The 57,671-nt window shown below is 46.5% G+C and carries 64 protein-coding genes (2 of these 64 running past the window's edge); 23 read left to right on the top strand and 41 right to left on the bottom strand.

Features of this window, described 5'->3' with window-relative positions; translation table 11 throughout:
• The 16 genes from ANCC_RS01690 to ANCC_RS01615 form a co-directional block, all read left to right on the top strand.
• Positions 1-45, top strand: partial view of a VirD4-like conjugal transfer protein, CD1115 family gene (locus tag ANCC_RS01690; protein ID WP_002569166.1) — the end only. It extends 1,764 nt beyond the left edge of the window; 45 of the gene's 1,809 nt are visible here — the last part of the coding sequence; the start codon falls outside the window, past its left edge; the stop codon is at positions 43-45.
• Entirely contained in the window at positions 32-202 is a 171-nt protein-coding gene (locus ANCC_RS01685) for a hypothetical protein (protein WP_002569167.1), read from the top strand. Before ANCC_RS01690 ends, ANCC_RS01685 begins: the two co-directional genes overlap by 14 nt.
• Positions 203-619: 417 nt before the next feature.
• Positions 620-835, top strand: a complete 216-nt coding sequence (locus ANCC_RS01680; RefSeq protein ID WP_002569168.1) for a Maff2 family mobile element protein — start codon at positions 620-622, stop codon at positions 833-835.
• A gap of 19 nt (positions 836-854) precedes the next feature.
• Positions 855-1,724, top strand: a complete 870-nt coding sequence (locus ANCC_RS01675; protein ID WP_002595174.1) for a VirB6/TrbL-like conjugal transfer protein, CD1112 family — start codon at positions 855-857, stop codon at positions 1,722-1,724.
• A gap of 177 nt (positions 1,725-1,901) precedes the next feature.
• Positions 1,902-2,303 (top strand): PrgI family protein, encoded by a 402-nt coding sequence (locus ANCC_RS01670; protein WP_002569171.1) that lies wholly within the window; start codon positions 1,902-1,904, stop codon positions 2,301-2,303.
• Positions 2,254-4,692: a VirB4-like conjugal transfer ATPase, CD1110 family gene (locus tag ANCC_RS01665; protein ID WP_002569172.1), complete on the top strand. Its 2,439-nt coding sequence runs from the start codon at positions 2,254-2,256 to the stop codon at positions 4,690-4,692. The genes ANCC_RS01670 and ANCC_RS01665 overlap by 50 nt, the downstream gene beginning before the upstream one ends.
• Positions 4,689-5,648, top strand: coding sequence for a DNA-methyltransferase (locus tag ANCC_RS01660; protein ID WP_002569173.1), 960 nt, complete (start codon positions 4,689-4,691; stop codon positions 5,646-5,648). The genes ANCC_RS01665 and ANCC_RS01660 overlap by 4 nt, the downstream gene beginning before the upstream one ends.
• 35 nt (positions 5,649-5,683) lie before the next feature.
• Positions 5,684-7,753: a C40 family peptidase gene (locus ANCC_RS01655; RefSeq protein WP_002569174.1), complete on the top strand. Its 2,070-nt coding sequence runs from the start codon at positions 5,684-5,686 to the stop codon at positions 7,751-7,753.
• 34 nt (positions 7,754-7,787) lie between these two features.
• The gene (locus ANCC_RS01650) at positions 7,788-8,066 is read left to right on the top strand and encodes a DUF4315 family protein (RefSeq protein WP_002569175.1); all 279 of its coding nucleotides are present in this window, start codon (positions 7,788-7,790) and stop codon (positions 8,064-8,066) included.
• On the top strand, positions 8,059-8,760 hold the full coding sequence (locus tag ANCC_RS01645; protein WP_002569176.1) for a DUF4366 domain-containing protein: 702 nt from the start codon (positions 8,059-8,061) through the stop codon (positions 8,758-8,760). Before ANCC_RS01650 ends, ANCC_RS01645 begins: the two co-directional genes overlap by 8 nt.
• Positions 8,757-8,945, top strand: coding sequence for a hypothetical protein (locus tag ANCC_RS01640; RefSeq protein ID WP_002569177.1), 189 nt, complete (start codon positions 8,757-8,759; stop codon positions 8,943-8,945). Before ANCC_RS01645 ends, ANCC_RS01640 begins: the two co-directional genes overlap by 4 nt.
• A gap of 15 nt (positions 8,946-8,960) precedes the next feature.
• The gene (locus ANCC_RS01635; RefSeq protein WP_002569178.1) at positions 8,961-11,051 is read left to right on the top strand and encodes a DNA topoisomerase 3; all 2,091 of its coding nucleotides are present in this window, start codon (positions 8,961-8,963) and stop codon (positions 11,049-11,051) included.
• 212 nt (positions 11,052-11,263) lie between these two features.
• Positions 11,264-14,827 carry a YodL domain-containing protein gene (locus ANCC_RS01630; RefSeq protein WP_002569179.1) on the top strand — a complete coding sequence of 1,188 codons (3,564 nt, stop codon included), beginning with the start codon at positions 11,264-11,266 and terminating at the stop codon, positions 14,825-14,827.
• Positions 14,828-14,830: 3 nt separating this feature from the next.
• Positions 14,831-15,784 carry a hypothetical protein gene (locus tag ANCC_RS01625; RefSeq protein ID WP_002569180.1) on the top strand — a complete coding sequence of 318 codons (954 nt, stop codon included), beginning with the start codon at positions 14,831-14,833 and terminating at the stop codon, positions 15,782-15,784.
• Positions 15,781-15,993, top strand: a complete 213-nt coding sequence (locus ANCC_RS01620; RefSeq protein ID WP_004607965.1) for a transposon-transfer assisting family protein — start codon at positions 15,781-15,783, stop codon at positions 15,991-15,993. The genes ANCC_RS01625 and ANCC_RS01620 overlap by 4 nt, the downstream gene beginning before the upstream one ends.
• Positions 15,990-16,355 carry a cysteine-rich VLP domain-containing protein gene (locus tag ANCC_RS01615; protein WP_002569182.1) on the top strand — a complete coding sequence of 122 codons (366 nt, stop codon included), beginning with the start codon at positions 15,990-15,992 and terminating at the stop codon, positions 16,353-16,355. Before ANCC_RS01620 ends, ANCC_RS01615 begins: the two co-directional genes overlap by 4 nt.
• Before the next feature lie 177 nt (positions 16,356-16,532).
• Here the strand turns inward: ANCC_RS01615 and ANCC_RS01610 are convergent, their stop codons facing one another.
• The 4 genes from ANCC_RS01610 to ANCC_RS01595 all read right to left on the bottom strand — a co-directional run bounded on the left by ANCC_RS01610 (position 16,533) and on the right by ANCC_RS01595 (position 19,105).
• On the bottom strand, positions 16,533-16,784 hold the full coding sequence (locus ANCC_RS01610; protein WP_002569183.1) for a helix-turn-helix domain-containing protein: 252 nt from the start codon (positions 16,782-16,784) through the stop codon (positions 16,533-16,535).
• Positions 16,785-16,847: 63 nt separating this feature from the next.
• A complete protein-coding gene (locus ANCC_RS01605) occupies positions 16,848-18,194 on the bottom strand; it encodes a relaxase/mobilization nuclease domain-containing protein (protein ID WP_002569184.1) in 1,347 nt (448 codons plus the stop codon).
• Positions 18,155-18,484, bottom strand: coding sequence for a plasmid mobilization protein (locus ANCC_RS01600; protein ID WP_002569185.1), 330 nt, complete (start codon positions 18,482-18,484; stop codon positions 18,155-18,157). Before ANCC_RS01600 ends, ANCC_RS01605 begins: the two co-directional genes overlap by 40 nt.
• A 267-nt stretch (positions 18,485-18,751) precedes the next feature.
• Positions 18,752-19,105: a helix-turn-helix transcriptional regulator gene (locus tag ANCC_RS01595; protein WP_002569186.1), complete on the bottom strand. Its 354-nt coding sequence runs from the start codon at positions 19,103-19,105 to the stop codon at positions 18,752-18,754.
• A gap of 384 nt (positions 19,106-19,489) precedes the next feature.
• Between ANCC_RS01595 and ANCC_RS01590 the strand changes: the two genes are divergently transcribed.
• From ANCC_RS01590 to ANCC_RS01565, 6 genes are all read left to right on the top strand, one after another.
• Positions 19,490-19,669 (top strand): cysteine-rich KTR domain-containing protein, encoded by a 180-nt coding sequence (locus tag ANCC_RS01590; protein WP_002588768.1) that lies wholly within the window; start codon positions 19,490-19,492, stop codon positions 19,667-19,669.
• Between the two features lie 23 nt (positions 19,670-19,692).
• Positions 19,693-20,682: a 23S rRNA (adenine(2503)-C(2))-methyltransferase RlmN gene (gene rlmN, locus ANCC_RS01585; protein ID WP_002569187.1), complete on the top strand. Its 990-nt coding sequence runs from the start codon at positions 19,693-19,695 to the stop codon at positions 20,680-20,682.
• 539 nt (positions 20,683-21,221) lie between these two features.
• Positions 21,222-21,662 carry an RNA polymerase sigma factor gene (locus ANCC_RS01580; RefSeq protein WP_002569188.1) on the top strand — a complete coding sequence of 147 codons (441 nt, stop codon included), beginning with the start codon at positions 21,222-21,224 and terminating at the stop codon, positions 21,660-21,662.
• Entirely contained in the window at positions 21,643-21,903 is a 261-nt protein-coding gene (locus tag ANCC_RS01575) for a helix-turn-helix domain-containing protein (protein WP_002569189.1), read from the top strand. The genes ANCC_RS01580 and ANCC_RS01575 overlap by 20 nt, the downstream gene beginning before the upstream one ends.
• Before the next feature lie 417 nt (positions 21,904-22,320).
• On the top strand, positions 22,321-22,548 hold the full coding sequence (locus ANCC_RS17770) for a transposon-encoded TnpW family protein (RefSeq protein WP_004613661.1): 228 nt from the start codon (positions 22,321-22,323) through the stop codon (positions 22,546-22,548).
• Positions 22,549-22,648: 100 nt separating this feature from the next.
• Positions 22,649-24,325 (top strand): recombinase family protein, encoded by a 1,677-nt coding sequence (locus ANCC_RS01565; protein WP_002569190.1) that lies wholly within the window; start codon positions 22,649-22,651, stop codon positions 24,323-24,325.
• 48 nt (positions 24,326-24,373) lie between these two features.
• On the opposite strand, the gene ANCC_RS01560 is transcribed toward ANCC_RS01565, so the two are convergent.
• The 6 genes from ANCC_RS01560 to ANCC_RS01535 form a co-directional block, all read right to left on the bottom strand.
• Positions 24,374-24,616, bottom strand: coding sequence for a recombinase family protein (locus ANCC_RS01560; RefSeq protein ID WP_006567758.1), 243 nt, complete (start codon positions 24,614-24,616; stop codon positions 24,374-24,376).
• Positions 24,609-26,294, bottom strand: coding sequence for a recombinase family protein (locus tag ANCC_RS01555; RefSeq protein ID WP_006567759.1), 1,686 nt, complete (start codon positions 26,292-26,294; stop codon positions 24,609-24,611). The genes ANCC_RS01560 and ANCC_RS01555 overlap by 8 nt, the downstream gene beginning before the upstream one ends.
• Before the next feature lie 182 nt (positions 26,295-26,476).
• Positions 26,477-26,734, bottom strand: a complete 258-nt coding sequence (locus ANCC_RS01550) for a DUF6870 family protein (protein WP_006567760.1) — start codon at positions 26,732-26,734, stop codon at positions 26,477-26,479.
• 108 nt (positions 26,735-26,842) lie between these two features.
• Entirely contained in the window at positions 26,843-27,205 is a 363-nt protein-coding gene (locus ANCC_RS01545) for a helix-turn-helix domain-containing protein (protein ID WP_006567761.1), read from the bottom strand.
• A gap of 211 nt (positions 27,206-27,416) precedes the next feature.
• On the bottom strand, positions 27,417-27,788 hold the full coding sequence (locus tag ANCC_RS01540) for a helix-turn-helix domain-containing protein (protein ID WP_006567762.1): 372 nt from the start codon (positions 27,786-27,788) through the stop codon (positions 27,417-27,419).
• Between the two features lie 337 nt (positions 27,789-28,125).
• Positions 28,126-28,452 carry a helix-turn-helix domain-containing protein gene (locus tag ANCC_RS01535; protein WP_233458272.1) on the bottom strand — a complete coding sequence of 109 codons (327 nt, stop codon included), beginning with the start codon at positions 28,450-28,452 and terminating at the stop codon, positions 28,126-28,128.
• A gap of 250 nt (positions 28,453-28,702) precedes the next feature.
• Between ANCC_RS01535 and ANCC_RS01530 the strand changes: the two genes are divergently transcribed.
• Positions 28,703-29,515 (top strand): hypothetical protein, encoded by an 813-nt coding sequence (locus tag ANCC_RS01530; RefSeq protein WP_006567765.1) that lies wholly within the window; start codon positions 28,703-28,705, stop codon positions 29,513-29,515.
• A 164-nt stretch (positions 29,516-29,679) separates the two neighbouring features.
• Here ANCC_RS01530 and ANCC_RS01525 read toward each other — a convergent pair whose 3' ends face one another.
• The 31 genes from ANCC_RS01525 to ANCC_RS01385 all read right to left on the bottom strand — a co-directional run.
• Positions 29,680-30,597 (bottom strand): hypothetical protein, encoded by a 918-nt coding sequence (locus ANCC_RS01525; RefSeq protein WP_008724762.1) that lies wholly within the window; start codon positions 30,595-30,597, stop codon positions 29,680-29,682.
• A gap of 181 nt (positions 30,598-30,778) precedes the next feature.
• Positions 30,779-31,111: a helix-turn-helix domain-containing protein gene (locus tag ANCC_RS01520; protein ID WP_006567768.1), complete on the bottom strand. Its 333-nt coding sequence runs from the start codon at positions 31,109-31,111 to the stop codon at positions 30,779-30,781.
• A gap of 510 nt (positions 31,112-31,621) precedes the next feature.
• Positions 31,622-32,353, bottom strand: a complete 732-nt coding sequence (locus ANCC_RS01515) for a hypothetical protein (protein WP_141709597.1) — start codon at positions 32,351-32,353, stop codon at positions 31,622-31,624.
• Positions 32,354-32,359: 6 nt separating this feature from the next.
• Positions 32,360-32,761, bottom strand: coding sequence for a hypothetical protein (locus tag ANCC_RS01510; protein WP_006567770.1), 402 nt, complete (start codon positions 32,759-32,761; stop codon positions 32,360-32,362).
• 3 nt (positions 32,762-32,764) lie between these two features.
• Positions 32,765-33,382 (bottom strand): septation protein SpoVG family protein, encoded by a 618-nt coding sequence (locus ANCC_RS01505; protein WP_006567771.1) that lies wholly within the window; start codon positions 33,380-33,382, stop codon positions 32,765-32,767.
• A 32-nt stretch (positions 33,383-33,414) separates the two neighbouring features.
• Complete coding sequence (locus ANCC_RS01500) at positions 33,415-34,077, bottom strand: hypothetical protein (protein ID WP_155858395.1); 663 nt, start codon at positions 34,075-34,077, stop codon at positions 33,415-33,417.
• Between the two features lie 128 nt (positions 34,078-34,205).
• Positions 34,206-36,176: a recombinase family protein gene (locus tag ANCC_RS01495; RefSeq protein ID WP_006567773.1), complete on the bottom strand. Its 1,971-nt coding sequence runs from the start codon at positions 36,174-36,176 to the stop codon at positions 34,206-34,208.
• 54 nt (positions 36,177-36,230) lie between these two features.
• A complete protein-coding gene (locus ANCC_RS01490; protein ID WP_002596259.1) occupies positions 36,231-36,422 on the bottom strand; it encodes a hypothetical protein in 192 nt (63 codons plus the stop codon).
• 70 nt (positions 36,423-36,492) lie between these two features.
• Positions 36,493-36,723 carry a YdbC family protein gene (locus tag ANCC_RS01485; RefSeq protein ID WP_002596258.1) on the bottom strand — a complete coding sequence of 77 codons (231 nt, stop codon included), beginning with the start codon at positions 36,721-36,723 and terminating at the stop codon, positions 36,493-36,495.
• Between the two features lie 45 nt (positions 36,724-36,768).
• Positions 36,769-37,623: a ParB/RepB/Spo0J family partition protein gene (locus ANCC_RS01480; protein ID WP_002596257.1), complete on the bottom strand. Its 855-nt coding sequence runs from the start codon at positions 37,621-37,623 to the stop codon at positions 36,769-36,771.
• Between the two features lie 8 nt (positions 37,624-37,631).
• The gene (mobV, locus tag ANCC_RS01475) at positions 37,632-38,597 is read right to left on the bottom strand and encodes a MobV family relaxase (protein ID WP_002596256.1); all 966 of its coding nucleotides are present in this window, start codon (positions 38,595-38,597) and stop codon (positions 37,632-37,634) included.
• 6 nt (positions 38,598-38,603) lie between these two features.
• Positions 38,604-38,783 carry a hypothetical protein gene (locus ANCC_RS01470; protein ID WP_004613323.1) on the bottom strand — a complete coding sequence of 60 codons (180 nt, stop codon included), beginning with the start codon at positions 38,781-38,783 and terminating at the stop codon, positions 38,604-38,606.
• Between the two features lie 330 nt (positions 38,784-39,113).
• Positions 39,114-40,145, bottom strand: coding sequence for an AAA family ATPase (locus ANCC_RS01465; RefSeq protein ID WP_002596255.1), 1,032 nt, complete (start codon positions 40,143-40,145; stop codon positions 39,114-39,116).
• Positions 40,146-40,300: 155 nt separating this feature from the next.
• Entirely contained in the window at positions 40,301-40,774 is a 474-nt protein-coding gene (locus ANCC_RS01460; protein ID WP_002596254.1) for an RNA polymerase sigma factor, read from the bottom strand.
• A 76-nt stretch (positions 40,775-40,850) separates the two neighbouring features.
• Complete coding sequence (locus ANCC_RS01455; protein WP_002596253.1) at positions 40,851-41,282, bottom strand: RNA polymerase sigma factor; 432 nt, start codon at positions 41,280-41,282, stop codon at positions 40,851-40,853.
• 95 nt (positions 41,283-41,377) lie between these two features.
• On the bottom strand, positions 41,378-41,887 hold the full coding sequence (locus ANCC_RS01450) for a sigma-70 family RNA polymerase sigma factor (protein ID WP_002596252.1): 510 nt from the start codon (positions 41,885-41,887) through the stop codon (positions 41,378-41,380).
• A 490-nt stretch (positions 41,888-42,377) separates the two neighbouring features.
• Complete coding sequence (locus tag ANCC_RS01445; RefSeq protein WP_224783670.1) at positions 42,378-42,548, bottom strand: cysteine-rich KTR domain-containing protein; 171 nt, start codon at positions 42,546-42,548, stop codon at positions 42,378-42,380.
• A gap of 54 nt (positions 42,549-42,602) precedes the next feature.
• Positions 42,603-44,522 (bottom strand): tetracycline resistance ribosomal protection protein Tet(O), encoded by a 1,920-nt coding sequence (gene tet(O) / locus ANCC_RS01440; RefSeq protein ID WP_002596250.1) that lies wholly within the window; start codon positions 44,520-44,522, stop codon positions 42,603-42,605.
• Between the two features lie 366 nt (positions 44,523-44,888).
• The gene (locus tag ANCC_RS01435) at positions 44,889-45,263 is read right to left on the bottom strand and encodes a TnpV protein (protein ID WP_001129922.1); all 375 of its coding nucleotides are present in this window, start codon (positions 45,261-45,263) and stop codon (positions 44,889-44,891) included.
• Positions 45,244-48,801, bottom strand: coding sequence for a DEAD/DEAH box helicase family protein (locus ANCC_RS18055; protein WP_412107877.1), 3,558 nt, complete (start codon positions 48,799-48,801; stop codon positions 45,244-45,246). Before ANCC_RS18055 ends, ANCC_RS01435 begins: the two co-directional genes overlap by 20 nt.
• Positions 48,802-50,564: 1,763 nt before the next feature.
• Positions 50,565-50,888: a TnpV protein gene (locus ANCC_RS18050; protein WP_353626790.1), complete on the bottom strand. Its 324-nt coding sequence runs from the start codon at positions 50,886-50,888 to the stop codon at positions 50,565-50,567.
• Positions 50,889-51,269: 381 nt separating this feature from the next.
• On the bottom strand, positions 51,270-51,401 hold the full coding sequence (locus tag ANCC_RS18045; RefSeq protein ID WP_270560904.1) for a hypothetical protein: 132 nt from the start codon (positions 51,399-51,401) through the stop codon (positions 51,270-51,272).
• 278 nt (positions 51,402-51,679) lie between these two features.
• The gene (locus ANCC_RS01425; protein WP_006567777.1) at positions 51,680-52,213 is read right to left on the bottom strand and encodes a hypothetical protein; all 534 of its coding nucleotides are present in this window, start codon (positions 52,211-52,213) and stop codon (positions 51,680-51,682) included.
• The gene (locus tag ANCC_RS01420; protein ID WP_233458273.1) at positions 52,210-52,767 is read right to left on the bottom strand and encodes a DpnD/PcfM family protein; all 558 of its coding nucleotides are present in this window, start codon (positions 52,765-52,767) and stop codon (positions 52,210-52,212) included. Before ANCC_RS01420 ends, ANCC_RS01425 begins: the two co-directional genes overlap by 4 nt.
• A gap of 164 nt (positions 52,768-52,931) precedes the next feature.
• Positions 52,932-54,926: a C40 family peptidase gene (locus tag ANCC_RS01415; RefSeq protein WP_006567779.1), complete on the bottom strand. Its 1,995-nt coding sequence runs from the start codon at positions 54,924-54,926 to the stop codon at positions 52,932-52,934.
• 211 nt (positions 54,927-55,137) lie between these two features.
• Positions 55,138-55,638, bottom strand: a complete 501-nt coding sequence (locus ANCC_RS01410; RefSeq protein ID WP_233458274.1) for a hypothetical protein — start codon at positions 55,636-55,638, stop codon at positions 55,138-55,140.
• A gap of 177 nt (positions 55,639-55,815) precedes the next feature.
• Positions 55,816-56,214, bottom strand: coding sequence for a HEPN domain-containing protein (locus ANCC_RS01405; protein WP_006567781.1), 399 nt, complete (start codon positions 56,212-56,214; stop codon positions 55,816-55,818).
• On the bottom strand, positions 56,202-56,531 hold the full coding sequence (locus tag ANCC_RS01400; protein ID WP_006567782.1) for a nucleotidyltransferase domain-containing protein: 330 nt from the start codon (positions 56,529-56,531) through the stop codon (positions 56,202-56,204). Before ANCC_RS01400 ends, ANCC_RS01405 begins: the two co-directional genes overlap by 13 nt.
• A gap of 81 nt (positions 56,532-56,612) precedes the next feature.
• Positions 56,613-57,482: a JAB domain-containing protein gene (locus ANCC_RS01395; protein ID WP_024739150.1), complete on the bottom strand. Its 870-nt coding sequence runs from the start codon at positions 57,480-57,482 to the stop codon at positions 56,613-56,615.
• Entirely contained in the window at positions 57,439-57,594 is a 156-nt protein-coding gene (locus ANCC_RS01390; RefSeq protein WP_006567784.1) for a hypothetical protein, read from the bottom strand. Before ANCC_RS01390 ends, ANCC_RS01395 begins: the two co-directional genes overlap by 44 nt.
• Positions 57,595-57,671 carry the end of a hypothetical protein gene (locus tag ANCC_RS01385; protein ID WP_006567785.1) on the bottom strand. 613 nt of this gene lie beyond the right edge of the window, so 77 of the gene's 690 nt are visible here — the last part of the coding sequence; its start codon lies off the right edge, out of view; the stop codon is at positions 57,595-57,597. It abuts the gene before it with no gap.

Raw genomic sequence — 57,671 nt, 5'->3', positions numbered from 1 at the left:
GACGCAGCAGACTTACAGGAGGACGCAGACCATGAGGAAACGTAGCGCAGAGGAAAAACAAAAGCAGCTTGAACGGTTTTTAATGAATGTTGCGGAAGCCGCCGACGCTGCATTATGGGAGTATTGGCGGGAAAAGGAAGCGGAACACCGCCGTTTTGCAACGGAGTATGTCACGCGCCGGGGGCTTATCCCTCAACAGTGACAGCATGGCAGACCGCCGGGGAGGGGGGGACAGGGGAAGCTACACTTCCCCTACGCTGCCTTGCGGCAGCTACCCCTTTGTGAACTTGCGGGAAGCGAACACCTTGCTATGCAAGCTATTCACTTCCCGCAAGTCTGAATAATACCCGTCCGGCAGCACAGCGGGACACCGAAAGGAGGAATCGAAGCAATCACATATATCAATATCGGCTACATGATACGCGCCCCTACTTTCCGGCGCAGCACACAGCGGCAGGAGCCGCACCCCCCTACAACTGAATACCGCCGCGCCGCAGAACTTACGCAGCGCGGGGACAGCCGCCTTTACCAGAGGGCGGTTTTTTTATGCGGCGGCATACGCTGACCGCCTTTTGTCCGCTTGCCGGACAGCCGCAGACGCGGCAGAAAGGATTTATTTATGGCATTTTTCAATAGCGCAGTAGACGTTTTGCAGACCCTTGTTGTAGCACTTGGAGCCGGGCTTGGTATCTGGGGCGTTATCAATCTCATGGAGGGCTACGGCAACGACAATCCGGGCGCGAAGAGCCAGGGCATGAAGCAGCTTATGGCGGGCGGCGGCGTTGCCCTTATCGGCATGACCCTTGTACCGCTGCTTTCCGGCTTGTTCGGTTAAGAAGCGCGGGTAAAGGCTTATGCAGAGCATACTTGACGCGATTAACGAATGGATAAAGGAAATCCTCATAGGAGCCATAAACGGTAATCTGTCAACTATGTTCGGGGACGTAAACGAGAAAGTCGGCACTATCGCCGCAGAGGTAGGGCAGACCCCGCAAGGGTGGAACGCAAATATATTCTCCATGATACAGACCCTTAGTGAGAATGTAATCGTACCCATTGCGGGGCTTGTCATTACCTACGTCCTATGCTATGAGCTTATCAGCATGGTAACGGAAAAGAACAATATGCACGACGTTGACACTTCCATGTTCTTCAAGTGGGTGTTCAAGGCGTTTGTGGCAGTCTACCTTGTGACGCACACCTTTGACATCACTATGGCGGTGTTCGATATGGCGCAGCACGTTGTTTCCGGCGCGGCGGGGGTAATCGGCGGCAGCACAGAGATTGATGTTGCCGCCGCCCTTGCTTCCATGCAGGACGGGCTTGACGCTATGGAAATCCCCGAACTGCTCTTACTTGTCATGGAAACAAGCCTTGTGAGCTTGTGCATGAAAATCATGTCCGTACTGATAACCGTTATCCTCTACGGGCGCATGATAGAGATTTACCTTTACTGTTCGGTATCGCCTATCCCGTTTGCAACAATGACGAACCGGGAATGGGGGCAGATAGGAAACAACTACCTCAAATCCCTGTTCGCTATCGGTTTTCAAGGCTTCCTCATTATGATATGCGTCGGCATTTACGCGGTTCTGGTAAACAACATGATAATAGCGGACAATCTGCACAGCGCGATATTCTCCCTTGCAGCCTATACCGTTATCCTCTGTTTCTCCCTGTTCAAATCCGGCGCACTGGCGAAGTCGATATTCTCCGCGCATTAGCGGCGTGTCAAGGGCAGGGTGGAGATTTTCAGAGCGAAGCGGCGAAAATACGACCCGACCTTGACGCGGATAACCCCCATATAATACGGGCGGGCAAAGGGCATAGATTGACCTTTGCCTTGATTACCCTTATGGGAAGTTACAGCAACACCAAACCCAGAGAAAGGAGGTTTTCACTTGGCGTATGTACCCGTACCCAAAGACTTATCCAAAGTCAAGACAAAAGTAGCGTTCAACCTTACCAAACGGCAGATTGTATGTTTTGCGGCGGCTCTCCTGTTCGGCTTGCCGCTTTTCTTTCTGCTCAAAGACAGCACAGGCACAAGCCTTGCGTCTATGGCTATGATTGCCGTCATGCTGCCCTGTTTCCTCTTTGCCATGTATGAGAAGCATGGACAGCCCCTTGAAGTGGTGGTGAAGAACATCATTCAGACGAAATTCATAGCCCCCAAAGAACGACCATACAGGACAGACAACTTTTATTCCGTCTTAGAACGGCAGAGAAAACTTGAAAAGGAGGTATCAGCGATTGCAAAAGGAAACACGAAGAAACAGCGCGGCGGGAAGCGCAAAGCCTAACCCGCCCCGCAAGCTCACCCGCGCCGAGAAAAAGCAGATTGCGGAAATCATCAGACAGGCAAAGGGCGACGGGAAAGCGCACACCGCGCAGCAGACAATCCCTTATATCCAGATGTACCCGGACGGTATCTGCAAGGTTACGGGACGGAAATACTCAAAGACCGTCGCCTTTGAAGATATTAACTATCAGCTTGCACAGGCAGACGACAAGACCGCCATTTTTGAGAACTGGTGCGACTTCCTCAACTACTTTGACGCTTCCGTTTCGGTGCAGCTCTCTTTCATCAATCAGGGGACGCAGCGCGGCGAAGCGGAAAAGGCGGTCAATATCCCGGCACAGGAGGACGCTTTCAATTCTATCCGCACAGAATACCGGGATATGCTGAAAAACCAGCTTGCAAAGGGCAACAACGGGCTTGTCAAAGCAAAATATATCACCTTTGCCATTGAAGCCGACAGTCTGGGCGCGGCGAAATCCCGCCTTGCCCGTATCGAAACGGACGTACTCAACAACTTTAAGCTCTTGGGCGTGTCTGCCCGCCCCATGACAGGCTATGAACGCCTTAAAATGCTGCATGGCATTTTCCACCCGGAGGGCGGGCAGTTTGCCTTTGATTTTTCATGGCTTGCCCCGTCCGGGCTTTCCACAAAGGACTTTATCGCCCCGTCCTCTTTCCGTTTTGGCGAGGGGCGGTATTTCCGCATGGGGCGCAAAATCGGCGCGGTTTCATTCCTTGAAATCCTTGCGCCGGAATTAAACGACCGTATCTTATCTGACATTCTGGACTTGGAAACGGGCGTTATCGTCAATCTGCATATCCACAGTATCGACCAGACCGAAGCCATAAAGACAATCAAGCGGAAAATCACCGACCTTGACAAAATGAAAATCGAAGAACAGAAAAAAGCGGTACGCAGCGGCTACGACATGGATATAATCCCGTCCGACCTTGCCACTTTCGGCAGCGAAGCGAAGAACCTCTTACAGGACTTGCAGAGCCGGAATGAAAGAATGTTCCTCTTGACGTTCCTTGTGGTGAACATGGCAGACACAAAAAGGAAACTGGAAAATGACGTATTCGCGGCGGCGGGCATTGCACAGAAGAACAACTGCGCCTTAACCCGCCTTGACTACCAACAGGAAGCGGGGCTTATGTCCTCTGTACCGCTTGGGGAGAACCTTATCCCCATTCAAAGAGGGCTTACCACGTCAAGCACCGCTATCTTTATCCCCTTTATCACGCAGGAGCTTTTTCAGACGGGCGCGGCTTTGTATTACGGCTTAAACGCCCTGTCTAACAACATGATACTCTGCGACCGCAAGCAGCTAAAGAACCCCAACGGCTTAATCTTGGGTACGCCGGGAAGCGGGAAATCCTTTGCCGCCAAACGGGAAATGACAAACGCTTTCCTCATTACCGACGACGACATAATTATCTGCGACCCGGAAGCAGAGTATTTTTCCCTTGTGCAGCGGCTTGACGGGCAAGTGATACGGTTATCGCCTACGGGCAAGGGCATTGACGGGAAGCCCCAGTATGTGAACCCTATGGATATTAACCTCAATTACAGCGAGGACGACAGCCCCCTTGCGCTGAAATCCGACTTTATCCTCTCCCTCTGCGAGCTTGTCATAGGCGGCAAGGAGGGCTTGCAGCCCGTCGATAAGACCGTCATTGACCGCGCTGTTAGGAACGTGTACCGCCCTTTCCTTGCAGACCCCGACCCGGAGAAAATGCCTATCTTGGGCGACCTCTACAACGAGCTTTTGAAGCAGCCGGAGCCGGAAGCGGCGCGTATCGCGGCGGCGTTGGAGCTTTATGTTTCCGGGAGCCTTAACGTCTTTAACCACAGGACGAATGTAGAGCTTTCAAACCGCCTTGTCTGCTTTGACATCAAGCAGCTTGGGAAGCAGCTCAAAAAATTAGGTATGCTCATTGTGCAGGACCAGGTATGGAACCGCGTCACCGTCAACCGGGCAGAAAGGAAATCCACCCGGTATTTTATGGACGAATTTCATCTTCTCTTGAAAGAGGAACAGACCGCCGCCTATTCCGTTGAAATCTGGAAGCGTTTCAGAAAATGGGGCGGCATACCCACAGCAATCACGCAGAACGTCAAAGATTTGCTTGCTTCCCGCGAAGTGGAGAATATCTTTGAAAACTCTGATTTTGTCCTCATGCTCAATCAGGCGGCGGGCGACCGGGCTATCCTTGCAAAGCAGCTCAACATCTCCCCGCAGCAGATGAAGTATGTCACCCACACCGAAGCGGGCGAGGGGCTTATCTTCTACGGGAACGTGGTGCTGCCCTTTGTAGACCGCTTCCCGAAAGACACCGAGCTTTACCGGGTAATGACGACGAAGCCGGAGGAAGTGGGCGAAGCATGAACGGGCTGAAAACTGACACAATCATCAACCGGGACGCGCTCTATGCCTTGCGGGAGCTTCCAGAGGAAAGCGTACACTGTTGCGTCACAAGCCCGCCCTACTATGCGCTTAGGGATTACGGGCTTGATATGCAGATTGGGCGGGAGGACACGCCGGAGCAGTACATTGACAGGCTGACCGAGGTTTTCCGCGAGCTGCGCCGGGTACTGCGTTCTGACGGTACGCTCTGGCTGAATATCGCGGACACCTACTGCGGCACAGGAAATAAAGGCTACCATGCAGACCCGAAGAACCCGAAAGGCAGAAACGGACAGCAGATTGCAAGAAACAACCGCGTTTCCGGCTGCAAACAAAAGGACTTAATCGGTATCCCTTGGCTTTTAGCCTTTGCCCTACGCGCTGACGGGTGGTATTTACGGAGCGACATTATCTGGCAGAAAGAAAACCCCATGCCGGAGAGCGTGAAAGACCGCCCTACCCGCTGCTATGAACATATCTTTCTGCTTACGAAGTCAAAGAAGTATTTTTATGACGCAGCCGCCATAGCCGAGCCGTTAGCCCCCACAACGGCGGCGCGGTACCGCACCGGGCGCAGCGCGGGACAGAAATATGCGGACGAAGTACCCGGACAGGGGAACGTACAGGGGCTTAACCGGGCGCGAAGCGGCAGCTACTACGACGAAGCCCTCATGCCGACCATGCGGAACAGGCGGGACGTGTGGCTTATCAATACCGTTCCCTACAAGGGCGGGCATTTCGCCGCGTTCCCGCCAAAACTTGCCGAAACCTGTATCAAGGCGGGCTGTCCGAAAGGCGGCGTTGTGCTTGACCCCTTTTTCGGCAGCGGCACGACGGGGGCAGCCGCAAAGCAGCTTGACAGGCATTATATAGGCATTGAGATAAACGCCGAGTATTGCGCCCTTGCAAGGGCGCGGATTGGAGGGACAGACACATAAAACAATATAAGGCGCGTGAAAAAGTCACGCAGAAAATGACCCGCGAGGGGGCTGTCGAGGTAAACGCCGCTACCGGGAAAAAGAAACGTATCAGCAAGCGGATAAGGGACGCGGACTTTGCAAAGACCGAAGCCCCACCGCAGCCGGAACAGGCAGCGCAGCCCCTACCGGGCGGCGCAACTTCCCCGCCCTTAACCGACACGCCGCCGCTTCCCCATGCGCCGGGGGCAGAACGGGAACAGGACACCGCAGCAGCCGAGCGCGTCTTGGAACGTATCGACGGGGCGCGTACCAGAAAGGCGAGCAAAAAGGCGGCGAGGAAAGCACAGGCAGAAGCCACAGCAAAAGAAAAATCTTCCCGCTTGCAGTTTACCGACGAGGAACGGGCAACGCCGGAGCTTGAAAGGTATATCCGAAAATCGGACAAAGCAGCCGACCGTCTGGACGCGGCAAAGGCGGCTATCCCCAAAGAAAAGAAACTTGTACGGGAGCGCACCTTTGATGAAGCCACCGGGAAAGGCAAGACCCGCCTACATTTTGAGGAACAGGAAAAGCCCATAGGAAAGAATAAGCCCCACAATAACCCGCTATCCCGCCCCGCACAGGAAGCGGGTATTTTCGTCCACAACAAGATACATTCCGTTGAAAAGGACAATTCCGGCGTTGAGGGGGCGCACAAATCCGAAGAACTGGCAGAGCGCGGCGCAAAGTACGGGGCGCGGAAAGTCAAGGAGGGCTACCACAGCCACAAGCTCAAACCCTACCGGGCGGCGGCAAAGGCAGAGAAAGCGGCGTTCAAGGCGAATGTGGATTTTCAGTACCATAAAGCCCTGCATGACAATCCGCAGATTGCGGGCAATCCCCTTTCCCGCTTCATGCAGAAGCAGCAAATCAAGCGGCAGTATGCAAAGTCGGCAAGGAAAGGCGGCGCAAAAACGGCGCAGAAAGCCGCAGAGAACACCCGCAAGGCGGCAAAAAAGACCGCCGAGGAAACAAAAAAGGCAATCGCTTTTGTAGGGCGGCACCCGGCGGGCGTATGTATCGCCGTTGCCGCGCTACTCTTATTCATCATGGTATCGGCGGGGCTTTCCTCTTGCGGTTCCATGTTCTCCGGCTTGATGAACGGCATACTTGGGACTTCCTACACGTCGGAGGACAGCGACCTTGTGGCGACGGAGAACAATTACGCCGCAAAGGAAAACGAGCTTCAGCAGCAGATTGACAATATCGAAAGCACCCACCCCGGCTATGACGAATACCGCTATGACCTTGACAGTATCGGGCATAACCCCCATGAGTTAGCGTCCTACCTCACCGCCCTTTTACAGACCTACACCCCGCAGAGCGCACAGGCAGAGCTAAATCGCGTCTTTGCCATGCAGTACACTTTGACGCTGACAGAAGAAACGGAAATCCGCTACCGCACAGAAACAAGCACAGACCCGGAAACAGGGGAAACGACCACCGAGGAAGTACCCTACGAGTACCATATCCTCAACGTGAAGCTGACGAACAAGCCCATTTCCGAGATTGCGGAGGAACTTCTAACGCCACAGCAGCTTGAAATGTACCGCGTCTATCTGGAAACAAGCGGAAACAAACCGCTGATTTTCGGCGGCGGCTCCCCCGATATGGGCGCGTCCGAGGATTTAAGCGGCGTACAGCTTGTAAACGGCACACGCCCCGGCAACACCGCCGTTGTAGACCTTGCGAAGCGGCAAGTCGGCAACGTGGGCGGGCGACCCTTTTGGAGCTGGTACGGATTTAACAGCCGCGTGGAATGGTGCGCCTGTTTCGTTTCATGGTGCTACAATCAAGCCGGAAAGAGCGAGCCGCGCTTTGCCGGGTGCCAGTCACAGGGCGTACCCTGGTTCCAGTCACGCGGGCAATGGGGCGCGAGGGGCTATGAGAATATCGCCCCCGGCGACGCTATCTTTTTCGACTGGGACGGGGACGGGAGCGCAGACCATGTGGGGCTTGTTATCGGAACGGACGGGGAGCGCGTCTATACCGTCGAGGGCAATTCCGGCGACGCCTGCAAGATAAAGAGCTACCCCGTCAATTACTCCTGTATCAAAGGCTATGGGCTGATGAACTGGAATTAACATATTTTTGAGCAAAGAAAGGAGAAATTTATTGATGGCTATGAACAAAATTGAACGTATCGACAAAGAGATTGCAAAGACCCGCGAGAAAATCACCGAGTACCAGAACAGATTAAGGGGGCTTGAAGCGCAGAAAACCGAAGCGGAAAACCTGCAAATCGTACAGCTTGTGCGCTCCATGCGCCTTTCCCCGCATGAGCTTTCCGCTATGCTTTCCGGCGGCGGTATTCCGGGCATGGAAGCCGCGCCGGGCTACCCCGCAGAACCCGCAGACCACGACACCGAAGAAATGGAGGACACCGAGAATGAATAAGAAAATCCTTAGAACCTTGACCGCACTCTGCGCCGCCCTCATGCTGACGGGCGGCTTTTCCGTCACCGCCTTTGCACAGACCCCGGAGGGACAGGACGCGACCGACGACAGCGGCGTTGTCTATGAGGAACCCGAAAAGGAAGAACCCCTTACCCCGGACGGGAACGCGACCCTTGTAGACGATTTCGGCGGCAACAAGCAGCTTATCACAGTGACGACCAAAAACGGCAATTACTTTTATATCCTTATCGACCGGGACGACGAGGGCGAGGACACCGTACATTTCCTTAATCAAGTGGACGAAGCCGACCTTATGGCACTCATGGAGGACGGAAGCACCGAAGCAGCCCCGCCCGCCGTTTGCAGTTGCACCGATAAATGCGAAGCCGGAAAGGTAAATGTGAGCTGCCCTGTCTGCAAGGACAACATGACCGCTTGCAGCGGCAAGGAAGCGGAGCCGGAAACCGAGAAACCAACAGAGCAGCCCAAAGAGAAAGGCAATACAGGCGGGCTTGTGCTTTTCCTTGTCGTGGCACTTCTTGGCGGCGGGGGCGCGTTCTATTATTTTAAGTTTATGAAGCCAAAGCAGAACGTCAAGGGCGACACCGACCTTGAAGATTTCGATTTTGACGATTACGACGAGGACGAGGGGGACGGGCTTTCTGATGAAGAACAGGAGGACGAGGAAGCATGACGCTTTTTACCGAAAACCCTTTAGAAAAAATGATGGTACAAAGACCCACCGGGCGGCGTGACAGTGCGCCGCCCGTTCCAAAATCCCCGGCGTGTATGCGTTGCCCTTATAAGGCGCAATCCCCCTGTATCGGCTATTGTCTGAAACAGGCACAGGAGAAGAAGCACACCGCGCCGGAACGCTGAAAGGAGGATTTTTTCATGGCATTTAGACTTGTGATTGCAGAAAAGCCGAGCGTGGCGCAGACTATCGCCGCCGCGCTTGGCATTAAGGGGAAACAGGACGGGTATATCGAGGGCGGCGGCTACCTCATTTCATGGTGCGTCGGGCATTTGGTACAGCTTGCGGAAGCTGCCGCCTACGGGGAGCAATATAAAAAATGGAGTTTTGACAGCTTACCCATTCTGCCGGAGGAATGGCAGTACGCCGTTGACCCGGACAAGGGGAAGCAATTCAAAACCATTAAAGAGCTTATGCACCGCGCCGACGTTTCCGAAGTGGTAAATGCGTGTGACGCGGGGCGCGAGGGTGAATTGATTTTCCGCTTTGTCTACGAAGTGGCGGGCTGCAAGAAGCCCATGCGCCGCTTGTGGATTTCTTCAATGGAGGACGGGGCGATTAAGGCGGGCTTTGCTTCCCTCAAAGACGGGCGGGACTATGGCGCGCTCTTTGCGTCCGCCCTCTGCCGCGCAAAGGCTGACTGGCTTATCGGCATTAACGCCACCCGGCTTTTCTCCTGCCTGTATGGAAAGACCTTGAACGTGGGGCGCGTCCAGACCCCGACCTTAAAAATGCTCACCGACCGGGACGCGGCTATCTCCCATTTCCAGAAAGAAAAATATTATCATGTTCGCCTTGATTTATCCGGCGCGGACGCGGCAAGCGAAAGGATTTCGGACAAGGCAGAAGCCGACGCGCTGAAAGGGGCTTGCGAAGCGGGAAAGGCGGTATGCGTTTCCCTTACCAGAGAGAAGAAAACCGCAGCCCCGCCAAAGCTCTTTGACCTTACCTCTTTGCAGCGGGAAACGAACCGCATTTTCGGTTACACCGCAAAGCAGACCCTTGACCTTGCACAATCCCTTTATGAAAAGCGGCTCCTTACTTATCCGAGGACGGACAGCAGCTTTCTTACTGACGACATGGGCGGCACCGCAGCGGACATTATCGCGCTGCTTTGCGAAAAGCTCCCCTTTATGGCGGGCGCGGACTTCACGCCGGAGATTGCAAAGGTATTAGACAGCAAGAAAGTATCAGACCACCACGCAATCATTCCCACTATGGAGCTTGCAAAGGCTGACCCGGACGCGCTGCCGGAAAGCGAGAAGAATATCCTTACCCTTGCGGGGGCGCGTCTGCTTTTTGCCACCGCCGAGCCGCATATTTATGAAGCGGTTACGGCGGTTTTCTCATGCGCCGGGACAGACTTCACCGCAAGGGGAAAGACCGTACTTGCGGAGGGTTGGAAAGAGCTTGAACGCAGATACCGGGCGACGCTGAAAGATAAGCCCGAAGCAGAGGACGGGGAAAATGAGGGCGTGACGCTGCCGGAGCTTTCCGAGGGACAGAACTTTCCTAACCCCGCCGCAAAAGTAACGGAGCATACCACAACGCCGCCGAAGCCCCACAGCGAAGCGTCGCTTCTCTCTGCTATGGAGCGAGCCGGGAACGGGGACACCGACCCGGACGCGGAACGCCGGGGGCTTGGCACTCCCGCCACCCGCGCCGCCGTCATTGAAAAACTGGTAAAGGGCGGCTTTGCAGAGCGCAAGGGGAAGCAGCTTATCCCCACGCAGAACGGAGCCGCCCTTATATCAGTCTTGCCGGATATGCTCACTTCCCCGCAGCTTACCGCAGAATGGGAAAACAATCTGACGCAGATAGCAAAGGGAGCCGCAGACCCCGGCGAATTTCTGTCCGGCATTGAAGCTATGGCGCGGGAGCTTGTGCAGACACACGCCGCAGCACTGGACGGGAAAAAGGATTTGTTCCGGGAGGAAAAGCCCTCTGTCGGCAAATGCCCCCGTTGCGGTTCCCCCGTCCATGAGGGGAAGAAAAACTATTATTGCAGCAACAAAGAATGTGCCTTTGTCATGTGGAAGAATGACCGCTTTTTCGAGGAACGCAAGACCGCTTTTTCCGCGAAGATTGCCGCCGCGCTCCTTAAATCCGGCAAAGTGAATGTGAAGAAGCTCTATTCCCCGAAAACAGGCAAGACCTATGACGGAACTATCGTTCTGGCTGACACTGGCGGGAAATACGTCAACTACCGTATCGAAGTACAGAAGAACTAAAAACTTGAATAGCAAGCATAGGAAGCGGGTACCCACTTCCGTAAATCCCTGTCCTGCCGCTGACGCGCCGGACGGGGATTTTGCTTGTTGGGAAGTTTCCCAAACCCTCTAAAAAAATGAAAAAATTGTTGGCATAACGCACAGCCCACCGTAGTACGGGGCGAACCCCAAAAGCGCGGCGGTGCGCCGCCATTTCAGAAAGGAGCGAATGAATGGAAAAGAAAAAAGGTTACTCCATGTTTGAGCGTGACAAGTTAGACCCGGCTGACAGTATGCGGATAGAGCGAAATATTTATTTTGAGGAACAGACCGCTGACCTTTCCGGGCTTACCGCCCTGCCCTTAGAACAGTTACAGGCATTGCGGGAAGAATACGCGGCGGCTGAACAGGCAGCTTTTGAAGCCTTGCAAGAACAGGCGGCGGCATGGGACGAACAGGCGGGAAAGACCCTTGCCATTGACAAAGCCATTGAGTATGTGAGGACACCCGAAGCTACGCATACCGCGAACCAGTGGGAAGCTACGGACTACGGGAAGCACATCAGCAACCGCGTCTACCAAATGCGCTACCACATATCCGAGAATACCCGGTATGACAGGGAAAAAGAGAAATCCATTCCCTATTCGTGGACGCTTTCATGGAGTATTTACACCAACAGCCCCCACAATTACGGACAGGCAAAAATCGCCGGACAGGAAAGGAAAGTCTTTGCAGACAAGGCAGCTATGGAAAAATATCTGAATGGGCGTATCAAAGCCTATCAGCATTTATTCACCGAGGTATCGCCGCCTATCCCGCCAGAGTATGCAGAGCATTTCAAAGTAAACGGGCAGCTTTTACCGGGCTATGCTATCGAGGGCGAGGAACGGGCGCAGCCTACCGCTGAAAAAGCAGCCCCCACCACAGCAGAGCCGCCACAGGACACCGAACAGAGAAAGGAGCGTGAAACCATAAACGAGCAGTTTTCAATTCTTATCGACAGCCGCAGCCGCTTTGAAACAGGCAAACCGGGCGGCGTGTGGCTTCCCATGCCGACCACAACAGAGCAGCTTCATGCGGCTATGGAAAGCGTCGGCATTACCGCAGACAATCCGCAGGATTTTTTCATCAACGGGTATTCTTCTACGGAGGACTGCCCCTTTGACTTGCCGCTTTCCGTTATCCAAAGCGCAAGCATGGACGAGCTGAATTATTTTGGAAAACTTCTGGAAATGCAGAGTGACGGGGACAAGGATAAATTTGCGGCGGCGGTTACACATGGCGAGTATGCCGGAAGCATGAAAGACCTTATCAACCTTGCACAAAACCTTGACTGTTACTGGCTCTATCCCACTGTCCGCAGCGAAGAAGATTACGGTTATTATCTTATCGACGAACTGGACGAGCTGGAGCTTCCCGAAGAAGCAAAGAAATATTTCAAGTATGAAGAATACGGGCGGGACGCAGTTAGCAAGGATAAGGGGCAGTTTACCGAACAGGGCTATATCTATAACAATCAGAACACCTTTACCGAATGGTATCGGGGAACGGAAAACGAGATACCCAAAGAATACCGCGTTATGAGCTTCCCACAGCCGGAACGCGGCGGACAGGACAAGACCTTTATGGACGCAGCCGCCACAGAGCAGACCGCCCGAACCGCCGCAGAGCAGCCACAGGAGCCGCACCCGGTTATCCCTATCGTGCTGACAGCCGGGAAGCCCGCCGAGAAATTAAAAGAGATTACCGACCGTCTGGAACAGGGCATTACGGAACTCTTTGACAGCGAGCGTTACAAGGAATATCTGAAAGTCATGTCAAAATTCCATAATTACAGCTTCCGAAACACCGTCCTTATCGCCATGCAGAAGCCGGACGCTTCCCTTTTGGCGGGCTTTTCCGCTTGGAAGAACAACTTTGAGCGAAATGTGATGAGAGGGCAAAAGGGAATTAAAATCATTGCCCCGTCGCCCTATAAAATCAAACAGGAAATGCAGAAAATCGACCCGCACACGCAGAAGCCCATAATCGGCAAGGACGGAAAGCCCGTCACCGAGGAAAAGGAAATCACCATACCCGCCTACAAGGTGGTATCCGTCTTTGACGTTTCCCAGACCGAGGGAAAGGAACTGCCGGACATTGCCGTTGACGAACTGACAGGCGACGTTGACCGCTATAAGGACTTTTTCGCAGCCCTTGAAAAGACTTCCCCCGTTCCTATCGCCTTTGAGAATATCGAGGGCGGCTCTCATGGCTACTACCACTTGGAGGACAAGCGCATTGCTATCAACGAGGGCATGAGCGAATTACAGACCTTAAAGACCGCCATTCACGAAATCGCCCATGCGAAGCTGCACGACATTGACCTCAACGCGCCAAAGGACGAGCAACCCCGCGTTGACCGCCGCACCCGCGAAGTCGAAGCGGAAAGCGTCGCCTATACCGTCTGCCAACATTACGGGCTTGACACGTCGGACTATTCTTTCGGCTATGTCGCCGGGTGGAGCAGCGGGCGGGAGCTGTCCGAGCTGAAAAGCTCCCTTGAAACGATACGCAGCGCAGCCGCCGAGATTATCAATTCCATAGACGCGAATTTTGCGGAGCTGCAAAAGGCACAGGACAAGGAGCAGACCGCCGGACAGGAGCAGCCCACCAGAGAGGGACAAGAAGCCGCGCCACAGCCGGAAGCCCCGAAAAAAGCAGATACAGCCGGGAAAGAAAAGCCGGAAGCAGCCCCGAAAGAAGCCTTTACCCCGGAAACGATTTACAGAGTGCGCCGGAACCCTTACAGCGACAGCCGGGAAAACAGCCACCTCTTGCAAGCCTATGTGACACAGGAGAACGGGCGGGCGAAAATGGGCGACGTGCTTTATACGGGAACGCCGGAGAAATGCCGCGAGCTTATGGGGCAGCTCAAAAGCGGCGAGCTGACCGAGGGCGACGTAAAGCAGCTTTACGCAAAGGCACAGGAAACGGCGCAGACCACCGGACAGGACAAGGACACCTTTTCCATTTACCAGATAAAGGGCGGGGACGAAACAAGGGACTTCCGCTTTGAGCCTTACGACCGCCTGCAGGCGGCGGGAAATGTGGTTGATAAAGCGAACTATGAGCTTGTCTATTCCGCGCCCCTTGCGCCGGAAACTTCCCTTGAAGATATTTATACCCGCTTCAATATCGACCACCCAAAAGATTTTAAGGGACACAGCCTTTCCGTTTCGGACGTGGTAGTGCTTCATCAGAACGGACAGGACACCGCGCATTACGTTGACAGCGTAGGCTTCCGGCAAGTGCCGGAGTTTTTACAGGAGCAGAAGCAGCTTACCCCGGACGAGCTGACAACGGGCGAAACAATCCAGACACCGAGGGGGACTTTCCATGTGACCGCCATGAGCCGGGAGCAGATAGAAGCCGCCGGATATGGCTTTCACCACCAGTCGGACGACGGAAAGTATCTGATTATGGGGAACGGGACGCGGGCGTTTGCTGTTGCCGCAGAGCAGCCGGAAAAGGCAAACCCCTTGAAGCATATCGAGGACACCGTAGAGCAGAACGACAACAACTTTGACGGTATCATCAACAACACCCCTACCGTTGACGAACTGGAAGCAAAGGTTAAGGCGGGAGAAACAATTTCCCTTGTTGACCTGGCTAACGCGGTCAAAGCCGACAAAGAGCGCGGCAAGGAAGCGAAGCCGGAAAAGAAGCCCTCTATCCGGGCGCAGCTTAGGGCTGACAAGGAAAAGGCGCAGAAGAAAAACGCAAAGCAGAAATTACAGGATTTGGAAAGGAGCTGACCCATGCCGAAACAGAGTAAATTTGAGAACGTGGATTTGTTCGCTTCCCTCAATGCGGTTATGAAGCAGAACACAGGCTTTTACCAGAGCGACTTGGAGATTGACAAGGAGATTATCGCAAAGGCGGCGGCAAGCCCCCGCAAGGAGGACAAGACCCTTTTGTGGTTCTGCCGCCCGTCCGGGACGCATTGCTTCCGGGAGCGCGACGTTTTCCTCAAAGACACCGCGCCCCACAACACATGGCGTTTCTACATGGAGCAGACGAGCGACCGCGTCCTTGCCTATGCAATCGAGCTAACGGGGACGGAGCGCGGGAAAATCAAGGGCAATCTGTACGAACTGGACTACGCTAAACATTATGAGCGCGTCAAGGAAAAGGAGCTGCCCGCCGATACGGTGAAGCTGATTTATGAGCATGGGGAACGGGAGATACCCGCCGGACAGTTTTTCAACGGCAATCCCGATTATGAGCTTGGAAAGTTTGAACGCTTTGAAGCCGTACCCAACGACCCGGACGCGCTGCAATCGCTCTTACAGGAAGAACGGCGCAGCCGGGAGCAGCTTCCGCCGGGGGATTTCAAGGCGCATATCGCCGCATTGCGGGACGGGCTGATTGAAACGGAAGCGCGGCGCATTGTACGGGAAATGAAGCGGCACGACACGCCGAACAGCCCCAACAAGACCCATTTCATGGTAGAGCTTTCCCCGGCGTTCATGCAGCTTGCAGCCACAAAGGACACTGACCGCCTTTTCTCCATGCTGCCCTACAAGACCCTTGCCTTTTCCAAAATCGAGGGCAGACATGGGACGTATGCGCTGATTGACAAGGGGGAGAACCGGGACAGGAAGATAAGGAAGCCCCGCCCCTCTATCCGGGCGCAGCTTAAAGCAGACAAGGCAAAGACCGCCCCGAAAAAGGCGGCGGCAAAAACAAAAAATCACGATATGGAGGTATGAGCATGATTAGACTGACTGTTGAAGAAACAAACCTTTTGAGCATTTACAACGAGGGCGGCAAGCGGGCTTTGATTGAGAATGTCAACGCCGCGCTGCCCTACATGGACGCGGATATGCGGGAGCTTGCAAAGCGCACCCTTTCCAAAGTGGACGCTTTGACCGAAGCGGAATTTGCAGAGCTTCCCATTTACGCCGCTGATGAAGTATGAACGGGGTTAAGCGGCTGACGCCGCCCCAGAGCCGGAAAGTCAACGCCCTTGTGCGCCGGACGTGCTGCAATTATGATAACGGGAACTGTATCTTACTGGACGACGGGGACGAGTGCGTTTGTCCGCAGCTCATTTCCTATTCGCTTCTCTGCAAGTGGTTCCGGGCTGCGGTGCTTCCCGCCGACAGGCTACTCTATGCGGAGCTTTACCAGACAGGGGACAAGAAGAAGTGTACCGAGTGCGGCGCGTTCTTTGCGTCAACCTCTAACAGTGTCAAATACTGCCCCGTCTGCCGGAAGCGTATCACCCGCAGACAAGCTGCCGAGCGCATGAGGAAAAGACGCACCCCTGTTACGCAGTAGGTGCGGAAAATCCCTTGATTTACAGGGCTTTCCGGGCGTGAAAATCGGATAGGCGATACTTTATACCTTTACCCCCGAAAATGGCGTTCTACTGCGTAACATTCACGAAAACAGCACCCATAAAAAGACAGGGCGCGGAAGTCATATACTGGCTTCCGCGCCCTGTTCTTTTTTTGCCTATCTGACATTTCCCTTTTCCATTTCTTCAAGCGGGAACTGCGGGAGGGCTTCTATCAGCTTCTTTGTGATAGACTGGCGCATATCTTCGTTGATTTCCTGTTTCGTGCTTCCGTCTGGCTGTCTGACCGCTACCGTCGATAGCCTGTCGATTTCGTCCTTGTAGCAATCCACGACTTTCTCCACCGCCCATTTCTCCCCGGCAACGGCGGCGCGTATGGTTTCATATTCCGGCATTTTCTGGTTTTCCATGCTCAACGCTCCTCTGCTTTTTGATAGCCCTATCATAGCACAGCGGCGGGGATTTTGCTATCCTTATCCGCGTTCTGTTTCCTTTTCCCGTTCCGGCTGTCTGTCTGCCTGTAAAATGCTGTCAATGTTCTGCTTGATAATATCATATTCCCGGACTTTCTTTTTCAATTTTCCATAGTCGGCGTAAAGGGCTTCTTTCTGCGCTTGGAGGGCTTCATACTCCGATTGCAGCGCGGCGAGGTTCGGGAGCTTCGCAATGCCCGCCGCTTTCAGTGACCTTACGGCGGCTTCATGGAGGATAATTGCCTGTTCCTGTCCGGCGCGGTACTTCTCCCTGTTCCTTGCCTTGCGGTATGCGTCATAGACAGGCTTTGTCTTTTGATAGGTGGAAACATTCTTGATAAGCACCGCCATTTCCGCAAGCCGCTTTTCGGCGTTCTTCAATGCGTCTGCCGCCTGTCCGCTTTCCGCTGCCATTTCCTCAATCCGGCTGACTAAATCCGCGTACTGCTCAATCTTATGTTCCGTCAAGAAATTCATTGTTTTAGCTGCCTGTTTCAGATTGTGGATTTTCGCCCACTGTTCATAGCCCTTACTCTGCGCTGCCTTGATACTGTTCTCAATGTCGATAAGCAGCGACACGCCGCGCTGCTCTCTGGGAGCTTTCGCCACCTTTGTCCGTCTGCCCGCTATCCGTTCCCTTACGGCTTCCTCTGTATAGTCTGCGCCGAGGGTTTTAAGGCGGGTGAAGCGTTCCTGTCCGGGGGCGCGGCATGATACATATTTCCCCGGCTTTATCTCATAGCCCGCCGCCTGTAACCGCGTTAGCAATTCCTCAAAACTGGAAACTTGGGGGATAAGCGCGTCAACAGTGGTTTTCAGCTTGCCTTTCCAACTTGTACCCGTCTTTTCTGCCTGGTACTCCGCATAGCTCTTTCCCTTGCTGCCCTTGCCGGGGACGACAACGGACAAGCCATTTTCCCGGCACAGCTTGTCGCTCATGTTCCGTATGCCGTAATAGCTCCTTTTGTTGGAATTGTATTTATGGTGGTCTACAAAGTTCACCGCGCAAAAAATGATATGGTTATGGACGTGTCCTTTGTCAATGTGCGTCGTGAGTACATACTCATGCTGCCCCTTTGTTACCGCGTCGGCAAGCTGCTTTCCGATTTCATGGGCTTTCTGATAATCGACTTCCCCCGGCTCAAAGGACTGTATCAGATGAAAGGCTAAATTGTTCCCCTTTTGGAGTGCTTGCGACAGGGTATATTCAAACTCAATATCTGCCGTTTCATAGGAGCAACCGAAAGAGGACACAAGCATTTTCCCGTCCGTCTTGTCCGGGTTTTCGATATAGTCAAGGGCTTTGCTTAGAGTGCTTTTAATAGGCTTAATCTTTGTAACCGCCATATCTCCGCAAGCACCCCCTTTATTTCCTCTATGTCCTCTTGGTATGCGTTCCCCGTCGCGTTTACGCGGCGTGCTATCTGGTTGACGTTGACACCGATTTTCTGTATCTCTGCGGTCATAGCCTTTATATCGGCGTGGTCTATCTGAATGATATACCCGTCAATGGCAATCTTCCGCAGATACGCCGCCATGTTCCGGGTGGGTACGAGCTTCATTTTTTCCAGTATTAAATCCCGTTCCGCTTCCGTCACTCTGAATTTGATTTGCACTGTCCTTTTGCGTCCGTCCATGTGTTCGCTCCTTTCCTTTCCGTTCCGAGGGTTTGGGACACTTCCCAACAAGCAATTTTCAACCGACGCGCCGCAGCGCGGGAGGGCGAAAATACGGAAGTGGTACCCGCTTCCTATGCTTGCTACGAATGTTTTTATCCTTTAGGCTCTTATCACCTACTACGGAGAAAAAGCGATTTTGCCAAACTTACGCAAAAGAAAAACGCTGCAACCTCAAAAAAGATTACAACGCTTTCTAAATCCTGTTCAGTTTTAAGTCGGACATTCCTATTCGCCCTCTTTTTCGACTTCGGAAATCTCCTTTGCCGTTGCGGTTACAATCCGTATGCCTGTATCGCTCATACCGTCAAGAAGCGCGTCAAGCTGCCGCCGCTGCGTGTTCTTCTCCGGCGGCGTTTCTAAAAGGAATTGGTCTACGGATATATGGTAACGCTGTATCAGCTCAAAGAATATCTGTAAACTTGGGTGCTGCCCCTTGTTCTCAATGTTCGCAAGGTAGCGCGGCGAGATAAACATTTCGTCGCCTACTTTCTTGCGGCTCTCCTTGCATCCCTCACGCGCTGCCTTTATCGCTGCCCCAAAAGCCTTAAAGTCGTATCGTGGTACTGGTCTTTTTGCCATAGTTATTCACCCTATTACATTTTACTGTTCCCCTTTCTTCTTGGATATGTCTACGTAGTTCTATCAGTTAGCCAAAATAATTCATATATATATATGTTGACAACAAGCTGCTTTTGTATATAATATTATATAAAAGGGGGGGAATGTTTATGTTACATAGCATGCGTATTCGATAAGCATTGAAATCAAAAAAGATTTTTCCCATTTTCAATATGGGCTTTTTTGTCATGCTTATTTTGCGTATGCTATACAACAAAACTAACGACGTATAGACATAGTATAAAAACTATGCCTTAATTTTGTTGTAGTATTATATGTATAAATGCAGGTCAATGCTCATGTTGAGAATTGACCTGCATTTTTTTGCGCAAAAGGAGAAATATTATGCTTGAAAAATATTGGATAAAATGTCCAATTTGTAACGGAAAGACGAGGGTTCAAGTATTTTATAATACGGTATTAAGAAATTTTCCTCTTTTCTGCCCTAAATGTAAATTAACGCATATCGTTGATGTTGAAAAACTAGAAATCATAATCAAAAACTCTGAAAAACAAACTTTTTAATTTTGAAAAGGAAGGATATTTAAATGAAACACTTACCTAAAAGTACACCTACGGAAATATTGAATGACCCATACGGATTTACTTACAAAGAAATGTCGGAAGTAATTGGAGAGGATAAAGCAAGAGCCTTATATACGGAATTGTATAAACAGCCATTTCACAAAGAAAATCTATCAATATCAACAAAAAAAGTCTATAAAAGTAGCGATACTGAAAAGTATGTTTATGAATTGAAAGATAACAGGTATATTGAAACGGTTTTTATTAAACGGCGAGATGGTGGGACTGTTTGCGTAAGTACGCAAGTTGGTTGTTCTGTTGGCTGTATTTTTTGTGAGTCCGGACGCAATGGTTTTGTTCGTAATCTAACACCGTCTGAAATTGTGCAGCAGGTTGTATTGATACGTCAAAAAGTAAATCGTATCGTTTTTATGGGAATGGGAGAACCTTTATTCAATTACGACAACTTGATTGCAGCAATCCATATTCTTCGAGATAGAAATGGACTTAACTTTCCAACCGACGGCATTACCGTATCAACAGTTGGTCCAGTTAATCAATTAAAAAAATTGCGCGAAGAACATCTAAAAATTCAGTTGACAATATCTTTACATGCAGCAACACAGGCTGCGAGAAACTGTATCATTCCTCATATGCACATGTACGCTATTGAAGATGTTGTTAAGCAAGCATTGTCCTATTCTCAAAGGCATAATCGAAAAGTGGTATTTGCGTATTTGCTTTTACCAGGTATAAATGACCGTTCCTCAGATATAAGGCAACTTGCAAAATGGTTTAAGGGCAAAAATGTTATGATTAACGTGCTGCAATACAACCCGACGAGTAATTCAAAAATTAGAGCACCACAAAAACAAGAAATGGTTGCGTTCAAACATCAATTAGAGCAAACAGGACTTGAAGTTACCATGAGAGTTTCTCATGGTAGAGAGATTAAAGCAGCTTGTGGACAGTTAGCTAATACATATAATAAAGCCAAAAAACAACAGAAATAATTTAATTAAAAGAGCCAGACGCACAGACGCAGAGCCGATAATATGCAGTTTGAAATACTGCTGTTATCGGCTCTTTTTTGATTTTAATTTGTGCCCCTAATAACCATATTGGAGCAAAATCAGAACTGTTGCTTGTCGTTCTTTGATTTCCGCAGCAGCTTTGAAAAATCAAAGCCGCCGTTTCTTTTTATCTTCTAATGAAATGACGCGGTATCACTGTTGAAATCGGCGGCTAAAGGAGGTAGCCGCCATGAAGCAAAAAGCATATCGACAAAATCCGACAGTTATTGACTTATCAAAAAAAGCCCGCCCACCACCGGGGGGGAAACTACGCTTATATATATGAACTGTCTAATCATCTGGATACTGCTTACAATGCCTATGCGCCCGTCCGGGCTTTTCGGACGGGCGCATTTTGTACGTTCAAAAAATTTTTGAAGAAATTTCAAAAAATCTTCGGCGTTTTTGAAAAACGCCGTATTGCCCCGCGAAAAGGGGGGAAGCACCACCAACTTTCCAACGAGAAAGGAGGTGAGAATGTGGAACCTAATAGCAGGGAGTTTTACAAACAGTGTGCTTTTCAGAAGTTTTGTAATACGGTATTGCACAATGAAGCTTGCGACACCCATAGAGAACTTCGCAGACACAAGGCAAAGGAAGTGACCTTTTCCGACATGACCTTAGACGAAGCGCGGCAGCTTCATACGTTTGATGAATATTTCAAACGTGAAGCCGCCGAAACCGTCTTTGAGAAAGCCGGGAAGAAAATCACGCCAAAGCTGCTTCTTGAAGCAATCCGTACTTTGCCGGAAGAAAAGCGCAAAGCCATATTGCTGTATTACTTCGAGGGAATGAACGATACCGAGATTGCGGAGCTGTTCAACACGTCGAGAAGCACGATACAGTACAGGCGGACAAGCTCTTTTGAGAAATTAAGAAAATATCTGGAGGAAAATGCTGATGAATGGGACGAATGGTAACGAACCCGGCTACCCGGAAAATGCCCTTGTTCCTTATCCTGTCATTGTGGCAGCGACAAAGGGCGACCCGGACGCCATGAAGATTGTCTTGCAGCATTTCAGCGGCTACATAGCCCGCCTCTCCATGCGGAAGCTGTACGACGAGCGCGGGAACGTCTATTTTGGCGTAGACCACGACATTCGGGAACGGCTGCAAGCAAAACTGATGATGGCTGTCCTCACCTTTAAGGCAGAGGAATAAACCGCAGCGGCGGCGGGACGCTTTCTCTCTCCCCCTTTTCCGTTCCGCTGCTGACGCGGCAGCAAAGCCATTCTGAACCTTGACAAAGAAAGCGGCGCAAGATAACGGCGGCGCAGCATAGGGCAAATCGGATACGTTCCTTTTGCGCCGAGCCATACGGCGGGTGCGCCATGACGCTATCCGGGTGAGGTTATCCCCGCCCGGACAGCCGAGCGACCAACACCGCGCCGGAAAGCAAGTGTAGCGGCTTGCGGGCGACGACACGCAGAATATACAATGATACTTCCTTACAGCCACAGTCCGAGCGTTAAGAGCGTCGCAGGCAATGGGTAGGGCGGCATGAGAACCATGCCGGGGTGAAATTCCCATGAGGTTATGCTAATAACCGTCCGATTAAAGCCTTTGTTTTATTGAATAGTGGACTTGCTGCTATTCATAGACTATATTATATGTTTGCGAAAGAAAGGGGGATTTTCTTTGACGCAAAACCAAACGCCCGTTACCACAACGGAGCATAAAATAGGAAAAGTTACTTACCTTGTATGTTCGTCCGCAAGTGAACGCGCAACGGACACACTGGATAAAAAGATAAAAAAACTCATTCGCAAAGACATGGAACTGAACCCCGCAAACGCCCGGAAATAGGGCGTTTCTTCACATTTTATACATGACACAGGCAGCGGTATGTGGTATAATATAGACAGTACAAATACCATGCTTGTCTGTCGTCGGAAAGGAGGACAAAATGTTACAGACAGACAAGATTACCGCTTTATATTGCAGATTGAGCCAGGAAGATATGCAAGCCGGGGAAAGCGAGAGCATACAGAACCAAAAACTGATTTTACAAAAGTATGCTGACGAACACCACTTTTTCAACACGCGCTTTTTCGTAGACGACGGATTTTCCGGCGTGAGCTTTGAGCGTGAGGGGCTTCAAGCCATGCTGCATGAGGTTGAAGCCGGGAACGTGGCGACCGTCATAACAAAAGACCTTTCCCGTCTGGGACGTAATTATCTGAAAACCGGGGAGCTGATAGAGATTGTCTTTCCCGAATATGAAGTGCGCTACATTGCCATTAACGACGGTGTAGACACAGCAAGGGAAGATAACGAGTTTACCCCTCTGCGGAACTGGTTCAACGAGTTTTACGCCCGCGACACCTCAAAGAAAATCCGGGCTGTCAAACAGGCAAAGGCGCAGAAAGGCGAGCGCGTCAACGGCGAAGCTCCTTACGGCTACCTTATCGACCCGGATAACCGCAATCATCTGATACCCGACCCGGAAACGGCGCACGTCGTAAAACAGATTTTTGCAATGTATGTACGGGGCGACCGTATGTGTGAAATCCAGAACTGGCTGCGGGACAATGAAATACTGACCGTCGGGGAACTGCGCTACCGCAGGACAGGGAGCAAACGCCACCCCCGCCCACAGCTCAACGCATGGTACAACTGGCCGGATAAGACGCTGTACGACATTCTGACAAGGAAAGAATATTTAGGGCATACCATAACCGGGAAAACCTACAAGGTATCTTATAAGTCGAAAAAGACGAAAAAGAACCCGGAGGAAAAAAGGTATTTCTTCCCCAACACTCACGAACCTTTGATTGATGAAGAAACCTTTGAACTTGCACAGAAGCGGATTGCCACCCGGCAACGCCCGACAAAGGTTGATGAAATTGACCTGTTTTCCGGGCTGCTCTTTTGCGGGGACTGCGGCTACAAAATGTATGCAGTACGCGGAGCCGGGACGCTTGAACGGAAACACGCCTACACTTGCGGCAACTACCGCAACCGGGCAAGAAATGATATGCTCTGCACTACGCATTATATCCGCAAAAGCGTATTGAAAGAACTTGTCCTTGCAGACTTGCAGCGAGTAACGTCTTATGTGAAAGAGCATGAACAGGAGTTTATCGAAACAGCCAACGAGTGCAGCGCAAAGGCAGTACAAAAGACGCTGACACAGCAGCGGAAAGAGCTTGACAAGGCGCAGAACCGTATTAACGAGCTGAACATCTTATTCCGCAAGCTCTACGAGGACAACGCTTTAGGGAAACTTTCAGATGAACAATTTGCTTTTCTGACTTCCGGCTATGATGAAGAAAAAAAGACGCTGACCCGGAGGATTGCGGAGCTGTCACAGGAAATCGACAACGCCACCGAGCGCAGCGCGGACGTAAAAAGGTTTGTCGCACTGGTACGCAGATACACAGCGATTGAAGAACTGACCTACGAAAACGTCCATGAATTTATTGACCGTATTCTTATTCACGAACTGGATAAGGAAACGAACACCCGCAAAATCGAAATCTTTTATAGCTTTGTCGGCAGAGTTGATACAGGTGACAAGCCTACCGAAAGTATCTCCTATTTCAGACAGATAGGAGCCGACGTAAAGAGTTATGCTATCTAACATACATCAAAAAGAGGTAAGATAACACCCTCTGCAAAAAAGGTATCGTTATCTTACCTCAACAAATGTAGTGCCCGAAACACCATTATCGCAGTATTCACCGGTCAGAATACTTCCTGACAGATTCCTGCTTATAAATTCCCCGTTTCTCTGCAGCTGATGACTAATGGAATCATCGTTTTTTATTTTATTGCTTCTAACCGATAAGCGTGCATAAGATCCAAATCTGTATTCTCTAAGTGAGAAAATAACTTGTTCTTCAACCAGATTCCTTCTGCTTTTTCTAGCCACACATGACACCGCCTTCCCCTAAGCTTTCCAGGAATGTTTCCATTTTCTGGTTAGGCAATTCTGTACAAATCTGTCTGATTTTTGCTATGACCTTTCTAAATTCATCTTTAAACCAGAACGTAATTTCCAGATTTCCCTTTTCGGAGACTTGAATACTCTTTATACAACTAACTACCAGCCTCCGGTCAAGTTCCTTTACCTGACCGAATTGCAAAAAATGATCAATCCATGCATTCTTACCACAGATATTCCGAAATATATTATCATTTTCTACCTTTTGCTGCTCAATCAGCTTTTCCAGTTCAGTACAACGGCTTGAATACTGTTTTTTCAGCTGAAGGTATTCCTCTCTTGTCAGCAGCTCGTCCTGATAGTCACCGTATAATGAGGCAGCTAATTTCATATTCCTCTGGTAATCCTTTTTTAACATTTCCATCCGAGAGCTTTCCTTCTGTACCCTGCGGTCCGAAAATGGTATTGTATCAACATATGACAAGATTGATTTTAAATCAGTAAGAACAGAAATATGGTATTGTATCAGCAGAAGAATGTTTTTTTTCAACTTTGATTCTGAAACCCTGTGAGGCGAACATGTCCTGCTATTCTCCCTGTTGGTAGAGCACACATAATATCCATATTCCTTTCCACCTGCTTTCGTGGATTTGCGTACAAGTGATTGATGGCAGTCTATACATTCCAGTAGCCCAGAAAAAAGATATACGGTTTCCTGACCAGGCGCTGTCCGCGTATCATGCTCTAACAAGTGATTGACAATCATAAAATCAATCCAGCTCACAAGGGGAGGCATTGCCCCCTCTACGACAGCCCACTCCTCTTCGCTTTTGTAGATTATTTTCTTTACTTTAAAGTTCGGAGTAGTGGTTTTTCCTTGTATCAGTATTCCCAGGTAAGCGGTATTATTAAGAATTCTTCCTACAGCTACGGCAGTCCAATGGCTACGTTCATATTTTTTAAATGTTGTCCTGTACCGGACCCCCTGTGATACTTTATAGTCTGCCGGCGGCAAAATACCAAGGCTGTCAAGCCGTGTTGCGATGGCATCCTGACTTAAACCACAGAGTTTCCAGCGAAAGATATCCCGCACCACCTCCGAAGCGATAGGGTCAAGAATCAACCTGTGATGATCATTTGGATCTTTTTGATAGCCATAATACGCGTATGCCCCGACAAAAAGTCCCTGCTCACGCATAGCCTTTAATGTATTTCGGATACTGATACTTGTATTTGCCGGATAGCTTTCATTTAACAGACTTTTAATGGGTAATGTTAGAAAATCCTCTTTGCAGGATTCGGCTTCACTGTCATAGTTATCATCAATCGCAATAAAACGGACGCCCCACTCCGGGAATCTACGCTGTACATACCGCAATACTTCCGTAAAATCTCTGCCCAAACGACTCAGATCTTTTACGATAATACAGTCAATCTCCCCACTTTTAATCAGATTCAGGATTTTCTTGAAACCGGGGCGATTGAAGTTTGTACCAGTATACCCATCATCGACTGCTTCACCGATGATTTGGATTTCCTGTTGTCCGCCACAATAACGCTGTACTATGACTCTTTGATTTTTAATGCTGTCGCTTTCAATCTGATCGCCATCCTCCACGGATAAGCGCAGATAAGCATAAGCACGATAGATATGATTTTTACGCATAAAAACAGCTCCTAACCACTTATTAGTTAGCGCATGAACCCTGGGTCATACATCAAATAAGTAGCAGGAACCTGCTTAAATGTTTAGTTCTATTCCGCTTTTATTTTACCATGATTCATTCCAGTTGTCCACACCTATCTAACCATTTATCACCTTCTTTTTTTCTCTTTTGCGAATCTCAATCAACACTCTGCTTTTTCTATCAAATTTTCAATTATGTCGGATAAGGTCCTGCCCGTACTTGAATAAGATACCTTTATCTTCATGTCCCCCACGCGGAACAGGTAGGGATTTACTCCTTCGTCCAGTATTTTTCTCATTCTCTTCTCACATGGTAAAGAGGTATCTATTTTTACACTATTCAAATCCACCAGCGTATCAATATCAACCTCATCCAACTTTATCTGTTGGAAAGCATCCAGCTCTTCAATCGTAAGCATTTCTCTATACCTCCCGGGACAATGATTTTCTTTACATCTTCTTAACGATATTTCACAAACGCCAAAAGTGTCATACTCAATACAGACCTTATGAAATGGTTGTATCTATCATCTCCCGGTTCCATCACGAAGGGTAAATCCGGCTTTATTCATGTTTTCTTTAATACAAGCAGCAGTCTCCAGTAAAAAACTCGCTTCTCTCCCTGAACAGCCTTTTATGATATTTATAAAGGCCAATATGTACTGTTCCTTCGTGTCACCAATATCTGAAGATTCTATCAATACAGGGTATACGTTCAATGCCTCCAATACATTCAAGTAGGATTCCATACTTAAATTTCTCAAACCGTTTTCAACTTTACTCATATGATTTGCAGACACCCCTGCCCGTTCTGCAAGCTTCTCTATTGTATATCCTCTTTCTTCTCTTAAAGTACGAATGTTTTGAGCAATATTAAAATTGTTAACCATCTTCGTACCATACTCCTTTTTAAGTTTGAATGTATTTTACATGATGATTTCCTGTTTGAGAACGGACTGTAAAGACCAATATCATCCAATTCTAGCGTATAATTTGCCATTTCAGATTTTCCGACATAAATCCAGAAAAAAAGAACTGCCTGTAGATGGCAGCTCTCTTACAAAACATATTCTATTTTCAACTAATGCCGTAAATTTATACTCACGCAACTTTATCATCATTGTCATTATTTGAAAGGGCTATTTTGCTTAAACTGCCTTTCATCGACTCAATTGTGTCTAAGTAAAACTGAAGTTCCAACTCCGGACATTCCTTTAAGATACATAAGAAACGTGACAATAGTTCTATGCTCTTTTCCGTCCCATCTGCTTCAGATACCAAAACAGGAACAACCTCTAAAGCTTCCAGTATTTTTATATATGTTTTCATGCCGATTGTCCTGGAGCCAGATTCTACCTTACTCAGATGGCTATGTGATATTCCGGCCAATTCGGCCAGGGCTTCCTGGGTCAGACCTCTTTCTTCGCGTGCCCTTCTAATGTTCTCTGTTATTGAACATGTATGATCCTTCATATGTTTGTCTCCTGTTTACCGTTTATCGAGTGTCCCCATACTACGATTTTTCATCGCAATACACGTTTAAAATTATTACCTATCATTTTTTCACTTTCATCTCGCAAGCCCATTCACATTGATTTAAAATGCTGCCATCACACCACCAGTAGCTCTCTATAATCAGCGCGACTCCTCCACTCAACGGTTTACCATAAAAATATGTGCTATTATAGAGCATGCCTTTTTCTATGTCAACATTTTTTGATTTAATAGACATTTTTTCTCGTTTACTCGAACCATATCCCATCGAAAAACAAGAGACATCTCAAAGATCAGAGATGCCTCTTGTCCAGCTTTAACTTTCTGTTTCTATCTTTTCTAAGCTTAAATAAGCGTCCAAAATACAAAGCATCACCCGCTTTTGCTCTGGCGTTAATTGATATATACGTTCCAGCAATTCCTTATCAGCATTATCCTCCGTATATCCAAACAGATAATTGGGGGATGTACCTAAAACATCACATATAATGAATAAAAGCGAAACGCTGGGAAGCTTATTGCCAGCTTCCAACTGCCTGATATATCCATGGTTTACATGACACCTTTCAGCCAATTCCTGGTATGACAATTTGCATTCTTTTCTTTTACCTCTCAACTTAGCACCGAATTCTTTTGGGTCCACATCACACCTCACCATCTATATGCATATTACCATTAGCTACTTTTGTTATCTTCTAGTATAATTCCACTTTCCCCTCCGCAACAGTCCACCAAAATATGACACATGTTATATCTCAGTTTCATTTGTATATAAAAAGATTGTCTATTTCAGGGAACATTTGTAGATTAGTTTTACTAGACATCCATATGAATAAACGTTATCTTATAGATACGAAAATAAACTTTTAGATAACATTTCGGAGGAAAATACTATGAGGCTGGCTTCAAAATTTTTAACAGCACTAGAAGGTAATTTCGATTCTTCCCAGGTCGAGAAGGCGTTCTTTGAAACAAATCAACTTTTTCTATCGCAAAGTGATGTAAGTGATGAAGATATCTCTGATTTACTGGATGTTTGTAAAGAATTCTTTCCTTTACCCTATCTTACTGAAGACAAACAGTATGAGCAACTTTGGGCCCGGCTTGAACCTGTATACTATCGGCATATAAAAGAATGGGAACAATTCACTCAGGCTATAGCGCGCTGCCGAAAAAAGCGCAAACTAAAACGGCTCTGTATTGCTTCTCTTGTTAGTATTCTTTTTATTATTACTTTTGTATTGCTTATTGTACACCGTCCAGTTTCCAAATCCGAATGCTGGATTTGTTCGGGTAAACTCCAATCGTATATCTCGTATGAGTCTGCATTTGGTGTAATAAACTTAAACTCACGATCCGTTAGTACTATTCCAAAAGGAAGTTGGGAGGGAAATCATAGTGTCACAATCACCTCTTCCGAGAACGGAACTATGATTATAACCTCACCCATTACCTCCGAGAGCTATCGTGCAGATATATATATGCAGGCTGACTCCCAGCCAGATGAATCTCTTATATCAAAATATCTATGTACGGATTGTGTAAAGATATGGAGTGAGAACAAATACGATGTACTTCTCATGGACGCATCAGGTACACCTTTTCCTATATCTGATAGTATGGAACTTGCTTTGCCACCATATACAGTCACTGCGTCTTCCAAAAGTACAGAATGCATCCGCATTACCTTTGAGAAAACGAAATAAAATACGAGCTTTTTACGTAAGATACATACACAAAAGAAAACGCCACATGAACATAGTGAAGTGTTCATGCGGCGTTTGCCAAAGTAACAATTTACATCATTTTGTCCGGACACCCACCCTAAAATTTATTTTAATTTATTGCATTAAAAGATTGTTGTATTTTTTCACATCATATCCGTTTCCGATTCGATAAATGGAGGGATTTCTGATTTAAGAAAACCGTCCCAAAAATCATGATTTAACTTTAAGTGTTTCATAACCTTTGCTTTTATAAAAGAATTGTTCATAAAATATGAATAAATGTCTTCTTTAGTAACTTCCTTTATTACAGTTAATTTATTTGTGACCCACCAATCACCGCTATATTGAACACAATGTCCCTCTGCTTTCACTTGAAAAAGTCTTATTGCAGATAATGATCCTCTTTTATAGTTTTTTATGGATTCTAAATATTCCGTTCTGCCTGGACACAATGCTACGCCCTCTATTGTTGTACAAAAATGTAAATAGCAATCCTGAAAATCTGTAACATATGGATTTCTTACTTTTACTATACATGGTATATTGAGTCGATATTCACAGCCTTTTGTTTTCAAACGCCCATTTATTTCAGGTATAGCCTTATATCCATACATTGGTTTTGATAATTCCAGATTTCCAACATCAACATCATCACAATCATGAATCACTTTTATTATTTTAATATCACATAAACGTATCTTAATTTCTTTATCCACCACAGAATGAAAACCATCTGGTTCTTGCTGTTCACGCCTTAAAATAAGTTCATGTTTTGTTATTTCCACTGGAAAGGCTATTATATCCATATTATTCTTTAAATATATTTTAAAAACATAAAGTCTTACATTACTATATATTTTTATTTCATTTATATAAATTCTATTCATTTTACAATAATCGTGGATTAAACACAGGAAGTCGCTTTCATATGGTAACATTGTCATGTTATTCTGTATATTTCTTGTCTGGAGAATCATGTGCTTCTCCCTGTTTCTTTCCCATATTTCAAATTCGACTATCATTAATATTTCCTTAACATATTTTTTTATCTCATCTATCAAATTAACCCTCCACAAAAAAGCTATTATTTAGACTTTTATGTTACTTGTTATTTCGTAATTTGTCAAACTTTGGCTCGTTCCATTAACAAAACAAAATGCAAAAGGGAGCCGCAATAACGCGCTCCCTTTAATAATCATCAACCAATTACTTGAGAATATTCTAAATATACAGAGACACAGATTATGCCTCCTCACCCTTTTTCTTTTCTTCATAAGTTATATAAGCGTCCAGCATACATATCATTGTGTTTTTTTGTTCTGGACTAAGCTTATACAGGCGATTTAATAGTTGCTTATCATCGCCTGCTTCTGCATATTCCAAGAGGTAATTGGGGGACGTTTCCAACTCATCACACAGGCTCAATAACAATGGCATACTGGGAACCTTTTTCCCGCTTTCCAATTGTCGGATATAGCCGTCATGTACATGACATAGATCAGCCAATTGCTGGCTTGTCAATCCACACTGTTTACGTTTTTCCCTGATTTTCCTACCTAATCTCTTGGTATTCATTTAATCCCACCATTCACTAATAGTTACATTTGTTATAATTTAGTATACAATCCGGTTCTTCAAATATACAGACCACCATTTTATTACATGCATTAACTTTTAGTTACAAACAACAGTAAAAGAACAATCTAAAAGCACAAACTATCAGCCCTGTTTTCAGCGGATTTTATTGTTACATTCCGCTGCCTGCCCAAAATTCCACATATCTGTATGCATTACTGTCTATTATGGTTCCATAATCTCCCAGTGTATAACCATAGAGACGCAGGGCACATGTCCTTCTGGTGTCTATCAGGTCATAATTGTAACTATTTGCATAAAAAGGGGGTTTTGAATTAACGCCTGCAAGATAGCTGGTATATACTTGATTAATTCTGCTATACGCACAATATCCCTTCTGGGAATCCCTCCTGTATCAGTGCCTCATATCTAGTTTGATTGATTACTTTTTTGTTATCCACCACTTATTCCTCCATATTCCATCTGCTTATTCTAAATCATTTCTGCGCATTATCGAATTTTCTTTTCTCCTGGCCGGATAATATCTGGAATCTGTAGTTTTAACCGCTCCGCAAACTCCATTGCGCTAACAAACTCCGTTTTTTCATAGTCTACAAGTTTTTCTGGCAGATTATAAATTTCTGTATCAGCATAATAATATAATCCCCGCAAGGTTCCAGCATCATATCCGAAATCCTCCGGCTTATATTCCGCCATACTTTGCAGACAATTCAATGGCCAGCATTCAACCTTTTCATCCTCATCATCTGCAAAAATATAGTCTTTGCCGTCCTGATCAAGCCGCAGAAAATAGATTATATCCTCTGATAAGGCAGAGATAATAAGAGAGTGGCAGCCATCATCCTCAAAACCATAAATTTCTCCTGATACCATCTTATTTATGGAGATATCCTCTATCAATTCCATTTGTTGGACAATATTCTGGATAGTCTTTAGCATTTCGTAATCTTCAGATATAGATTTTGAAAATATCTCACCCAATTCCGCACTACCAAGGTCGTTTCCAATTATTTTTCCATTGTAATCAATGTTGCCTGCGTTTGGTTCTTCAATTGCACCGCCAGATTTCCGGTAAGGAAGAGTATAAAACCAGCGCCCTTCTTTTATGGTTTCTCCATATATGACTGAACCGGCAAATTCGTGTTCAAATGACACCGCCACTTCCCGGCATCTTCCTTTCAATGTCCAGCCTACATGTTCCATGTTTATTTCTATGCTCACCACCTCCTATTGATAGATTAATGTCTGTTCTTCGACTTGAATATCACGATCTGTCTGGATAACCTCACACGCCCGTCCTTCAATCTCTTCCCAGCTCAACCCGGTAAAATTATGAATGCAGGTAATTAGGGAACTTCCCTGTTCCATGTACAGATACTCCTTTGTACCGGCATCAAAAAACATATAAAAATCAAAATCCGGTTCAAAGCTGTCGTCCTCATCATCTTCATATTTTTCATACCAGACACCGCTATGTATTTGCAAGCCAAGTTCCTGGATAACCAAGTGTTTTTTGTCCAGCCAGACCTGATGTTCCTCATCCGTTTCAAAAAGGAAGTTCTCGCCATCCCATTCTTCCTCTTCCAATTCCTCCAGACGGCCTATTGTAGTATTGATTTTCTTCTCCATAAGTCACCTCGCTTTTTCCTTTGCAGAGCGCAGTTTTTCCCTATTCTGCTCAAACTGGCTCATAATATCTCCCTGCAGCCTGTCATGAAAATCCTTTGTCACTGGATAGCAGATATCCTGATATTCCGCCTTTCCTTCAACCATGCGTCGCTGGGAAGGCATAGCCACAAAGTTATTTCCTGCAAAGGATCGTTTGACAGAAATCTGATTAACTACAAATACATCACCAATCACAAGTCTGGCATATGCCTTAGTGGTATTGGACAAATCTCTGTTGTTTACTACCTGAACATAATAGTCAAAATCTTCCTCCCCATAAGTGAGGTCAACTTCGTTTTTCCCTCCCATACGTTCCTGGTACGCCTCCAGAATTTCTCCCCTTAATGCGGTACTGAAATCCGTAGTTTTTGGAAAAAACACATCACTGTATATCGGCTTATTCTGTTCATCTTTTTCCCCCGTTGGATACTGCGGCATACTCACATAAAGATTCCCTGATCTTCCCTCCCTGATAGTGATACCGGTTACTTTAAATCTGTCACCGAACGTTACCGCAGCAAATGCCCTCAGTTTTTTATCTTTCTCTGTTGATACCTCATAAATATTTACTGTATATTTCATAATTTAGTCTCCTTCTACTTTTTTAATGAATTCTATCTGGACATCGCCGGTTCCGGGAGTTCCTCTGTTACCACCAGTTCTTCTCCCTCATCTTTTATCTCCAGCTCGTTATTGATTTCCTGCTGGCGGATTAGTTTTTGTTTCAACTCCGATTCATAGGGGAATTCTTTATTAAACTCCCTTTTAGATTCCTCCATATTTCTTTTGTACTCTTCCAGTTTTTCTTTATGTGCGGCAACTCTCTTTTCCAAACTCCCCAACAGGTTCTCCATACGGACCATATTTCCGGAAGCACTGCTGCTCATATCTGCCGAATAAGTCAGTTCCCCACTCAGCTTTATGATACAGTCAGAATACTTTTTTTCTACCACTACATCAAACCCCTTATAGCTGCCCACCGTCCTGCTTTCCATACTTTCAAGGGAATGTGCCATCTCTAAGATAACGCTGCCCGCCGCCTCACGTTCATCATATCTAAGGCCGTTCAGAGTAACGAAAAAGTCCGGCTCCATACAGAGTGCCTGGTCACGTTTCCTGATATCTTTTTCCATAGCATACAATCGGTTCTCAGTCTTCTTAATCAATTCTGGATATTTGAAAAGGAAATTATCCTGATGGACATAGCGCTGGCTCTCATAGCTTGCCTTCAAGACCTGCAGACGCGAAACTTCCGTGTCTACCTCGGTTTTTTCCATAATCATAGGATTCCCAGACGCAATTGCCTTGATTTCCGCAAAGGATAAAATGGTTTCGTCTACGTCCTGACATTCCCTTTCAACCGTTTTGTCTGTCATTATCTGGCTGATAAACCTCTGCTTATTTTCTACAATCCCCCAGAGGTAACTGTCAAATGTCTTTTTCGTGATATAGCGGTATATATTGACTTCTTCATTATCATTTCCCTGGCGTATGATACGCCCTTCCCTCTGCTCAATATCAGTCGGTCATTTTTTGCGGACAGTTCAATACATGCCTGTCTGTTTCGCTCCCTGCTCCTGCGTTTGCTCTCGTTTGATTTCTCCCTCTGTATCTTCTTGGCACAAGCAGGACAATACTTCGATATGCCAGAGCGGGGAACATATTCAACACCGCACACCGTACAATTCTTAGGCTTTAACGCAGTCCACCGCTTTGTCGGTGTGATATGTAATTCACCGACAAAGCCGATGAATTTATAATAAATCTTGATTTCCTGCCGCACCATTCCGTCTGTAAGTTTCTCACGTTCCGAAACAAGTATCTTGTCTATAAGTGCGTTTATGATGGTTGCGTCCAGTTCCTTAATGCCTTGATAGTTGCGGATTAGGGAGAGGAAATCACGGACACCCTGCGTCTTCTCATAGCTGTCGCTGAGCGTTTCCGTTACCTCTTTCAGCCTTGCTTCAATTTCAAGCTGTTCTTTCTGGTATTTTCCCGACATCATCTCAAAATTCCGCTCGGTAATACGCTCCATCACCTTATCTTCATAGAGTGAGGAAAACAGCCTGTCCAGTTCTGCAAGGCGTTTGTTCAGTTTTCTTTGCTCCTTTTCCAGTGCCTTTGCCTTGCTCTGGTCTGTTTCCGTGAGCCGCTTTTCAATCGCCCTCACTGCCTTTTCATCATTGACTGCCATATCCGCAAATCGGTTGATGTCGGTGAGGACAGCGTTGAACAAGTCCCTCGCTTCAATGCTGTGTGCGGTACACATGATATTACCGTATCTGCCATAATTATTGCAGGAATATTGTACGCAGTCGATGATGTCGGGGCGTTTCCTCCTGTTGGCACTCATAGCCCGCATCGCATAGCCGCAGTCCGCACACTTAATAACGCCTGCAAAGATGTTCTCAAAGCCGCCCTTGTTTTCTGGTAATCTGCGGCTTGTAATAAGCTGCTGTACGGTATCAAATTCCTCCTGCGTGACTATCCCCTCATGGGTGTCTGGTATCACTTCCCATTCTTCGGGCAGCTTAGAGGGGCGTTTCTTGCTTTTCATGTTGGCGGCAATCCGCTTGTAGCCTGCAAGGTTTCCCGCATATATCGGGCTTCTTAAAATGCCCCTTACGCTGTTCTCGCTCCAAATATAACGGTTCTCCTCATTCTCCTCAAAATACCTCTCATAGCCTGTTGCCCCCTGCTCCGCCGCATAAGCGGCGGGGCGTAAGATATGCTGTTTGTTGATGTGCTTGCGGATTTTGGCGATTCCGTTGCCCGCTAACGCAAGGTCAAATATTTCCCTTACCACATGGGCAACTTTGTCATCTATCAGCAGATGGTTGTGGTCGGCGGGGTCTTTGACGTAACCGTATGGTGCTGTCGTCCCCATGAATTTCCCCTGCTGAAACCTCGCTCGGTACGCCGATTTTATCTTGACCGACACATCGGCGGAATACATTTCGTTTAGGATGTTGCGGAAAGGCGTGATGTCCATAGCGGATTTATTGAGCGTGTCCACGCCGTCATTGACCGCTATATACCTCACATTATGCTCTGGGAAAAACACTTCCAGATACAGTCCGCAATCAAGATAGTTCCTCCCCAGACGAGATAAATCTTTCGTGATAACGCAGTTTATCAGACCGCTTTCAATGTCCTTAATCATGTTCTGGAAACTTGGTCTTTGGAAATTTGTACCAGAGTAACCGTCGTCCACATACGTTTTTGCTAAGTGCCATCCCTGCTTTTTCACATAATCCGTGAGGATGGATTTCTGTGTCGCAATGCTCGCACTCTCGTTATCCGTGCCATCGTCTTTTGACAAGCGGCAGTACATGCCGACTTCATAAATCTTGTTCTCCATTCTTATTCCTGCCATACTGTAAAACCTCCATATCTGTCCTATCTGTTTTCATGTTCCATTGCGTACATTCTAAGCGGACAGCCCCTCATTGTCGAAGGTGTCGCCCTCGGCAATCTTCTTCCGAATATCCTCGGAAATAATCGGGATAAACGCTTCTGTGACTGTCTGCGTGCCGACATATTCACGGCTGATTATCATCTGAACTGGTGCTTTCGGCACGATACGCTTTCTCTTTTTATCTGCTTTCTTATCCTCGCCCATACTTAAATCTTCCTTTCCAGACAGGGCAGGAGAACGTCTGGAAACGCCCCGCCCTGTCAATCAGATACCATCAATCCCCGCTGTTTACTTCTTTCTGTAATGCTTCAAGGAGTGCTGCTGCTTCATCAGCGTTCAACGTGATACCCTTTCCGCACTTCTCACGGTTCGGGGAAAAGCTGCGGATGTCATATTTCGGCTCTCTTCCGTTCCATGAGATAAGATTGATTTCTTTTGTGTAGCCGCTGTCGCCCTTAGACAATACGGCGATTTCCTTTACAATCTCATACTGGATTTCTTTCATTCTTCATACCTCAATTTTCTGCATTTACCTCCCGAAAAGAGAAGATTAGCGGCTGTCCCTGCCCCGTTTCCTCTGCAATTCACGCTCCAAAAGTTTAATGATGGTTTCCTCCATCTGCTTCGGCGTTGTGTTCTTCGGAAAATACTTTTTCAGCTTGCTTGTGTTGATTTTCAAGGTTTCTTTCTGGTTTCCCTTTTCCTCCGTCATAATTGCAAATATCGTATCCATGTCAAGCCGCCCGCTCTGGCTTAGGCTTTTCATCCGCTGTGCCTGTGAGAGTGAGGGCGTTGCTTCTTCGCTCTCCATCGTGGCAAAGAGGTTTTCCTGCTCGTCTTTCTTCAAAAAGGACAGTTCCACCGCAGGCGTGAGGGCGATTTTCCCCTCGTCCACCATCCGCAAAATCGGCGGTATCAGTTCCGTCAAACGGATAAATCTTTGTACGGTCATCCTGCCTACGCCGAAGCCCTGTGCCACCTTGTCGTCCGTCCGCAACTTCGTCACAACTTGTGACGAGGTTAAGTCTGTGCGGAAACCCTGCCGCTTCATGGCTTCGGATTTCATCTTGTAGGCAAACGCCCGCTCTGATGGCAGGATATTCTCACGCTGTAAATTACTGTCTACAAGGGTGATGATGGCTCGGTCACGGTCTAAGGGCAGGACAAACGCAGGCACGGTATTTATCCCTGCAAGTTCAGACGCACGGACACGCCGCTGCCCTGCAATCACTTCATAGCCGTTCCCGTCCTCTTTCGGGCGTGTGATTATCGGCGTGACAATGCCAAATTCCTTGATGCTTTCCGCTAATTCTGACAGCGTTTCATCCTCTGCCACATGAAACGGATTGTCGGGAAACGGGTACAAGTCTTTGGTCTTTAACACCTTAAAATCCTGTTTCTTCATTCACATATCTACCTTTCTTTCGCTCTGCTTTTATGGTTTTTCTGCAATTCTTCCAACACTTCGGGCGGTATCTTTGAGAGCAGCCGCCCCATCTGCTCGTTGGTTCTCTGCAACTCAAATATCTTCTGGTTCGCTTTCTGCACCTTTAGTTCCTGCTCATACTTTTCATCACGCATACGCCCCGCATAGTCTGATTCCTGCCCGATTTGCTCCTTTAGGCTATTGATATAGGCACTCTGCTTACTGATTTCCTTTGAGAATTTCTCCACGTCTGGGAGCCATGCCGCAATCAGTTCCAGAGCCTTGTCACGCTTCTTCCCTGCATTAAAGGCGTTGATGTCGGACAGTGCAGACACAATTTCCTCATACTGTTTATCAAGCCTGCCGCCCAACTTATAGAGCCATGTGGGGACATGTTTCCGCTTCGTTTCCATTGAGGACTGACCTCTTTCAAGCTGATTCCACCGTGAGGACATCCGCTCATGGTAGGCGGTCTGCCATTCGGACAGGCTCTTTTGATTGCCTAAAATTGTTTTGGCAGACAGCTTATTGTCTGGTGTAATCGGCACAAAACAGAGGTGCATATGCGGCGTTCTCTCGTCCATGTGGACGACTGCGGAGAGGATATTTTTCTCCCCGACACGCTCTGAAATGAAATCCAGAGCCATCGTAAAATACGCTTTCTGTTCTTTGGGCGGCAGGCTGTTCATAAATTCTGGCGAAGCCGTGATAAGCGTTTCCACCATCATCACGCTATCTTTCCTCGTCCTGCACCCTGCTTCGGCTACCATGCGGTTAATCTCTTTCTTGTAGGTGTACCTCGGCGGATTCACAAGATGGTAGTTATCTTTCGAGCGTTCCATATCTATATCTGGATTGCTTTTATAGGCTTCTTTTTTACGCTCGTTGTGGCGTTCGCAAGCCGCAACGCCGCCCGCTTTGCGTTTCTGGAAACGCAGGATTGCATAGGGCATAATTCATCATCTTCCTTTCTTCGGCGGGTAAACTGCCCTTTGGGTGACAGCGGTGACGGCGGTGACAGCAGTTTTGGGATACCCCCTACCGACTGCCTCAACTGTCACCCTTATTCCCTGCATGACGGTCATGTCGATGATGACGGTGTTTTTGGAATACCCCCTCGCAAGAGCCGTCACCGTCATGCTGCCATTCTTTTATCCGAAGCGTGGAGCGTAGGATAAGCAGGGCGTAAGACCTGCCATAAGGGAGTCCAGAGGGAACGTCTGGCACACGACTTTGCAGGGCAAAGTGTAGTGTGTTACACCCTGTAAACGCAGTCGGAAAAATCGGAAGGATTTTTCTGACCGCAGGGGTGGTTTTACACGCCGAAAAGGGCGGGTAAATCCTACGCCTGCACTTTGCGTTTACGGGGTGTTCTCCCGCAGGGATGACAGCGGCAGGGTATCCTAAAATCACTGTCACCGCCGTCACCGCTGTCACCCGCAGGGCAGAGTCGCCAGCTTTACACGGCTTTAAGCGTCAATGACAGTAACAGGGGGTATCCCAATATCGCTGTCACCACCGTCACCGCTGTCACCCGCCCGCTTTGCAAGCGAAATCTGCCTGCCGTGTTTTTTGCGGCTGTACTGATAAACGATATGGTTCTCATTTAAAAATGTGGTGCGGTATTCATTGAGCCATTTCGTAATCACCGTGGGTATGGTTTCCGTTTCCCTCATAGCGGCTAACAGCTCCGTTGCCGTGCCTGCCCATTCTTCCTTATCCCTCATAAAATCCACCAACCGAAAAAGGACGTCTGGTATCGTTTCTTTCGCAAGCTGCTCCTGCGTTTTTCTCTCCACAAGTTCCCAACTGCAATCACGGAAACGCAGCGTGTATTCCTGATAGGGCGTGTCCCTGCCCGTCACATACAGCTTGGCGGTGTCGGATGCCCGTTTCTCCTTTTCCAGAACAAAGGTAGCGTCCGCACTCCCCGTTAAGCCTGTCGTCCCAGACACCTTGTTGAACACATCGCTGTCATTCTGCTTTCGGATGTGGTGTACGACAATGACCGCCAATGAATGCCTGTCGGCAAAGTCTTTGATTAGTGAGATGTCCCCATAGTCGCTTGCGTAGGCATTGTCTTTTGAAGCTGTACGGACTTTCTGCAAAGTGTCAATGACAATAAGCCTGCTGTTTGGGTAATCTTTCAGATAATCTTCAAGCTGCACGATAAGACCGTCTGACAGCTTGCAGCTTGCCACGGCAAAGTGAAGCCGCCTGCTCGCTTCGTTCGTCAATCGGAACAGCCTGTCCTGTATACGGCAGAACGTGTCCTCAAGGCAGAGGTAAAGCACGTCGCCCTCCATTGTCGGCATATCCCACAAGGGAAGTCCCTGCGACACGCATAAACATAGCTTCAGCATGAGCCAGCTCTTTCCTATCTTCTGTGAGCCGCAGAACAGCGACAAGCCTGTGGGGATAAGGCTGTCCACCACAAAGGACGGCTTCTCAAGCGGTTCATAAAGGAGCGTTTCGGCGTTGACTGTCTGTAACTTCTGCATGGCTTTCCTCCTTTCGGGCGGTGTTTTTGTTTTCGTTGCACATAGGCGTTGACCTCCTTAAAAATAGATTTACTCCCACGAAGAAAAAGTGAGAGTATGTAATGCCGCCAATCCCACACAAATAAAAAACAGATTTCTTTTTCGGGCGGTGTCGGTCACGGTTGGAGATACTTCCTCATTTCCGCCTTTACTTTCTCCTTTGCAATCGCAACAGATTTCTGTATTGCCGAAGCGGTGCAATGCTCCATAGCGGCGATTTGGTAAAAATTGAACTCATACTCGTAGTAGAGCAGGAAACGCCGCCTTTGTATCTCTGGCAGTCCGTCAACCGCCTTACAGAGCAGTTCTGCCCGTTCTGCCTCAATCATTTGTTCCTCTATGCTCTTAGGCAGCTTCAACGCCCGCCTGTTCAGCGTTTCGTCCCATACTTCCGAAAACTCCCTGTGCCGCTCGTCCCATTGGAGGAGATTCCTGTTCCTGCGTTCCATCTGCCGAAACTCCATAAAGAACTGTTCCGACACTTCCAACTCGTGGGATTTGCCCTGCCCGTCCTTAAAGCTGATAAAATACCTTGTGCCGCTTTCCGTGGATTCCTCCCGAAGCGTGTACGCCTTAACTCTGTATGCCATCCCGCTTGCCTCCTGCAAAAAATAAGTGAGGGGATTTCCATCCCTCACCCAGTAGCCCGCAGGACGGCAGGCTGTTTTAGACGCTATAAAATTTTCGTAGCTTCTTCCGCAGATGGTCTAACCTCGCATAGATGGCACCAGTCGTCAAATGCACGAGCGGGGCAATCTCCTTTGTGGAATACCCCTGCATTTTCAGCAGGACGATTTTCAAGGTACGCCCGTCCACCGCGACTAATACTTGATAGAGATTTTCGCTCTCAATCTCGTCCAGTAACTCCGCAACCGTACCCACTTCCGTCTGCCGCTCCCTGTCTGCCATGTCCTCAAGGTATTCCGCAATGTCATTCGTCCATCGGTAAAACCGCCTGTTGGAATTGAAGTCTGCCCTGTCCGCAATGCGTATCTGCTCAATGGTCGCTTCATCAACGCCGCACTCACGCAGCAGCTTTTCCTCCGCTTCTTTCCAGATACGCCATTTCCTGTCCTCCCGTCCGTGGTTATATGCCATGCTTCTTTTCCTCCAATCAGAATTGATTGAGAGGGCAGAGAAAAACCCCCTCATTTTCCCAAAGGAAAAAACAAGGGGGCTGAACGCCTTAAATTTTAATTTTCTATTATCTTTCTTAGTTTTCTTAGGATTCTGGCTTTGCGTTTGTTCACAACGCTCTGGGTTATGCCGAACCTCGCCCCGACTTCACGCTCAGAAAGTCCGTCAAAAAAGATTGCCTGTATCAATTCCTGTTCACTATCCGACAGCAAAGGCAGGGCGGCTTTCAGCCTGTCCACCATAACCGCATTGACAACGGTTTCCGCAATGTCTGCCGCTTCATCAGCGATAAAGTCTAAAGGCTTCCCCTCGCTGTCCGTAAATCCATCCAGAGAAAGCAGGCTGTTCTTCGTATCTAATTTTTTCAGATAACGCCACCGTTCCTTATCTCGGTAGAAGTCCGTGTATTGCTCCCTCACGACTTCAAGCAGACAGCCTTGAATGGGGATAAACAGCTTGTCCATATAGGTCTGGTCGGATTCCCTGCGGCGGCAGAAATCCGTATAGGACAGTTCCACATATCTGCCGCTTTCCTTGATATATACCTTTCTCGGTGCGTATTTCACTGTAAGTACCTCCCATCTGAATTTTTGAAATGTTCAAAATCCAGATGGAGAGGTGGCGAACGACACCTAACACCACTAATAGCCCTATGGCACTTTCCAACAAAAATCGACAAAAGAAAAACCGCAAAGGCTCTATGACCTTTACGGTTATGGGAAATATTAATTCTGTTGTATGGAGATTGTACTTCTACATTCAAGGCAGGAAGTGCCGTTGCATAGGCAGAAATTTTTTTAACTGGTTTCCTGCCGTTCTCTGATATGCTATGTATTGATAAATTTTGCTTCGTATGAGCAGATAGATAACTGCCCGAAAAAAGGACATAAAAAAATCCCTCCAAATTTAAAAACAAATTCAGAGGGTAATTTAGGGTATAACAAAATAACCCACCCGAATATCGTTTTTTTTATTTGGTGAGTTTGTTCTTTCAAATACGAAACAAAAAGAGCCGATGATTCGTGAATTGTTCCACAATTTCATCGGCTCTGCGTCTTAAGCGTCTGGCTCTTTGATGACAGTTATCTTCAAGTTGTCAACTTTAATCAATCTTTCTTGTCTGCATTTTGGACAATAAAGGGGATAATTCTCCAAAACAGTGTCCTTCCTAATTTTATTACGGGTTTTGTTCCCACAAACAGGACACAATATCCATTCGCATTTCATCATAATTAGTCTCTAATCCTTTCAAATCTCATTTTATATGACTTTTGCAAGCTGTTAAGCTAACTTGTGGAACATATGCCGAACCTTATCTATACGGCTATTCGGGCGGCGGGGTTGGCAAATAAATTTACCAATAGCTGGCTGGTATCCTTTTAACTCTGTCAAGCAGACTCCCTGCCCATTTGTGAAATAAGTTAAATCGTTCCTGTATTCTTGAATACATCTAGCAGGGATTTCTCCTTTCAGAATGACCTCGTCATTCTTTATCTGAGTACTTACAATATCTGCACAATACCTTGGAGCATCATGATACGCCCGTGAGAGATATTCCTGCGGTGCATAAATTTCAAAGTGGAGATATGGCTCTAATAGTTCTGTCCCTGCTTTTTTTAAAGCCTGCTCCAATACGATAGGGGAAAGCAGCCGAAAGTCTGCGGGGGTACTTACAGGACTATAATACAATCCATATTCAAAACAGATTTTACAGTCTGTCACTTTCCATCCATACAGCCCCTGCTCGCAGCCATAAAGAACCCCCTCCATAACCGCATTTTGGAACGATTGATTTAAATATCCAAGTGAAACTCTGCTTTCATACTGCACTCCGCTTCCAATAGGGAGCGGCTCTATGGACAACCCGACAGAAGCCCAGAAAGGATTTGGCGGGACTTCTATGTGGATGGTATATTCTGCTTTTCTAAGCGGTCTTTCCATATATATAACAGTAGGCTCTTTTATTTCTGCCTCCACATGATATTTTTCCTCAAGGATGGCACAAATGACTTCCATCTGCACTTTCCCCAAAAAAGAAAGTATAATCTCATGCGTTGTAGTATCCACATAATATTTTAAAAGAGGGTCGCCATCTGAAATTTCTGTAAGTGCCCCAAGCAATATTTCCCGCTGTTCAGATTTCTTTACTGCAATCGTTGTTTGGAGCATAGGGAGAGGATTTTCAATAAATTTTCTCTGCGGCAACAGTATTCCGTTCCCCAAAATACTGTTTAGCTGCAAAACATCATTTGGTAAAATTACAATATCACCAGAGCAGGCTGTATCGGATGAATATAATTCACCGTTTGTCGGAACACACATCTCTGTGATTTTTATTTTCTCTTTTTCAGATATTCTAATAACATCCCTCAAATGCAATGTTCCGCTATATATACGCACATAAACAAAACGCCGCCTTTTCTCTGAATATTCAATCTTAAAAACCTGCCCGCATAGTTCAGATTGACCTTCAGGCGTTGATGAATAAAATTTACTGGCAATCACTTCTATAAGCTGCCGAATCCCCAGATTGTTTTTAGCGCTTCCGTGATAAACGGGAAATAACGTTCCGTTTTGGAATCTCCTGTTTTCTTCCTGTTCCAGTTCTGACATTTTAAACGGTTTCCCTGACATATATTTCTCTAATAGTTCATCGTTTCCCATAATTACCGCATCCCACTGTTCCATATCGTCATTGTCCGTTACATTTATATGGGGATGCTGCCCAACCTTTTGCTTCACTATAATTTCCGAAGAAAGCTTTGCTTTCATTTCTCGATATACCATTGGCAAATCAATCCCCTCTTGGTCAATTTTATTGATGAAAAAAATTGTCGGAATCTTCATTGTCTGTAGTGCATGAAACAGTATACGGGTCTGTGCCTGTATGCCATCCTTTGCAGAAACTAATAATACTGCTCCGTCTAATACGGATAAAGAACGGTATACTTCCGCCAAAAAATCCATATGGCCTGGCGTATCTATAATGTTGACTTTTACATCCTCCCACTGAAAAGATGTCACTGCTGTCTGGATAGTGATTCCCCTTTGACGCTCCAAATTCATTGTATCTGTCCTTGTTGTGCCTTCATCTACGCTCCCTAGTTCTGCAATTGCACCACTGGTATACAATAAACTTTCCGTTAATGTTGTCTTTCCTGCGTCAACGTGAGCCAGAATGCCTAAGTTAATTATTTTCATGTGATTTTCCTCCTATCAACACCCAAAAAAGGGCATAAAAATACCCAGTGATAAATACTCCTATCACTGGGTAAATAACTCCAATAGCCCCAAAACACTTATATGTTTTCGGGCATATAAAATTACATGATAAAAGTATTCTTAAACTGGGTACAAAAAACTAAGCCCCATATTAAAAGTGAAACGAGACTGCTACTTTTTGTTCCCACTATCAAATTGACAGTTTATTTAAGAATACCTTGCCGCATATTTATTAACTCCTTGTATAATACTGAATCTAATTATATTCCTTAACCCTTTATTTGTCAAGCTGACAAACTAAAGCAGAAAAAGCGGCAGGATTTCCCCCTGCCACTAATCATCTGTTTATGCAAAAATAATTTCCTTTTCCACAATCTCCCTCGCACAAGCCCTTATGTTATTGAGGCATCCTGTCCATTCTAAGGCGTTTTCTGCCTTTAGCTGTTCCGTTATGCCCTGTGCCTGTTTCATACCCTCTATGAGCCTTTCAAAGCGTTCCTGTGCCTGTCTGTTGATGTCGGCAAGGTAGGCGTTTAGCCTGCCGCTTGTAAGAAGATTGGTGTATGTAACTTTACGGTACTGTTTTAGATAATCTAAATGCCGTTGCCCCCAGATGCCTATTGCCTGTTCTTCTTCGGCGGGTACAGTTAAGCACGGTATCAAATAATCCCCTTGCCTTTCGTATTTGCCGCCCAGTTCCTCAAATAATGATTTTGCCATTGTCTGTTACCTCCACATTCTTTTTTATTTTGAATGTCCGCAAAATCCGTCCTACATCCGAAGGTTTCCACGGGCAATCAATGTGATGAGCCGCGACAAGGCGTTTTTGGATATTGGTTCCTGTTCCCATCATGGACGTGCTTCCCAGGAGGATTCGTTTCCTGCCGCTCCTCATGTCTGCAAATAATTCCTCTTTCTGCTTATCACTATGGGCATCATGAATAAATGCAATTTCATCTTCTGGTATTCCTTTCCTGATCAGCTCCTGTTTCAGAAAGTCATATACATTAAATTTCTTGTTTCCTGTGGGCGTGCCAATATCGCAAAAGACAGCTTGTGTCCCCTTAAACTCCTGGGAACCAATGTATTCCTGATAAATATTCTCTGCCGCCTGAAAGAGTTTGCCGTCACCATCTACTTCCGCATCTGGGTCAATCAGCCGGGGATCGGTGCCGAGCAACCTTGCTTCGTTGGTGATCTTGAGCATGTTATCGACCGTTGGATCTACATTCCCTGCTCGTATTGCTTCCGCGCGTTTAGCCAGTTCCTGCATCATGTACTCAACACTCTCAGACGCCACGCTCTCCACAATTTTGTATTTCCCACCTTTTAACTTAGGTACATTCAGGTTCAGCATTGAAGGCAATTGGATATCAGCCACCTCCCGGAACATATTCATAAGCTCCGGCAGATTACAGAATTTATTGAACCGGCTCCGCATTCGGTATCCGCCCTCTGGTGACATTTCAAGCGAAGTGGTAACTTCGCCAAAATTGGCCGCCCAACTGTCAAAATGGTCAATCCCCTTCTCATGTAGTTTCTGTGACTGCAGATACAACTGCATGACATACATTTCACACATGGTATTGGAGATAGGCGTCCCGGTTGCAAGGATAACATTTCTTCCTCCGGTCAGTTCCTGGATATACTGGATCTTTTGGAACATATCCATAGCCCGCTGGGAACCATTGGTGGAAATACCTGCCACATTACGGATTTTTGAAAAGATAGACAGGTTTTTAAACACATGCGCTTCATCTACAAACAATGCATCTATCCCTAACTGTTCAAAATCCAGAACATCATCCTTTTTTGCATCATTTCTCAGACTTAAAATTTGGGATTCCAGATTTTTCCGTTGACGCTCCATATCTTTTATCCCCCATTTAGCCCCCTGCTCCTCCTTCATCTCCGCAATGGCCCCCGAAATTCGTTCCACCTGATTTTCAAGAATTTTCGCACGCCTTTCCGCAGACAGGGGAATCCTCTCAAATTGAGAGTGTCCCAAAATCACGGCATCATAATTATTTGCAGCAATCCTACATGTCAGCTTTCTTCTATTTTCACTTTTAAAATCTTCTTTCGATGTCACAAGTAGATTGGCACTGGGATATAAGTGCAGGAATTCTGCCGCCATCTGCCCCACAAGATGATTCGGTACGACAATCATTGCTTTATGCATCAGCTTCAGCCGTTTCAACTCCATACAGATAGCCGCAATTTCATAGGTTTTTCCAGCCCCAACCGCATGGGCCAGCAAAGTGCTTCCATGCAGTGCCCGGTCTACAACATTCCGTTGATGGTCCCGCATATTTATTTCCGGATTCATACCGGGGAACGATAAATAAGAACCGTCATAAACCCGCAGACGGTTATCATTGAAGTTCTGATTGTAAAAATCCACATATTTTTTTCTACGCTGCGGATCTTTCCATATCCACTCCTTAAAAGCATCTTTTATGAGGGTTGCCTTTTCCCTTGCCAGAGTTGTTTCTTTCTGATTTACTACATACCGTTCACTGTCCCCAACTTCAATCTTATCTTTGACGGTAATTACATTCTGGTTCAGTAACGCCTCTATGATGGAATATGCATCAATCCTTTTTGTTCCATATGTCTGGCTTGCCGCCACAGAAGAATAGTCGCTGGATTTATTAGTAACCTTGTAAGACATAGTATATCGGTTTAACTGTACCTTGATTGCATAAGTCCCGTCTCTGTACTGATCCGGCGTATTCAGCGTCTCATAGATAAATGCCTCATAATCTTCCTGATCAATCCAAGAGGTTCCCAACTTTACGCCGATTTCCGTTGCCGTCAAATCTTCCGGCTGCACCGCTTTCAGGGCTTCTACATTTGCCAAATAGACGGGATTATCTTTTGCATACACTTCTGCAGCCTTTAGTTTATTCCGAACCGGACCGCTCAAATACTCACTTGCCGTTTCCCATCCCTGATTAGGATTCCCATCAGCCGCTTTGACTGGGTTTAAGAATACCTGCCCTTTTAATTCCTGCAGGAGCCGTTCCCGTTCTACCGGATAGACACTCAGCATATAGGGGATATGTACCTTCCCATATTCCGCCAGGCTGACTTTCAACGCGTCCATGGCTGTATCCACCTTCTTAACTATGGAAACTGGCGCAATAGTCTGTTTATAAAAGATATCCGCCTTCTTTATATTCTTGTTTTCATCTTCCGTTTCCAGGCTGCATAACAGATAGTAGTCATTGTCCTCCCGGAATGCTAACTTGTTGGCACGGCTGGACAGATATCCATACTTCTTTACATAAGGATCATAAATCTTATTTAGCTTTTCCTGTGCCTCAACAAGTTGATCTGTACTGCACCCATGTGTCTGAATATCAATCAGGTATCTGACCGACTGCCGGATAGCATGCATTCCAAGGATACGATTCCGTTGCGTCTCGTTTCCCGACCATCTCACCATGATATCATTATCCCGGTAATAGATTTCTCCCTCTATGACTGTATATGTGTTATTTGCCACATCTAAGAGGGCCGGCATGGTATTGGGAAGTTCTTCCTTGCTGTTTACATCAGGGAGCAGCGTTTTTTCCTCTACCGGACAATAATCGGCTGATAGAAAAGAAATAGCATGATTCAAATCTTCTTCAAGATTAAAATTTTCCTCATCTTCTACGATCAGTTCTGTATAATTAGAGTTTTGACCATAGGTATGCCTGTCAAAAGCCATCTTTCCCAGCATCATTTCCGGATGGTTCATATAATACTCATTGACCGGCACCCCATCATCGGTATAGGTGATGTTCATCCATTCCTCTGATTTATTTGTGGACAGTACACTTCCCTTCTTTTGAAGGAAGATAATGTCAGATGTCACTTCTGCTCCCGCGTCCTTTTTGAAGGCAATCCCTGGCAGACGTACCGCGCCGATAAAGTCTGCACGCTCCGCCAAGTATTTTCGTATCGTGGAATTGGCTTTATCCATGGTGAATTTTGTTGTGACAACCGCAATGATTCCTCCAGGGCGAAGCAGGTCCATGGATTTTGCCAAAAAATAATCGTGAATACGGAAACCATACTTTTTATATTCAGGATCAAAAATTTTGTACGCGCCGAAAGGAACATTTCCCACGATGACATCAAAGCTGTCCTTTTCAAACTTTGTCTTTTCAAATCCTTTGACTTCAATTGCGGCATGAGGGTGAAGCTGTTTTGCAATCCTTCCACTGATACTGTCCAATTCCACTCCATAAAGACGGGAATCCCGCATATCTTCCGGCAGGACACTATAAAAGTTCCCGACGCCCATACTGGGTTCCAAGATGGAACCATTTGTGAACCCAAACTGCTCCAATGCTTTATAGATTGACTTAGCGACAACGGGCGGCGTGTAAAATGCGGAATTAATACTTCCCCTGGCCTGCTCATATTCTTCCTCTGTCAACAGCGTCTGCAGTTCCTGATACTCGTTTGTCCAGTTTGGACTCTTAGGATTGAATACATTAGCAAGACCTCCCCATCCTATGTATTTGGCGAGGATATCCTGTTCCTCTGGTGTAGCCGGGCGGGAGGACTGTTCCAGTTCCTTTAACAGACGGATTGCTGCGACATTACTCTTATACTTTGTCTTGTCACCGGAAGGGAATTCCCATCCATCAGGGTAAAAAAAATCCGAAACCTGAATGACGTTTTGGTTTCGGTTACTCATTTCCTTATATAATAGGAAGGTTTCTTCCGGACATAGGGCAAATTCTTCTTTGCGTGCCGCTTCATATTCCCCCGGTGGCAGGTACTCTCCCACATCAATGGCTGCCTGGATTGCACGCGATACTTCCTGCATGGTAAAAGCCCCATGTCCTTCATTTTCTCCATTCACAAGGCGGAATTCAACGACTCCACTTTCACCATACGTGTAATGGATCAATCCCCAGCTTGTATTTAGCGCAGACTTTCCATAGTCCTGCTTAGACTGAACTTTCAAAATTTTTGAAAGAAATTCCTGTTTTTCCTTTTCCCCTGCCTGTTCAAAGAACCTTTGAATCAATGGTTTGGAGGGAATCAATGCCATGGAATGAAGGGCATATGCATTTGCAGCCTCTTCAAATACTGCCTTTAACCGTTCACTTCTTCCATCAGCCTGGGTCTCCTGTATTTCTTCTCCTGTATCCTCTGTTCTTTTGTCATCTTTCTCAATTACGGTATCCGCACTTAAATATGGTATTGTTACTGCCGGTGTCTCGCCGGCCTGTTCTAATAACCCCTGGTATTGGGACGCCAGATTTTGAAACCAGGGAATTCTTTTAATTTCCTCTACAGAGAAATCCTGGCTGGATTCAGGATATTGATCTAATTCGATTATCCGGGCCAGAATGTCCCGGATCACACGCCACGGATAGGTCTGCACCTTATTACCGTCAAAAGAACAAGAAATCTCTCCAGCATGGAAGGTCAGTGTTGAGGTAAATATCCAATCCACATCTGAACCAAGCAGGGAAAGGAAACTCTGCCGTATAAATTCGGTTTCCTGCTGGGGCAGTAAGTTTATGGTCATTACATCATAAATCATGTCAAATACTATCCTGCCATCTGCCGTTTCCAGGAAATTTTCTACTGTTTCGGCCAATGATTCCGGTATTTCCACGTCCTTTTTTATTGGCTGATAGTATTCCCCGCTTTCGATTAATAATAGGATTTCTTCTGCCACTATCTTAAATGGAAGATACCCACTTAGATACTGCCTCTGCTCATGCCAGTATAACTGGATTCCCGTATTATCTGTCTCATATTCAAATTCAAGTCCCTCACCAGTAATAATGGTGTCTCCACCTTCGTAAATCTGATAAAGAAATTCAACACGCTCCTCTATCCCTTCATTTAACTCAAAGAAATCATAGATCTTTTTCTTTAGGATAGGTTCCAGTGCGCCTGCTAATACCACTTCTCTGCATAATTCATCTGTCACTTCTACAGGCACTGGTTCAACAGAAAAAGAAGGAACCGCAACAGCAGTTCCTTCCTCTATATCAGTATCTATTACCTCGGCTTGCAGATTACTTCCTGCATCACGGTTTCCTGAGCTATCATCGCTGCTTCGTTTCGAAGTCTGGTCATCTCCATCGTATCCGCCGGATTGATGTTCCTCTCCACCGCTTTTATCCTCACGTAGTCCTCCACGATCTGGTCGTGCAGCTCCCACGCTTCCGCCTCTATCTGTTTCAGCAGCTCCGGCAGTTTGCCCGTCCGCAGCAACAGGCTGTACCGGCTTTCCTCCTTCTCCAGCAGGTATTCCTGTGCCAGCTTCGCGTATCTGCCCAGCGTCTCCAGCCCTTCCGCCTGTTGGCTCCCTGTCTCCAGCATCGGGTACAGCAGCCCGTCCTTTTCTTTCCTGTAATTCAGTTCTACCATCTTGATTTCTCCTTTCATCTTCCCGGATCTCTTTCGCAATCTCTGCAAATCTCCGCAACGTCCTCTCTGCAATATCCGATATGAGGATACCTATTTTGGATAGTATCACCTCTTCCTGGTAGTTTGTTATTGCAGACAGTCCTGTATCAAAAGTATCAATCCCGCATCGCCTTAATACCAAGTATGCGGTGCTCTGCAGGATGAATTCTTCAACTGGTGACATTTGTTTATCGTCCAATTCATCCTTGCTGGTAAGAACTGCTATTTCATGAATCCTGTCGTTTTCCTCTTCCATTATAGCACGTACATATGTTCTCGTAAAGTTTTTTATTGCTATCCTGAAATTATTTTCTTCCTGATATTGTTCTGGAAATAGCCTCTTTGCAAAAGCAGGAGCATTTTCTTCATTGATTTCCCATATCCAAGGCATAACCCTTCCGCCGGTGCTTTTGATATCATAGACATACTGCGCACCTCCCAGCATCTCAATGGGAAATGTTGCGATTCCAATCTCACCGCCCCTGACATAACGCTTTGCTTTCTTCCAGTCTGAAAATCCCAGGAGGATTTCTGCCTCCGGGTATTGTTCGTAAATGATACATGTATTCAAAAAGTCAAAACGATATAAATTCCCCCTGGCAGAAAACTCCAGATATTTTCTCCACTGTTCACCGTCACGCGAGATATCAAAAATTGCAATATCATACAAATCTGATACCTTCATGGTGTGCTGATCCATAGGTTCACCTTCTTTCCCGGTCTGCCATAGTAAATAAACTCATCTGTTCCATTTTGGGTTCTATTTTCTCTGGGCTGCTTTCAATAATCTGTCTGTATTTTTTAAAATCAGGTATCTCACGGTGCCTTCTCATAATGACAAAATCCTGGTTCCTGATTGCATCCTCCAATTCCCTTACATTTCTTAATGCATTTCTGATTTCAAGCCCATTATCCATTTTAGGACTTAGTTCCAGTCCGCATAAATACTGATAGTCCACATCGTCCCTACATTGACGGAAGATACCAACGGCTGCCCAATAAATCTTTTCCGCCTGTACCATAAAATGTTCCGGCAGCTTCTCCGGTGTCTTTCGGTGGTAAATTTCTGGAAATTCCCCTGCCTCCTTCATATCATACTTCGCGCTAATGATATGGTTTCTTAACAGGTTCATATTTTGCCCGTCAGTATAATAAGGATCACTGCCTCCACTTAATAGTTCCTTGTCCCAGCGGCAAAAAGAGTCTTCCAGTCTTTCTTTTAATGTTTCCCTACTCATCTCCCACCCATATTCCGCGGCTTTTCCCGATGGATACCCACCATTGACAAGGTTACACCCCGCAGGTCGCTGTAATCCAATACATAACCACTTTTTGCGTCCGAATAATTGTCATGTGCCTCTGATAAGGATGATTCCATGCTCTGTGCCCTGACCGTCACTATTTTACTTAATGTTTCGGTTATGCGGATATCATAATCCTGTTCTTTGGTATCGCTTATATAAACAACTTGCTTCTCCCCACATTCTTCTATCCCAAAACGCCCACTCAATTCTTCCAGTAATGTATCTGCAGGCTTCCCTAGCATATCTCTGGATTTTATTTCTGGTATATAGAATTTACCATCATCACACTGGAAAAATGGGATTTTCTCTCCATCCTTTTCTACTCCCAAGACTAGCTGCCTGTTTATCATACCTTCCTGCAGACCGTCCAGAAACGCCTCCCGTGCCTCCCACAGCCCCATCCAGGCTTTATACAGTATTACATGGTATTCCCCTTTCATCCTGACCTTTTCAAGATAATAAAAATTGTCCTCCATATAGTCAGACATTGGCATTCTCCTTTCAAAAAGGCAGTCTTGCCGACTGCCCTCAATTTTTTCTTCATTTCTTATTGATTTCTTCTTTTCATTTACAGCATGTTTATCCCTCCTCAGTTTCATTACCTTTAAATTACATTACGATTAGAACTTCAAAGCAAATTTGTATGCTGATGCTACCGACATGGCCTTCCATACAAACCGATGTTAGACGGAACCAATGGCCGGTAAACCACGCCATATGCTGTCCCTCGTGCGTCCACCTGCATCCCATTTCCTACATAAATCGCCACATGCCCAATAGACATAAATTCCCCCGCATTTGTATCACGGGAATGGAAGATCAAATCTCCTGGCCGTAGTTCATTTTCACTAACCTGTAGACCATTGTCTACAATATACTGTCCCTGTGTTGATGCAACGGATGGAAGGTTTATACCAAATTCTGCATATAACCTCTGTACCAGAGAACTGCAGTCATAATATCCTTCCTCATACCGCAAATCCTGGCTATACTGGCAGCCAACCTTATCTAACGCCGCAAGTGCCACCTGCTCGCCAATGCCGCTTGCAGGCATACTGTGCAGGAATTCGTCACTCATGACCTCACGCAGCAACTTCTCCTGACTGGGTGTCAGTTTGCCAAGTTCAATATAATCTTCATAGGTAAGGTTGTACACATATAATGAGGTGTGTGTTACTTCCACCGTGTTGCTGCCATTGGAATCAGCCAAAAATACCTCCATATCCTGATGTCCAAAATTCTGGGCTGTCCCATGGTCTCCAAAATACATATCAAAGTCTACACCATAACGGTCAAAATCTCCGGTATCCTCCACCACATATTCCTTTCCGCCTGCTATGATATGTGTCCCCATAGGAAGCGTGGGATTATAAGCATCAACGGCCAGGGTGTGGTCTGCTTTCGGCATGACGCCGCTTGCCGTAGGACCTCCCGACCATTGGCCACAGCAGATAGAACAGTTGCAATAACCACTGAATGTCATGATTCCAAGGCTTTCACCGGCCCGGATCGTATCTGTCACTGTCTCAGATGCAAAGTGGTTCATTTCATCAAAAATCTCCTTTAAGTGCTTTTTATTCTTATCACTCATGACGGTTGAGAAATTTCCCTGCCCGGTTCCATAACGCACCATATATACCATCATCACATCGGTAAAATTGCTACGAGCCACGCCACTCTGCATATTTTTGTAGGTTACATCCTCATCACTGTCTTCTTCCGCCGCCCTTACTTCCTCGTTAAATTCCCGGTAATACTCCGATAATACGCTTTGTACCGTATCCCCTTCCTGTAATGGTGGTAGAAAGAGAGCCAAAGGGGTGTTATACAGGATTACAATAATCAGGACAAAGGGCAAGGCAATCGTAACCAGCCCTCCCAATAACGGCCCCAACAGCCCCAGAAGATACAAAACAAGCTGTTTGACAACCAATCCAGCCCTCATGACGGCGATATCTTTTGCGGCTTTTGCAAAACTGTCCTTTTGTTCCTCACCGCTTAGCTTGTTCACCATGAAAGCATACATGCGCCTCCGGATAGCTTTTTTCATCCGGGTATTTTCCTGTTCCTTTTTTACCCTTCCTCGTCTTACTTCATTCTTTGAGGATATCTTCTCATCTTTTTTTCTGGTCTTTAATGTATCCCGGTCCTCTCCCGGCATTTGTTGACTTTGAAATCTGTCCTCAGACTTCTGGTCCACTGCTTCAGACCCTCGCTCCGTTCGTGTGAGGGTCACGGTATCTTTAAATCCAAAATCATAATCTTTCCGTTTAATATCCGGCCCGGAAACATTGTCTAAGTGAAACTTAGGATCTTTGCTGGCTTTTTGCTTCTGCTTTTCCCGGACAAAGTTCTCTTTTGGTTTCTCCTTACTCTTCCGCACTCCATCATCTTCAAAATCTGCGTTCTTCTCACTTCCAGCCAAATATCTGGGATAAGTTTCTTCCCTTGATTCCTGGCGTGATTCCTGACCTGACTTCTTTTTCTCTTGTCTGGGTTTCCTGTCTGTATTTTTATAATCCAGGGAACTCTCTTTCTTTCCTGGCTGCTTTCTAAACCCTGATACAGAATTCGCTGCAAGAACCGCACTTTTCTTATCTTCTTGTTCCTTCGGCTCTGATACAGGATGAATCTCCGTGGACTTCATGTGGATCTTTTTATCCGATAATGAGGCTTTTTCATCTATACCCCCGGAAACAATCTTTTTTCCAAGAAGTCCCGATGCAGAACTTTTTTCAGTTCCCAGGTAATTATGCGTTTGTAATTTTACTTCTGCGTCTGCCTTCAGCTTTATCTGTGCTTCTTTTTTACTTTTAAATCGGTTGTCAATGATTCGTATTCCTCCCTTCAGCTATTGCTCATATCTTTTTCACCTGATAATAGAGGCTTTCAAAGTGGAATCCTTTTACACCCTTTATTGCAGGACTGCAGAAACCAAAAGGAAGCTGATAATGTGGATCATACTTTTCTTTCAACATTTTGTATGCTTCCTCTGCCGACACATCCAGTTCCATGTATTCCGTTCCGTCAGGCATATACTTATCACTGAAAAGGACTACTTCTTCTAAAGTTCCTTTCTCAATCAGTTCACTAACTTCCTCCGGAGTAAGTAAAGTTCCACACTTCTCATATACTTCATCCTTGAGTTTCCGAAAATTGTATAACTCCCTGTCTTCCAGCATCATATAATCCCGTTCAAACAGGACGGCGATCTGATTTGGAAACACAATAGCCTCCACATTCATTTCCCTGCAGGCTGTCCGCGCTTCCCTTTCGGAACGGAATCGGTATTCTCTCGGTATTTCGATTTCAACCTCCCACTCATACAATTGAAATCCAATACTGAATCCAAATCTCATATTCTCAACCCACCTTTCTGCAAAAAACGGCTGCAAATTTTCGCAGCCGTTTTTCCAATAAAAAAAGTGGCCACTAGAAGCAACCACTTTTTCTTGTAATACATTCTTCAATTTTTATTTATCCACAGACCGTTTTCCAGACAGCCACAACGTACTGGTGCGCCTGTATTTTATCTCCTATAGAACATTTTTATCCTTTAAATATCTTTCAATCTCACCGATAAACTCCTTTGCCTTTTCAATCTGCTCCTCTGCGTCTTGCCTTGAGGCAATGAAAAAATCCGAGTAATCCGATTGTTCACGCATGATAGAGGCATTTTTGATTATTTTAGAAGTCTCCTTCGCAAAAATCCCAGTTTTCACGAAATTTTGGTTAAAATACGCAATCACGCCGCTATGTTTACTGGAATCAAATCCTTCCAGTGCTGTAATGGCACGCATGGCATGAAAAATAGAATAGTAGGAACGGTTCAGCGATGGTTTATACATACCGCCTGACAACATTTCTTTTGCCGCAGCTAAATCCTCTAACGCACGCTGGTAACGGTACTTTGCTAATGTCTCTAAGCTGCCCACAGTACCACCCCTTCTTCCTTCACGTTCTTATAGAATGGTAAAGTATCCTCCCACTCCAAAAAGTTTTTATAGTCAATATACAGAATGGAAAAGACCTGATCATATTCCAAATCCATATCCACCGCCAGGTCCACCATACGGTCATGCATCTCTTTTGTTTCTTTTCCGTTCAGTAGAACTGCTATATCAATATCCGATTCCTTTGTATTGGTTTTACGGGCAAATGAACCATATAGTAAAATACTTACCAATTTATCACCGTAAATATCACGCAGGCCCTTTACCAGCCTGTCAAACATTTCCTTATTCTTATCCACGCCGATTCCCTCCTGTCTTATCTTTTATATGGATATTGTACCGTATTTTTTGCTTTTATTCAATGCATATATGAAAGCCTGTTATCTGGCCTGCTTTCGCTCCTTTGGATTTTGTACCCCGTGCTGTACCGGTTCAATAATCTTCACTTCCGGCATCAGTCGTTTGATATCCTCAATTGCTTTCTGTACCAATGGGCTGTCACGATAATATGGGATAGAGTTGATAATATCCACATCCAGCCGGTTTGCTGACACCAGATCAAACTCACCGGAATAGATAGAATCATCGTCCTTGATTGTGAATCCAATCCCATTCCCCATGCACGCCATTTCTTCCGGGAGATTCCTGTATCGTTTCACAGCTTGTTCCAGGCTCCTGCACTGATACACTTTCCCCAACGAGGGAAACTCCATACATTCCGCCACGTAAAATGATATTGTGGGAATCGGCTTCTTTCCATACTCTACTCCGTTTTCTGCAGCTATTTCATTATATATTTTCTTCCCATCGGGCATCATATTCGCCTCCTTCATACTTAAATAGGTTTCCTTTCCTAATATAACGTGGTCTAACACAGTGATACCAATCAGTTCTCCACAAGCCACAAGCCTTTTAGTCATTAAAACGTCCTGTTTGGAAGGTGTGCAGTCCCCTGATGGGTGATTATGCATTAATATAACACTGGCCGCATTGGAAAGGATACTGGCTTTAAAGATTTCCCTCGGGGAGAGTATGCAGCTATTTAGTGTCCCCATGCTGGCTATATTTACGTTGATCACCTGCCCATTGGTCTTCAGGTTAAGGACGAAAAATAATTCCCTGTCAACAGAATCGAATTCCTTTAATAAGAGTTGGACTGCATCATTCGGATTTTGGATTTTATCCTCACTGTATATGGGTGGATCATCAACCAGACGAATACTTACCATTTTCAGCCCATTTGCCTTCATCCGCACCCCTCCTATCTATCACCAGTAACTCACCATCTTCAATACAGTTTATACGCATAGTAAGTTCGCTCTGTGTCAGTATTTCCACATTATTGTTATCCTGGCTATCCATCTATCTTTTTGCCTCCTTATGTGTTTGTATCTGTGTGCTACCGTATATTTTGTCCAGATACTTTTCTGCCGCTTCAT

Source organism: Anaerostipes caccae L1-92 (assembly GCF_014467075.1).
Taxonomy (GTDB): domain Bacteria; phylum Bacillota; class Clostridia; order Lachnospirales; family Lachnospiraceae; genus Anaerostipes; species Anaerostipes caccae.
The sequence above is the reverse complement of the archived record's forward strand: the minus strand, read 5'-3'. Positions and strand labels throughout refer to the sequence as shown.

Coding starts and splice junctions, on each gene's coding strand:
- ANCC_RS01685 (WP_002569167.1), top strand. CDS start 32: ATGAGGAAACGTAGCGCAGAGGAAAAACAAAAGCAGCTTGAACGGTTT.
- ANCC_RS01680 (WP_002569168.1), top strand. CDS start 620: ATGGCATTTTTCAATAGCGCAGTAGACGTTTTGCAGACCCTTGTTGTA.
- ANCC_RS01675 (WP_002595174.1), top strand. CDS start 855: ATGCAGAGCATACTTGACGCGATTAACGAATGGATAAAGGAAATCCTC.
- ANCC_RS01660 (WP_002569173.1), top strand. CDS start 4,689: ATGAACGGGCTGAAAACTGACACAATCATCAACCGGGACGCGCTCTAT.
- ANCC_RS01655 (WP_002569174.1), top strand. CDS start 5,684: ATGACCCGCGAGGGGGCTGTCGAGGTAAACGCCGCTACCGGGAAAAAG.
- ANCC_RS01650 (WP_002569175.1), top strand. CDS start 7,788: ATGGCTATGAACAAAATTGAACGTATCGACAAAGAGATTGCAAAGACC.
- ANCC_RS01645 (WP_002569176.1), top strand. CDS start 8,059: ATGAATAAGAAAATCCTTAGAACCTTGACCGCACTCTGCGCCGCCCTC.
- ANCC_RS01640 (WP_002569177.1), top strand. CDS start 8,757: ATGACGCTTTTTACCGAAAACCCTTTAGAAAAAATGATGGTACAAAGA.
- ANCC_RS01635 (WP_002569178.1), top strand. CDS start 8,961: ATGGCATTTAGACTTGTGATTGCAGAAAAGCCGAGCGTGGCGCAGACT.
- ANCC_RS01630 (WP_002569179.1), top strand. CDS start 11,264: ATGGAAAAGAAAAAAGGTTACTCCATGTTTGAGCGTGACAAGTTAGAC.
- ANCC_RS01625 (WP_002569180.1), top strand. CDS start 14,831: ATGCCGAAACAGAGTAAATTTGAGAACGTGGATTTGTTCGCTTCCCTC.
- ANCC_RS01620 (WP_004607965.1), top strand. CDS start 15,781: ATGAGCATGATTAGACTGACTGTTGAAGAAACAAACCTTTTGAGCATT.
- ANCC_RS01615 (WP_002569182.1), top strand. CDS start 15,990: ATGAACGGGGTTAAGCGGCTGACGCCGCCCCAGAGCCGGAAAGTCAAC.
- ANCC_RS01610 (WP_002569183.1), bottom strand. CDS start 16,784: ATGGAAAACCAGAAAATGCCGGAATATGAAACCATACGCGCCGCCGTT.
- ANCC_RS01605 (WP_002569184.1), bottom strand. CDS start 18,194: ATGGCGGTTACAAAGATTAAGCCTATTAAAAGCACTCTAAGCAAAGCC.
- ANCC_RS01600 (WP_002569185.1), bottom strand. CDS start 18,484: ATGGACGGACGCAAAAGGACAGTGCAAATCAAATTCAGAGTGACGGAA.
- ANCC_RS01595 (WP_002569186.1), bottom strand. CDS start 19,105: ATGGCAAAAAGACCAGTACCACGATACGACTTTAAGGCTTTTGGGGCA.
- ANCC_RS01590 (WP_002588768.1), top strand. CDS start 19,490: ATGCTTGAAAAATATTGGATAAAATGTCCAATTTGTAACGGAAAGACG.
- rlmN (WP_002569187.1), top strand. CDS start 19,693: ATGAAACACTTACCTAAAAGTACACCTACGGAAATATTGAATGACCCA.
- ANCC_RS01575 (WP_002569189.1), top strand. CDS start 21,643: ATGAATGGGACGAATGGTAACGAACCCGGCTACCCGGAAAATGCCCTT.
- ANCC_RS01565 (WP_002569190.1), top strand. CDS start 22,649: ATGTTACAGACAGACAAGATTACCGCTTTATATTGCAGATTGAGCCAG.
- ANCC_RS01555 (WP_006567759.1), bottom strand. CDS start 26,294: ATGCGTAAAAATCATATCTATCGTGCTTATGCTTATCTGCGCTTATCC.
- ANCC_RS01550 (WP_006567760.1), bottom strand. CDS start 26,734: ATGCTTACGATTGAAGAGCTGGATGCTTTCCAACAGATAAAGTTGGAT.
- ANCC_RS01545 (WP_006567761.1), bottom strand. CDS start 27,205: ATGGTTAACAATTTTAATATTGCTCAAAACATTCGTACTTTAAGAGAA.
- ANCC_RS01540 (WP_006567762.1), bottom strand. CDS start 27,788: ATGAAGGATCATACATGTTCAATAACAGAGAACATTAGAAGGGCACGC.
- ANCC_RS01530 (WP_006567765.1), top strand. CDS start 28,703: ATGAGGCTGGCTTCAAAATTTTTAACAGCACTAGAAGGTAATTTCGAT.
- ANCC_RS01520 (WP_006567768.1), bottom strand. CDS start 31,111: ATGAATACCAAGAGATTAGGTAGGAAAATCAGGGAAAAACGTAAACAG.
- ANCC_RS01510 (WP_006567770.1), bottom strand. CDS start 32,761: ATGGAGAAGAAAATCAATACTACAATAGGCCGTCTGGAGGAATTGGAA.
- ANCC_RS01505 (WP_006567771.1), bottom strand. CDS start 33,382: ATGAAATATACAGTAAATATTTATGAGGTATCAACAGAGAAAGATAAA.
- ANCC_RS01500 (WP_155858395.1), bottom strand. CDS start 34,077: ATGGAAAAAACCGAGGTAGACACGGAAGTTTCGCGTCTGCAGGTCTTG.
- ANCC_RS01495 (WP_006567773.1), bottom strand. CDS start 36,176: ATGGCAGGAATAAGAATGGAGAACAAGATTTATGAAGTCGGCATGTAC.
- ANCC_RS01490 (WP_002596259.1), bottom strand. CDS start 36,422: ATGGGCGAGGATAAGAAAGCAGATAAAAAGAGAAAGCGTATCGTGCCG.
- ANCC_RS01485 (WP_002596258.1), bottom strand. CDS start 36,723: ATGAAAGAAATCCAGTATGAGATTGTAAAGGAAATCGCCGTATTGTCT.
- ANCC_RS01480 (WP_002596257.1), bottom strand. CDS start 37,623: ATGAAGAAACAGGATTTTAAGGTGTTAAAGACCAAAGACTTGTACCCG.
- mobV (WP_002596256.1), bottom strand. CDS start 38,597: ATGCCCTATGCAATCCTGCGTTTCCAGAAACGCAAAGCGGGCGGCGTT.
- ANCC_RS01470 (WP_004613323.1), bottom strand. CDS start 38,783: ATGACGGTGACGGCTCTTGCGAGGGGGTATTCCAAAAACACCGTCATC.
- ANCC_RS01465 (WP_002596255.1), bottom strand. CDS start 40,145: ATGCAGAAGTTACAGACAGTCAACGCCGAAACGCTCCTTTATGAACCG.
- ANCC_RS01460 (WP_002596254.1), bottom strand. CDS start 40,774: ATGGCATACAGAGTTAAGGCGTACACGCTTCGGGAGGAATCCACGGAA.
- ANCC_RS01455 (WP_002596253.1), bottom strand. CDS start 41,282: ATGGCATATAACCACGGACGGGAGGACAGGAAATGGCGTATCTGGAAA.
- ANCC_RS01445 (WP_224783670.1), bottom strand. CDS start 42,548: ATGAAATGCGAATGGATATTGTGTCCTGTTTGTGGGAACAAAACCCGT.
- ANCC_RS01435 (WP_001129922.1), bottom strand. CDS start 45,263: ATGGCAAAATCATTATTTGAGGAACTGGGCGGCAAATACGAAAGGCAA.
- ANCC_RS18055 (WP_412107877.1), bottom strand. CDS start 48,801: ATGCGGGATTCCCGTCTTTATGGAGTGGAATTGGACAGTATCAGTGGA.
- ANCC_RS18050 (WP_353626790.1), bottom strand. CDS start 50,888: ATGCTGGAGACAGGGAGCCAACAGGCGGAAGGGCTGGAGACGCTGGGC.
- ANCC_RS18045 (WP_270560904.1), bottom strand. CDS start 51,401: ATGTCTATGATATCAAAAGCACCGGCGGAAGGGTTATGCCTTGGATAT.
- ANCC_RS01425 (WP_006567777.1), bottom strand. CDS start 52,213: ATGAGTAGGGAAACATTAAAAGAAAGACTGGAAGACTCTTTTTGCCGC.
- ANCC_RS01420 (WP_233458273.1), bottom strand. CDS start 52,767: ATGTCTGACTATATGGAGGACAATTTTTATTATCTTGAAAAGGTCAGG.
- ANCC_RS01415 (WP_006567779.1), bottom strand. CDS start 54,926: ATGAAGTCCACGGAGATTCATCCTGTATCAGAGCCGAAGGAACAAGAA.
- ANCC_RS01410 (WP_233458274.1), bottom strand. CDS start 55,638: ATGAGATTTGGATTCAGTATTGGATTTCAATTGTATGAGTGGGAGGTT.
- ANCC_RS01395 (WP_024739150.1), bottom strand. CDS start 57,482: ATGAAGGCAAATGGGCTGAAAATGGTAAGTATTCGTCTGGTTGATGAT.
- ANCC_RS01390 (WP_006567784.1), bottom strand. CDS start 57,594: ATGGATAGCCAGGATAACAATAATGTGGAAATACTGACACAGAGCGAA.